The sequence below is a fragment of the Bacillus sp. PAMC28571 genome, from assembly GCF_014250435.1.
Taxonomy (GTDB): domain Bacteria; phylum Bacillota; class Bacilli; order Bacillales; family Bacillaceae; genus Bacillus; species Bacillus safensis.
Genome location: NZ_CP060191.1, coordinates 976111 through 1033781 on the forward strand (window position 1 = coordinate 976111; position 57671 = coordinate 1033781).

The window sequence follows — 57671 nt, forward strand, 5'->3', positions numbered from 1 at the left end:
AATTTACCGTGTAAAGTAGCTTCTCCGTATGTTTTTGACTGAGCTTCTTTTATTACTTTTTTGAACTTTACTGTTTCTTCTTCATTGAGATTCCAATACTGTGCAATCTCATCTATTGTAGGCTCTTTTGATTGTTGAAAAGAAAATTTTACAGATGAATAAGAAAAGGACTGTTCTTTTTCGAGAGCTTTAGTAGCATTTGCTTCTGCAAAAGGTGTGAATATAAAAACAGAAATTCCTGCAACTGTTGATAAGATTAAACCTTTAGAAGAACTTAGTTTTTCCATAATAAACTCCTACTTTTGAATATATTTTAGACATTAGGCTTTCAAGGAATGTAAGGCTTATTTAGTAATGCAATATTTTGTTTTAGCTGTTAGAAATATTCCTCCTACTCTAATGAATGTTATCATTTGTAAATAAAAGAAGTAAATAGGTTATTTGTTATAAGGTTTGAACGGTACAATATGCATGCATATTGATGAAAAACATGATTAACAAAGAATTTAAACAACAAAGATTAAGAATAAAGAGGTAACATTTTTAGTTCTTAAAAAACGAAGGAATACCGGAGGATAAAAAGCTTATGTAGTAACGGTAGAAGTGAATTAGAGGGTGTCACTGGTAATGACAGAATTCTATACCTCTACCTTGACAGGGTAGAGGTGACGGTTCGATCCAGCTCAAAGAGACCATTGTAAAGAACCCTTCTCTGTTAAAGATTAAAGAAGCAATAAGTAAAAAATATGAAACTATTTTATTTCCTCATCCATCACTTTCTTATATTTTTCAAATTCAGAATCCTTCATTTCTCCGTTCATTTGAAGCAGGAAGTTCCCTTTTGAATATGTGTGAGAGAAGAACATAGATCCAGCATTGCCCAACTCATCATAGTAAGATTTGGCCTGGTTAAGGTCAGTTTCATTTCCAAATTTAAAAATCCTTCCACCAGCATTTTCACCTAAAGAAGGAATGAGAATCCTTTTTCCTTCTTCTCTTATATTTCCAAACTCTTTTTGTTCAAGATCAGTTGGTTTTTCTGCTTCAAGTCCAGCACTTTTGAACGCTTCAATCACGTTGTCTGTTGTGAGCTGTTTTTTAGTAGATGCTGCATTGCTACAAGCTGTTAGCATGATTAAACAAGTAAAAATTAATACAAAAAATTTCTTCATGATTGATCCTCCTGATTATTAGGTGCAAAGAGAATTTTACAATGAGACCCTCCTTTTTACTATCTTTTCGACAAAAATAGACAGCGTTATTGACTAATCAGCCAATGTTATTCTCTCAGTTTGAATAAGTTGAGAAAAGAAAATCTTCAAAAATGATATAGTTTATGTGCATATTATTCTAGGGGGTATACATCTTGAATCCTTTTTGGGAAATTGAAGAAGAAGAAAATTACTACAAGCTAGAAAAGATACATGGAAAGGATATTGCTAAGGCTGAAAAGAAACTTGGAGTCATTTTACCAGATAAATATAAAAAGCTCATATTAGAACAGAATGGGGGTTATACAGTTTATAATGCTTTTCCAACCAATCACTCTAATTCATGGGCTGAGGATCACATTCAATTTAATCACTTGCTGGGAATTTCTGAAGATGAAGGAATTATGGATAGTGCCTATTTAATAAAAGAGTGGGAGTTGCCAGAAGGGCTTGTTCTAATTAGCGGGGATGGCCATACTTGGGTAGCGATGGATTATCGAAAAACGAAAAAGAATCCTCCAATTCATTATTTTGATGTTGAGATGGAAGAAGACTTTAAGTTAGCAGATTCCTTTGATGAATTCATTGAGGGGCTTTATACAGTTGAGTATACTGTTGATGATGAAGCAGCTGAGGGTGAATATGAAATTCCTGAAGATCATTTAAGTAAAGAAGAACTTGAAGCTATATTTGAATTGGACGTCCTTGATGAAGGTAATCTGTATAAAATTCAATATTACCCGATGGTTGATTTGAACGAAATTGAATGGTTTTTTAAAAAGATGCAATATCACATTGAAAATACAAAAGATGAATATAAGCTTTATCAAGTAGCTGATACGATTCTCTGCATTTTCTTATTAAATCAAAATATGCCGATCAACGAAAAAATTAGTGAGATTCTGCATCAAATAGCTAATTTTTTAGAAAAAAATGATGACCCACTGCTAGTGAACTTCGGAGAAAATATTGCGATTGGAACGGAACTTCTATCTTAATAGAACGATCTTAAGTTGTCCTTTATAGAGAAACTATTGGGAATGGCTAAAGAAGCAAAAAGTAAAAAAAGCTGATGAATTTTAAAAAAAGAGTGGCTCTTAAAAGCTACTCTTTTTTATATAGGAACAAACGTTTGTACAACCATGTCATTTTCATTATAATAAGAATTAGATTGACCCCTTCATGAAGCTGGTTGACACTCAGTCAGGTCTTTTTTATATCTACTGGTAAACTCGTTTTCTTTTTATGTAGGGACAGTCAATGTTGCGTAATCTTGAAGGAGGTGATTTGAGATTGAACCTTTGTCAATATCAATGACAAAGTCCCAATTGCCTGTCTGTTTTTTCTTTTATATTTGACTTTTATAACAAGAATAACTTGAGATTGAAAATAGGAAATTGCGGCTAGTCAATAAAAGATTGGTTATCTTATGGCGATAGTATAAGGGGATTTTGGAAGCAATTAAATTCAAAATATAGGCGCCTCATGGAGGAATATGTTAAAAGTAGCAGGATAATAGTCTTATTTGTCGAAAGAGGTAAAAAAGGTGGTTGATTAAAATGTCAGGTAGAGACAAACTCTTCCAAAAAACGGATGAAGAGGTTTTGAATGAAGAAGTTGAAGAACAGGTTACTTTATCGGATGAAGAAAAAGAAACTGAAAAAAGAAACAAAGGTGAACAATTATGGACGGCTGTGCAAGCTGGTGAAACGAAACATCTTATTACAAAAGTAGCTTCTATATTAAATCGTTTCCCAGAAACAAGAAATTCAGATGTAGCATTAATGACAAAGTATTGGGAAGTATTTCAAGATCATAAGGGAAACCAAGTCAGTTTTGAAAAACTTTTTGAACTCGAAAGGCTAACATCTATCGCCAGGACGAGAGCGAAAATCCAAAATGAATATGGTTTGTTTCAAGCTGATAAAAAATATAGGAGATATCGCCAAAGCAAAGAAGAAATTCAAAAAGAATATGAAATAGCAACTAAACCTGCGATTGAATCAATAGACATTTATGCTGATGAGAGCGGTAAAAATGATGATTTTGCGATAGTGGGTAGTATATGGATACTTGCAGGTGGCGGGATATTAAATGCTCGACTAGCGGATTGGTCGCAAGAGCAAAAACAAATTGATAGCACTGTACCAAACGAATTTCATTTTAATAAAATTAAGAACAATGGAAATAATATACTGTTGTATAAAGATTTTTTCAATTTAGTAATGTCTGAAGGTCATATGAGTAGTTTTAAAGCAATTGCGGTGAATAAAACAAAAATAACCAAACCAATAGATGAAATAATTACTGAGCTTTTTTATCAGTTAGTTCGAAAGGGAGTAGAACATGAAAAAAATACTGGTAGAATAGGATTGCCCAAACAGATTAAATATTTTAAAGATAAAGAAGATGGTGAAAGCGCTTTAAGGCTTAGTCAGATTCAGCAATCATTGATAGATAACTTTAAATTACATTATGAAGATGAACTTACATTAAATGCTTTTATGTCTATAGACTCTCGCACTAGTAGATTAATCCAAGTAGCCGATTTGTTTACCGGTGCAATTAATCGAAGACTGAATCATCAAAGAAAAAATCCAAGTCAATTGAACGCAAAAGATGAATTTGCTTCCTATGTATACGACCTACTAAATATTGTTGAAATTTCATCTTCATCACATACACTAGAAGAACCTCATGATGAACTAACTAACGATCAATCTGTTATATATGTATTTGACTAGAAATGGGCTATAAGAAATGCAAGAACCCTAATAAATATCTATGTAGCAAAATTAGATCCTTAAAAATTCAATGAGAAATTTAAAAGTTAATTTGTGTTTAACAATCATGCAAAAAGCAAAAATCATCATGACAAATAATATTGGGTATATATCGAATTATTCTTTGGAATCAGCCAACAATTTTGAAGCGGGTGTGATTATTGAAGACGAACATGCTATTTTTCAAATAAAAGATATCATTGATGAAGAAGTGGAGATTGTGGCGGAACAATATTATGCTTACGATATGCTTCCTTTGATTTTCTAACGAGGGAGCTAGAAAAATCAGAACTATTCTAAGTGGAAGAATTTAGGTGTTATAGGAAATTCATAGGATTGCACAAGGTGAATATTATAAAAGTGCTGATATTTTATATAGATAAAAAGATTATTGAAACATATGCACACTTTCAAGAAAAATTAGAAAGAACTGTAACGTTATTGATTTAAGAAATTGAAAGTAACTCGCCTATTAGAGAATTAATGAATGAGGAAGATGAACTAATTGAGAAGTTGGCGAATCTTCAGGAGTTAATTTGCAAATATGAGATAGAACCAGCTGTCATTGAGTTTCTAGAGTTTGATAAAGCCGGGTATATAGATGACCTTATGCAAGAAAATGTGATTTATATGACAGAAGATGTTTTAGATGATTATGTAGAAGATTTTATCCAACAAGCATTTGAAATTAAGCATGAACGATCTATTAACGCACAGGATGGGTCTATCAATTTTGATTCCTTTTTAATGCAAGCTACTCAAATGATGATGGACAGGGTAGATGAATTACGAGGAATAATTAATGAGCGAATTGACAATACACAAAGCGTTCGCACAGCACACCAATTAACCGATCCTTCCCTTCATTTAATTATATTTTAGCTACTGCAATCGGAATTTCTGCATATCTTTTATGAACTAAGAACCTTATACAAAATAAGAGAAATACGGTAATAGTTGAAAATTTAAATAAATTTCTTCTTTTACTAATTGGACAATCAAATATGGCGGGGCGCGGCTTCAAACATGAAGTGCCTCCGATTTATAATGAAAGAATTATGATGCTGCGAAATGGTAGATGGCAAATGATGACTGAGCCCATTCATTTTGATAGGCCGGTAGCTGGCGTAGGACTAGCGGCTTCCTTTGCGGAGGCTTGGTGTATGGATCATGAAGGAGAAAAGATTGGCCTTATTCCTTGTGCAGAGGGTGGCAGTTCCATTGATGAGTGGTCGCAGGATGGAGCATTATTTCGTCATGCTATAAGTGAAGCTAAATTCGCAAAGGAAAATAGCGAATTGGTCGGGATATTATGGCATCAAGGAGAAAGCGACAGCCAAGATGGGAAATACAAAGAATACTATGAAAAAATAATAAGATTATTTCATGAACTAAGAACTGAATTATCTGTACCTAACATTCCGCTTGTAATAGGAGGCTTGGGCGATTTCTTGGGAAAAACAGCATTTGGCGCAGGGTGTGTGGAATATGAACTGATGAATGAAGAACTAAAAAATATGCACATCATCATGAAAATTGTTATTATGTTACTGCCAAAGGCCTTGCACCTAACCCAGCCGGAATTCACATCAATGCGATGTCTCAGAGAATATTTGGTATAAGATATTATGAAGCATTTCGAAAAAAAGAACATATACATGAACCATTACCAAATGAATATGAGTTAGTGAATGAATGTCATAATAGAATGCATACCTCAGCGGAGAAAACATATATAGCACTAGAAAAATTCACGTTGGGCAAGATGACTTACGAAGAGTTGCTGAAGGTTTTATCGTAGGCTAAGTGATAGACTGAAATATAATATATCTCTTGAAAGGATGATTGTGGTGGTGAAAGCAGATAAAGTTTCCTCCTGAATACAGTAAATCACATTCAGGAGGAGATAAAAATGTTTAAACAAATAGACGAAAATTATCCGAGAAAAGAGCACTTTCATCATTATATGAAGGTAACCCGATGCTCATATAGCTTGGTGATCGATCTAGACATCACGAAACTGCATTCAATATTAAAAGAAAAAAAGTTAAAAGTATATCCTGTGCAAGTTTATTTGTTAGCAAGAGCTGTGCAAAAAATACCGGAGTTTCGGATGGATCTAGTAAACGATGAACTTGGTCATTGGGAACTTCTCCATCCTAGTTATACGATTCTAAATAAAGAAACAAAGACATTTTCAAGTATTTGGACGCCTTATGACGAAAACTTTGCTCAGTTTTATAAAAGCTGTGTGGCCGACATTGAAACATTTAGCAAAAGCAGCAACCTATTTCCGAAACCTCATATGCCAGAGAACATGTTCAATATTTCAAGTCTACCTTGGATTGATTTTACTTCTTTTAACCTTAATGTATCTACAAAAGAGACTTATTTACTGCCAATATTTACGATAGGCAAATTTAAAGTGGAAGAAGGGAAAATAATTTTGCCTGTTGCGATTCAAGTACATCATGCTGTTTGTGATGGCTATCACGTCGGTCAATATGTGGAATATTTGAGGTGGCTTATTGAACATTGTGACGAGTGGTTAAATGATTCAATGCCAATTACCTGAAGACAAAAGGTATGCTCATGGAAATCTAGAAGATGCAGACTGAAATGAGTCTGCCTTTTTGTTTTGTGATGAGAATGAAAATGTTCCAAAGGTTTACTGAGGCTATATTTGTTCTTTTTGCGGTTTCTTTTCGGTGCTTTGTAAATTCTTGTATGTGATAATAAATGTCATATAAGGGAGTTCAGTGGAAGGGGAATAAGGGATGGAGAAAGTTCTTTCTTCACATGTAGGTGTGAAAATAAATGAATGGTATAAAATGATTCGGCAATTCAGTGTACCTGATGCAGAGATTTTGAAAGCTGAAGTCGAACGAGAAATTGAGCGAATGGAAGAGGATCAAGACCTACTCATTTATTATCAATTAATGTGTTTTCGACACCAGCTTATGCTCGATTATATTAAACCTTCAGAAAAACGATCGCCTTCTGTTTCTGATTTGGTTGATAAAATTGAAAACTCAAATCATCAACTTTCTGGCATGCTGCAATACTATAATGCTTTTTTTAGAGGAATGTATGAGTTTAGTAAGAAAGAATACATACAGGCTATCCAATATTATAAGATCGCTGAAAGGCAGCTCGCATTGGTTGTCGATGATATTGAGCAAGCGGAGTTTCACTTCAAGGTGGCTGAAGCCTACTATATTATGAAACAAACTCATGTTTCTATGCATCATATTATAAAGGCCTTAGACATCTATAAGCAGCATGAACAATATAAAGTTCGCCAAATACAAAGCTTGATTGTTATTGCAGGAAATTATGATGATTTCAAGCGATATGACAAGTCATTAGAGCATCTAAATACAGCTTTTTCTATAGCAGAAGAGCTCGCCGATAATATGTTAATTGCTAAAATTCTATTGAACATAGCGAATACATATGATCGACAACAAAAGTACACTGAAGCAATCATACGCTACAGAGAAGTTTTAGACATTATTACACCACGAAGTATTGATATAAAACCAATCACCCTATTTAGTTTAAGTTGGTCGTTGTATAAGTCTAGTCAACATGATGAAGCCGCTCCACTCGTAGAAGATGGTCTTAAGTGCTCCTTAGAGAGAAATGATTCATTGTGTTTGATGTTATTTAAAGCTTTAAAAGCGATTTATATAAATGCTAATGAGAAAGCCATTCAAGAAGTGCTAGATTATTTTGAGGAAAAGCAACTATATGTCTATGTCGAGGCATTTGCTCAAAGTATAGGATTATCTTCTGAAAAAAAGGGGGACTTTGAAAAAGCTGCCGAATATTATAGAAAGGCTCTTAAAGCTCAAAATGATATTCAAAAAGGAGAGTGTCTGTATGATTATTAAAAAATTACTAGTCATTGTATCCATTGTATTGTTAAGTGTTTCAACAGCAGAAACTTTGAAAATCATTGAAACAAAATCAATTCGGAATACAACAATGGAGGAACAACAAAAATCAAATCGAAATACGACTATCATTGATCGAAATACAACCTCTGAAAACGTATAGACAAGATTAAAACAGACTTTAATAGTCTGTTTTTTTATGAAGTAGAATGGCGAATGAATAGTTGGTCAATGTTATACTTATCTCAATAGATATAGGGAGGCATCCACTTTGAAACCTTTTTGGGAGAAAGAAGAAGCGAGTCCTTTCACGTTAGAAAAGATAGATGAGGAAAAAATTCGTGAAGCAGAGGGAAGACTTGGTGTCGCTTTACCTGATACATATAAAAAGCTCATCTTAGAATGGAATGGTGGCTTTACAGTTCGTAATGCGTTTCCAACGGGACAACCGAATTCATGGGCTGAGGATCATGTTCAATTTGACCATCTAAGAGGAATCGCCAAAGATGATGGCATCATGAATAGTTCCCAGTTAAGTGATGAATTGGAGCTGCCGGAGGGACTTGTGATCATCAGCGGAGAGGAAGATACATGGATCGCAATGGATTATCGAAAAACGAAGGAACACCCGCCTATTCACTATTTTGATTTAGAAATGGGAGTCGATTTTAAGCTGGCGGATACTTTCGATGATTTTATTGAGCAGTTATATTCAGCTGAAGATGTGATGGTCGAGGTAGTAGAGATTGATGATGAATCTTCTGAATTATATATAAGTAGAGAAGAGCTTGAACAAATTTTTGAAAGACAAGACCTTCGTCAGCAGAATCTTTTTAAAATGGCACATTATCCGATGGAAGAAATTGAAGAGATTGAATGGTTTTTCGATCGTATGAAACAATGCATCAAACAGATAAAAGATCAAAATGTCTTGTACGAAGCAGCCACGACTGTTCACTCCATTCTTTTGTTAAATCCTGATATGCCAAGGAATGACCGTATCAATAAAGAGCTGCAAGAAATAGCGGAGTTTCTAGAAGATAGTGGAGAGTCTCTTACCACTCTTTTAGGAGAAGACATTCATCCAGTGAAAAAACCATAGTAAAATCAAAAAGCCCTTAAAAGGGCTTTTTGATTTTAGTTTGGGATTTCTTTTTATGTAAAGTGTTGATGATGAATAATGCAATAAAAGAAGTAATGAATGAGAATAAAGTGTAAACAATGGCCCAGCCTAAAAAGGAGGTATTAAAAAGTGTAAATGTCAGGATGAATAATATCATAAAGCTCAAAACTGGCATGAAATAAATCTTTTGTATAAATAATGTGACGATAAATGAAACGACGATAATACTTATTGGAAGCAAGCCGAATGCGAATTCTAAATGAGTCATATCAATTCTCCCTTTAGATTACTTAAATCATTCTATATCTCTAAAAAAACTCATGCTGACTTCTCCCATATGTGGGGATTTTGAGTTTAATTGCGAGAAATAAATTAATGATTTATATCATAACATTATTGATGACATTTATGTATTAATATGGAATGTATTAATAAACTTATTATCTAATGATCTTGAACTCTCCTTACCTAGCTACAGTGATCATCGTACTTGTATTCAGTCTGTAAGTATGCAATTAGCCATCTTACGGAAAGTATTGAGAGTATTATAGAAAAGGTCTTTTTTTATATAGTAGGTTGATTAAAAGCGGTTTTGAATTTTTTTATCTGTCTTGAGGTATGAGTTACAATCTATCCAAAATCCATTAGAATAAAGAAAATGGATAAAGGAGCAACCACATGAATTTCAATTTAAATGAAGCTTTAGATATGTTGAGTCGAACTCCTCACACGTTAGAAAGTCTTTTGTCCGGTTTATCGAAGGATTGGCTTCACAGCAGTGAAGGGGAGGGAACGTGGAATCCGATTGAAGTCATTGAGCATTTGATTGAAGCAGAAAAATTCAATTGGATTCCTCGATTAAATGTGATTCTTGCTGATGGAGAGAATACACCATTTCCTGCGTTTGACCGATACTCTCATTTGAACCAATCTGAAAGACAGATAGAGCAAGCACTATCTGAGTTTCAGCATGTGCGGATGGAGAATGTGGCATACATTCAACGCATGACACAATCAGGCCTTGATTTAGAGAAAAAGGGCGTCCATCCGGAGTTTGGGGTCGTGCAAGTGAGCGAATTACTTTCTGCGTGGGTTGTCCATGACTTCACACATATGTCCCAGATTGTTCGGGTCATGGCGGAACGATATCGAGCCGATGTGGGCCCGTGGAGCGCTTATTTAGGAATTTTGAATAGGAAATAAATGTTTAATGACGCCTAGCGGCCCACTCAGATTGAAGCATGGCATATTGGTATTCATCGACCCAATGCCCCTTCGACATATAATTTTGCAGCAAATGTCCTTCGCGTCTCATTTCTAAACGTTCCAGCACTCGAATGGATTTTTCGTTGCGCACATCTGTAAAGGCAATGATTTTATGTTTGTTCAGTGTCATAAAAATATATTCGAAGATTGAACTGAGAGCTTCATGAATATAGCCCATTCCTTGGTATTCAGGCGCGAGTGTAAAACCTATTTCAACAATTCTTGGCTCACTGTCAAGCGTATGAATGGCGCAATCTCCTATCAGCTGATTGGAGTCAGATAAGGCAATTGCGTATTGAAACCACGTCCCCGGTTGATTAGGTTTTTGTGTCATTTGATGTTGAACAAATGATTCAGCATCTTCGTATGTGTAGTTTTCCCAAGATTGAAATTTTGCTATAGAAGGATTTGCTCGATATTGATAAAATGCTTCAATATCCTGTCTATCAAATTGGCGAATAACAACCCGGTTTGTTCTTGTAAATATGCTGTTTGCATTCTTCATGTGTTTACCTCACTTTTTTTAGTTTGTTCTTGATTTGAAAAAGTCTATCAGCCATTCAGATAGCTGCTGTTGTGCTTTGCTGACAAATCGATCTGCATAATAAATTAATTCCAAGTGACGGACAGGTGCTGGCTCAGCAATAGGAATCGAAACAATATTGGGCCACGTCGAATGTTGTTTTAGTAATCCTCTTGGCTGAATGGTTGCGCCGATTCCCGCTTCAACCAGCTGCAATAGCGAAGATGCAGACCCAACCTCCATGGCAGTGTCCAGTTCAACACCCTGTTCTTTACATACGTCATCTACTAAATCCCTTCCTAGATATCCCTTTGGATACATGACCAACGCATGCTGAGCCAGCTCTTTTAATGTCACTTCACTTTTTTGGGCCAAATCACTTTCTGAATTAACAAATAATTCGTAAGGCTCACTTCCAAGTGGAATTTGAACGAGCCGTTTATCCGCAGGCCCTCGCAGCCCGATGCCGAGATCTACTTTATGCGAAAGGACTTCATCACGAACGAAAATATTTGAATATGCCTTCAGATTGGTTTCGGGGTAAAGTGTTTTAAATTCTACAAAAAGTGGCACCAGCTGAAAATCAAGATCGGAGGGGAGTACTGCGAGACGAACGGTTCCTCGTTTTTCTGATAATAGTTCTTTCATCGCATTTTTTGCATCTCTTTCAGCTTGAAGCATTTTCATGCCATATTGATAAAGAAGCGAACCAGCTTCGGTGGCCACGACTTTTTTGCCGATTCGATCAAAGAGCGGCATCCCAACTTCTGCTTCAAGCAGTCGAATTTGCTGGCTAAGTGTAGGCTGTGATATGCCTAGCTGCTCAGCAGCCTTTGTAAAATGCAAATGATGATATACAGCCATAAAATAGGTAATATGCCGGGTATCCATTTGTCCTCCTTTCATAAACGATAGTCTTTTCCTATCATCATAATACGATTTATTGTATTGATCAATGAATGAAGCAGATTTATACTCAAAGTAACCTTAATAAGATGAGAGAGAAAGAAGGGTATTGATGAAAAAAATATATTATTTAGCCGCTTTATTTTTAGCGGCATTAAACTTACGTCCGATCATTACTTCCGTAGCTTCCATGATGAGCATGATCCAATCGGAGCTTGGCGTAAACGCACTGACAGCAAGTCTTTTGACCACTTTGCCTGTTCTTTGTATGGGAATATTTGCTCCTGTTGCGACGATACTCAGCCGGCGTTTTGGTTTAGAAAGAACGCTGTTTTTCTCAATTCTGCTTATCACGATTGCCACCGCACTGCGTGGTACAAGCCAATCGGTTGCTATCCTTCTCATGACTGCGTTTGCAGGAGGGGTAGGGATTAGCTTTGCGGGTCCTTTATTGTCTAGTTTTATTAAAAAATATTTCCCGAGAAATCCTGGTATCGTCAGTGTGTATTCAATTTCGATGACAATAGGTGCAGCGCTCGCTTCCGGCTTTACCATTCCGATTTATCTGCGCAGTCAGCATCATCTTCCATTTGCATTGTCCTGCTGGGCTATTCTAGGCGTGATTGCACTTATTCTATGGGTCGGTTTAGTTCGCAAAAATGAGCAGAGTGATCATGTAACTTTGCCGTTAAAATTGCCGTTGAGAAACAAAAAGGCCATTCAATTCACCTTGTTCTTTGGCTTTATGTCCAGTATGTTTTATTCTTTGACGGCATGGATTTCACCGATTGCTCTTAGTTTCGGAAACAGTCCGCAATATGCTGCCATGCTCTTGACCATATTTACACTCATTCAGATTCCGGTGGCACTACTCGTTCCAGCGGTCGTTACTCGATTAGGAAAACCGAAATTATTTCTCATCTTATGCAGTCTGTCTGAACTCATTGGACTTATCTTTCTTCTTCTGCCAATGCCGATCTTGCCAGCCGTCATTTTCCTAGGTATGGGTGCAGGTGGATTATTTCCTTTAGCGCTTATGCTCCCGATTATGGAGACGAGTACTCCGGAGGAAGCTGGAACATGGTCCGCGATGTCGCAGATGGGCGGGTACATCGTGGGTGGATTCGGTCCGTTTTTCATAGGTTTGGTTTTCGATCTAAGCGGACATTTTTATGCTTCCATTGTGGCAATGCTTGTCATCGTCATGCTGATGATTGGCGTTCAGTTATCCATGAATCTCGGTAAAAAACGCGAAGTGGGATCCAATTAAAGATAAATTGATCGGCTCTTTTATATAATTGCACAATGGAAATCGCCATAGCCTATTCCTAAATATATAGGCTATGGCGATTATTTTTTTAGAAGCTGCACCTGAACCATTTATCGTGCAAGATATTTTTCAACTTTACGGGTGGCTATTTCTGCAGCTTCCATGATCATTTCACCTAATGTTGGGTGAGGATGAATCGTCATTGCTAAATCTTCTGCTGTAGCGCCAATTTCTATAGAGAGAGCTAGTTCTGATATAAGAGTAGATGCTTCAACACCTACGATTTGTGCTCCTAGAATAAGACCAGATTCAGCATGGGCTACAATCTTCACAAAACCTTCTGGTTCTTTTAATGCAAGCGCTCGGCCATTAATGGAGAACATTGTTTTCCCAATGACAGTCGGAATGGATTGTTGCTTGCAATCCGTTTCGCTTAGTCCAACACTCGCCAATTCTGGACTGGAAAAAACAACAAGTGGGATCGCTTTATAATCTATAATAGAAGGTTTACCAGCGATTGCCTCTGCTGCAACCTTCGCTTCATAGGAAGCTTTATGAGCCAGAGCAGGACCCTCGGTGATATCACCAATCGCATATATGCGCGGGATGGATGTTCTGCATTGTTCATCAATTTCAATACGTCCGTGAGAGGGAATAGACAACCCGATAGAATCAAGACCTAATGTTCCATCTGTATTCGGTTTTCTACCGACAGTAATTAGGGCATATTCCGCTTTCACCGTGTAGCTTTCTTTCTGTTTCTCATAATGAAGATCAATTCCGCTCATATGCTGCTCGGCATCTGTGACGTTTGCTCCTGTAATCAGCGTGATGTTATCTTCTTTCAATTGACGAACGACAGGCGAGACAAGTTCACTTTCAAAGCCAGGCAATACTTGATTGCCACCTTCCAAGATGGTGACTTTTGTTCCAAATCTTGCAAACATCTGCCCTAGTTCAACACCAATATACCCGCCCCCAACTACGACAAGGCTTTTAGGGATCTCGGGAAGGGAGAGTGCTTCAGTGGAAGACAATATACGACCTCCGAAAGGGAGTGATTTAATTTCAATTGGACGGGAACCGGTTGCTAGTATAAGGTGTTTGAAGTTGATTCGCTTTTCACCTTTTTCGGCATGTTGAATGAGCGCTGTATGCTGATCGATCAAGCTTGCCTCGCCTTCCAGTATGGTAACTCCCGCTGACTTTAACAAAAATTGGACGCCTCCCGCTTGTTTTTTCACAACAGCTTTTTTGAACGCTTGAGCTTCCTTGAAAGAGTTGCCATCTTGAAAACCACCCCATTGGGTGCGGAGTTTGAACCGCTCTGCTTCTGCTATTAGCGCCTTTGAAGGGATACAGCCTACATGGGTGCATACTCCACCTAACTGATCACGCTCTACAATCGCTGTCTTCATGCCGAGATGAGCTGAACGTAATGCCGCCACGTAGCCTCCCGGACCTGATCCAATTACTAATGTATCTACTGTTTCTAAATGAATCATTTCTTGCACCTCCAACTTTAAAATATGATGACCATAATATATTATAGTCGTCATATTTTAATGAAGTCAATCCTATCTAGTAAGGAAAGATGGATTTCAGTCAATTGACACAAGATAATATGATGAATATAATATTTTGATAGTCATACTTAGAATCAGTGAAAGAGAAGGAGGTTAGGAAGAGGAATGCCTTACCCGAAAGGTCATAAGTCAAAAGTGAGAGAGCAGATCATTGCAAGTGCTGCACGAGCATTTCGAACAAATGGCGTTCGTAATATCAGTTTGCCATTTATTATGAAAGGGGCAGGTCTAACTCATGGAGGATTTTACGCTCACTTTAAGAACAAGGATCAGTTAGTGATAGAGGCTTTTCATTTTGCTATTACTGATACGATAAAGCTGCTACAAAGTGTTGCAGACAAGAAAGCAGACCAGCCTCGAATTCAGACGATCATTGAATTTTATTTAAGTTCCGTTCACCGTGATCAGATGGAGGTCGGCTGTATACTGCCTGCGCTGGCAGGAGAAATTTCTCAATTATCGCAAGAGGTACGGAAAGCTTATACCGATGAACTGAAACGATTTATGGAGTTTATAGCTGATGCTGGAAACATAGATCTCTCTACGAGTTACGCACTAGTAAGCAGCATGATTGGTACAATCGCTCTTGCACGTGCTGTCAATGATTCGCATTTCAGTGATCAATTGTTACTGGCAGGGATAATGCAGGCAAAACGCGTTCTAGAGGAGAATTAACATTCAAATAAAAACATAGGGGATGTTGCGATGTTGATTAGAGAAGCAAGCATAGAAGATTATCCAGAATTAAGACAAATCTATTTAGAATCCCGACGCCAGAGCTTTCACTGGCTCAATCCAGAAGAACTCAATCTGCAAGATTTTGATCAAGATACGCAGGAAGAGCAAATTTTCTTAGTTGAAGAGAACAATAAAACCCTTGGATTCATTTCTCTATATGTACCAGATCGTTTTATTCACCTCTTGTTTGTACATCCAGAAGCTGCTGGTCAAGGGGCAGGCGATCTGCTGCTCAAACAAGCGATAAAAGTTTTGGGAACACCAGTCACCCTCAAATGTGTCTCCGAAAATCACAAAGCTTTATCTTTTTATCAAAAAAGAGGCTGGAAGGCTGTTGTAGAAGAAGGAGAACCTGGGGCGGAATACTGGGTGCTTATTTATGAATAGAAGTCTTTTTACCTTATTATTCACAGGGCCTTTTATAGGGCCTTTTTGCGGTTTCTTTTCGGTGTCGAATGGTTCATAAAATGATAATATATGTCATTATAGGGAAAATAGAGGAAGGGGTAAGGGCTGATGGAGAAATTGCTTTCTTCTCACGTCGGTTTGAAAATCAATGAATGGTATTATCATATTCAAAGATTTAACGTACCGGACGCCGAAGCATATAAAGAGGAAATCAAATCAATGCTTGATCATATGGAAGAAAATCAAGATTTATTATTGTATTTCTCACTCATGGAGTTCAGACATAAATTAATGCTTGATTACTTGAATCCTTTAGAAAATGGGAAAGAGCGGGCCAACTTCAAGGAGCTCGCAATGAAGATCAAAAGGGACCAAGAGAAATTAACAGGATTACTCGAGTATTACTTCAATTTTTTCTACGGCATGTATGAATTTGAAAACTATGAATACCTAAATGCGATTACCTTCTATAAACGGGCAGAAAAAAAGCTGTCTCTTGTCAGTGACGATATTGAACGGGCCGAGTTCAATTACAAGATGGCTGAAATCTATTACCACATGAAACAAACCCACATGTCCATGCACCATATCGCACAGGCGATACAATGTTATCGAGAAAAAGATACATACACTGTAAGAGAAATACAATGTTCTTTTGTGATCGGATTGAACTATATAGATATGGGCTGCCCCGAAAAAGCAATACCCCATTTTCAACACGCACTAGAAAAAGCCGCCGACAACTCAACAAAACGATTAAAAGGATCAGCACTCTATAATTTAGGGTTGAGTTATTTTCATAATAAAGAAATAGCACAAGCAATTATTCATTTTAATGACTCAATTCGAGCATTTAGAGAACAGGGATACGAACATTTAAATAGAATCTTAGACCCGCTCATTATGTTGTCAAAAGCCTACTTCAAAAAGAAAGAACAGGATTTAGGTATATATGCTTTAAATAACGGCATAGAACTATCTGAAAAGCTGAAAGATCATGTGCTGTTATTGATATTCAAATTTTTAAGGTCACTATACGTTGACAACAATTTTGAGCAGTTGGAAAAAATAATGGAATTGCTAGAAATAAAGTCAATGTATCCTGATCTTGAAGATTTAGCAAAAGATGCTGCAAAATATTATAATGAAATGGGAGATAAAGACAATGCGATGCATTTCTATGAAAAGATTCTTTATTTCCAAACTCAAGTGAAGCGGGGGGACTGATAGTATGAAATTTAAAACATTATCAGTCGTATGCGTGATGATCAGTGTCATCAGTATTGTTGGTTATTTTACATCTGAAGTGACAGCAAGTCATGATGAAGCTAGGAGAGGTCATACTGCAAGTATCGGTTATACTGCTAAATAAAAAGCCCCTTAAGGGCTTTTTATTTTAAAACGGAATATACGCTATGAATAAAGAATATTTTTTCCATAGAAAAGATATTAAGGAGGAAGTAAAATGACAATGTTAAAATCAACATTATTTCGAAGGATTTTCATTATATCTTTTGCTTTAACCTTTATGATTAGCCTGTTCAATATGGCTGTGTTTCCAGGGACGCCAGCGTCTTATTATGTTGGCCTTGTTTGTAAGATGTTGTTTATCAGTTTGTTAAATGGTTTGTTTTTTGGAACAATCATCTATTTGATTGGCGTCTTTCTCGGTGCTAAATCTTCAAAGGAAAATCAATAATAAGTGAGCGGCTAAAAAATTTGATATCTTATGAAAGAGAAAATGAGATTACTTCATGTATGAGCTAGCTAGATCGCAAATCCTCCATATGTATTTTCCATCAAACTTTACATTATTTTTAATATCCTACTGCATTATATTTTAAAGGATGTTACCGTTGGTTGTAAGGAATGATTGGCCAGTCTTCCAATAAAAATTGGAGGGAAATCATGAATTACAAAATTGAAATGTTAACGAATATGAAAATGGTGTATATGAGAAATATAGGATCATATGGCAGCAAAGAGAATTTTGAGATGATGAAGAGATTTAAAAAATGGATTAAGCAACATCATTTAAATGATGAATTAAAGGAATATGGTATATATGGTGTTCCTCAAGATGATCCTGGAAAAATTCCATCAGAAAAATGCAGATACGACCTCATGCTTATGACAAATAGAGATTTCTCAAAAGATCAAATGGTTCAGACTGGTCATTTTGAAGGGGGAACGTATGCTGTGTTTACAGTGACACATACAACCGAAAAAGTTAATTTGTTCTGGAGACAATTGCCCCAAATGATCCAAAACAATCAATTGAACATGCGTCAGGAACCTATCATAGAGCGATATAGAGAAGAAGAAGGCGTGTGTGAGTTCTTACTGCCTATCTTTTAAACACTTTATCGAACTGCAATGAAAACAGACCTCTTATGGTCTGTTTTCATGATAATATATGTTTAAATATTCTACGACTCGCTCCTTTAAATAACGATACTGATCCTCATTCGTATCTTCAAACGCTTCTTCTCGATTTGAAGGTACATCCATATAAACGATTTCCTCTGAGAATTGTGAAGAAGTAAAGTCGATTCTTTTTCCATTCACTACGTTGTAAAAGTGCCATCCGTTGGGTAATGCGGTTTTGTTTATTTTTCCGCCTAAAAGATCATGGACGACTAAAGAAGTGACACCGCATTGTCCATTGGCCGGGTTTTCTTTACTCCATTTTGAACTAGATTGAGAAGACCATGCTTTAAAAAGAGCATCAATGATTTCGTCTGTCGTGTAGAGGTTCCTGATAAAAATCCTTTCTATTTAAAAGCTGAATATAGTATCTGTTTAGTCTATAGTAGATTTTTTTTCGATCAAAATCCAGATGCTATACTATGGCTAAACCAATATAACAATGAAGATTCATGACAGGAGGAGCTCGGTGTGGTATTCATCATAGGTATTGTAATCGCTTATATTGTTGCTATTTTAGGCTTTACTGTTTTCGTAGATGTAGGGAATGGGCTGGGAACGGTTTTTAGCATCATCGGTGCAATGGTCATTTTATGGATAGCGGGTAGGCTGCAAAGGCAAAAAGAAAAGAATGATCCAAATATATTATTAGATAAAATGATGATGCTTTTTCAAGAAGACGGGTTTCAGGCTTCAACATACATCTTTTCACAAAATGTGGATAAAGGCTTTGCGATTGATGATGAGCGAAAGGTAATACGCTTAATTACACATCAACCTGGCCGCTCATCTCGAAAATTCAAGTTTGAAGTCACTGAGCTTTCCTTGAAAGAGTTGAAACAAGTTGACATGTTAGAAGATGGTGTGCCGATTGAACAATCTGTTGAGAGTGATAATAATGAAGAGATCTCGACACTTGAATTGAGATTAACTATGAATGATCAGGAATCATCAACGATCACGTTCACCTTTCTGGCATTTGATGTCCCTGTTCGTAAGAGCACTGCCGAATATTTGACTGAACGAGAAAATCTGAAGGAGATTTATCATGAAATTGATTCAATGATGAAATCTGCGGTTTAATAAATGACTGTTCATAAAGAAGAAATCACCATTTGAGGTGGTTTCTTTTTTTATGTCCATCAAGACAAAGCTGGTTCAATCATTGCGGTTGAATGTTTTTCTCAAAAATGAATAAAGATAGACTAGACACGAAAACGAACATTGATATCGAAATGACTGGAGGAAACATACATGCAAAAGCTTTGCAGGGAAGTCTGGATCGAGGTCAATCTTGACGCGATTAAAAGAAATATCGAAGCCATTCAAGCGCATATTCCAAGGAAAAGCAAGATCATGGCTGTCGTAAAGGCGAATGCTTATGGACACGGTTCAGTTGAAGTAGCGCGGCAAGCACTAGAAAGCGGTGCGACAGAGCTTGCGGTTGCCAGCTTGGAAGAAGGCATTGTATTGCGGAGAGCAAAAATTGAAGCACCGATTCTGGTCCTTGGATTTACCCCGCTCGACTGTGTGAAAAGGGCTGCAGCCTGGAGAATTGACCTCTCCGGCCTTCGAGAAGACTGGATTGTTCAAGCAAATGAGATCTTAGCGGAAGAAGAAAGTCAGCATCGCCTTGGGATTCATGTCAATGTTGACACAGGGATGGGACGATTAGGTGTACGGACAAAGGAAGAGCTGTTAGAGGTGGTGGAGGCGCTTGAAAAGAGTGAAAACCTGAGGTGGGATGGAATATTTACGCATTTCTCCACTGCGGATGAGCCTGACCCTGATTTCACACTGCTGCAGCACAGCATTTTTATTGATTTTCTTCGTTTCTTAAAGAAACAAGGCATTACTTTGCCCACGGTACATATGAACAATACAGCGGCTGCCATCGCATTTCCTGAATTTAGCGCAGATATGATACGGCTAGGCATCGGACTTTATGGACTGTATCCTTCGCAATACATTGAGAGTTTAGATGCTGTTCAGCTAGAGCCCGCTCTCAGTTTAAAAGCAAGGATTGCGTTCGTGAAGGAAATGGTGACAAAGCCAAGGACCGTCAGCTATGGGGCAACCTATGTAGCCAAACCTGATGAAGTTATAGCAACTATACCAATCGGTTATGCAGATGGGTACTCACGAGCATTATCCAATCGAGGATTTATGCTTTTCCGTGGAAAACGAATGCCGATTGCTGGCCGCGTCACCATGGATATGACCATGATCAGTTTAGGAGAAATGAAAGCAAAGCAAGGCGAAGAAGTCGTCATATATGGTCGTCAAAAGGGCGGAGAAATTTCTGTCGATGAAATCGCCGAAATGCTCAATACGATCAACTACGAAGTCATCGCCACCTTAAGCCGCCGCGTCCCAAGATTTTACCGTCGAGGCGGGAAGATTATTAAAATATCGACACCGGTGATGTATGTGTGATCTCAATTTAAGCACACTGCAAAATTCGATTAGCCCCCTTTACATGGCAAGGGGGCTAACTTTCACGACTTAAGCACGATACTCTTTATCTAAAATAAGAATTGGTTTAATCGTAGATCCATTTTTAGAATCTTCAAAGGCTTGTTCAATATCTTCTAATTCGTAGAATTTTGCTAGTTTCTCAACTGGGAATTGTCCATTTTTAAAGAACTTCACTAGTTTAGGAATAAGTAGTTGTGGAACGGCATCCCCTTCTATCACACCTTTTAACGTGAGAGCATTGATCATTAGGTCATTTGTTACATTAAATGTTAAATCGCGCTTTCCTACTGCTACTGTTGCACAAGTCCCTTTGACACGCAGGCAATGAAGGGCAGCTAGAGTGACTTCTGGTACACCAGTTGTTTCAAATGAGTAATGTGCACCTTTGCCTTCTGTTATTTCCTTAATTTTTTCAGCTGGATTCTCATGCTTACTGTTGACGATATGTGTTGCACCTAATTCTTTTGCTAACTCAAGGCGGCTATCATGAATATCAACGGCAATAATCGGATCACAGCCAGCGATTTTTGCTGCCATTAACCCACTTAAACCAACAGCACCTGTACCGAACACTACAAAGCTTGTACCTGGTGCTGGAGCAAGTGAATTTAAGACAGTACCGCTCCCGGTCATTAAGCCGCATCCGAATGGGCCTAAATAACGTAAATCGGTTTCTTTGTCTACTTTCACCACATTTTTCTCATCAACCGTGGCATATGTACCAAATGACGATTGACCAAAAAATTGCGATACATCTTGGTGATCATGTGTATGAAGTGGCGTTTCATTATGCTTATTACGACCAGAGAAATTCAAAGGCATCATGTTCTCACATCCACCTGCGTTCCCATCTAAACAATTATGACAATGACCACAATAAGAGAAACCTAGTACAACGTGGTCTCCTTCTTGAACGGTTGTGACATTAGAACCTGCTTTGACTACAATGCCAGAGCCTTCATGTCCTAATAAAGCAGGACGTGGGACAGGAAGCGTTCCATCTAATACTGTCGCATCAGTATGACAGACGCCAGATGCAACAATTTTGACGAGCACTTCATCTGCTTTTGGGTCATCTAGTAATAACGTTTGTTTCTCGAAATCTTTTTCATTTGTTGTGACCATCGCTTGAATTTCCATATCATGTGCCCTCACTTTGTATAGTATAATATTTAATAAAGTTAGATCAAATGTCACAAAAAATTCATTTCTTTATGACTAATTTGATTGTAGGACGAAAGATTTTTCGTTTCAATCAGCAAAAAAACTTTTTTGTATAGGTTTTCAACACACAGGAATTTATGTATCTCTAATCAACATTTTTTAAAAAGTGTCTAAAGGAGGGGCCAATGATCAAAAAAGAGGATCGCCGTGTTGAGCGAACAAAAGAAACACTTCGGCAAACATTCAAAATACTAGTAAAAGAAAAAGGATATTCGCACGTAAAAGTAAAGGATATTGTGGAAAATGCAAACTATAATCGGACGACGTTTTATGTGCATTATGAAAGTAAAGATGAACTAGCAGCAGATTTTATTTATCGGGAAATGGAAGATTTCGAATATGAATTTTGTAAGCCGACTCGTGAAAATCCCCTGTTAGACTTAACTCGCATGAAACCAGAGGGCACCTATGTATTTCAATATATCGTCGAAAATCGAGACTATTATGATTTATTAGTTATGGAAGACCGCATCCCGCAAATACAAGAACAATTGCTTAAGAAAATACAATACATCTTCCAAAATAGAATGTCGTTTGTGAGTGATCAGTATGCAGAAATCAACGACAGTTATTTTATCCAATATCGTTCATACGGCATCTTTGGTTTTATCATTGAATGGATTAGAAATGACTACAATGCGTCCCCCTCTGAAATGGCACGCCGCATTATCAATTTATTATATAATCAATCCTCACTCATGATTGAGCTGAAGAGCGATGAACCGATTATTAAAACGTGATGTTTAGAACATATCTTCATCACACCACATATTTAGATGATTGAATGAGTGATTTTTGGTTTCATTTGATTTTTAAAGTGATTCATCTTAATTTCTTTAAATTGTAAACTTTGTAAAAAAACGAACGATAAAAGGAGGGAATATAACGAGTTGGAGGAATAGGAAATGAAAAAAAGATTTTTATTATTCATCACGGTACTTCTGTTATTGAGTACCCTTAGTCCATTCAAATTAAATGCAGTGGAAAATTCAACTGGATGGACGAAACGAGCTGATCTACCAGAAGAACGTATAAATGCTGGTGTGGGAGTTGTTGATGGAAAGATTTATGTGTTTGGTGGAGCAAGTGAAAAAAATAAATTAAACAACCAAACATTTATGTATGACCCTAAGAAAGATGTGTGGGAAGAGAAAGCAAGTATGCCAAGATATAGAACAGGTGGAACATATGCTACTGTAGGTAAAAAAATCTATTTAATAGGCGGGATTAACGAAGATACTAAAGTAGCCTATAATACGATTGATATTTATGATGCAGAACTTGATCAGTGGGCTGAAGAACCGATTCAAATTCCAAGAGACCCTGTATTTTCAACTTATAGCAAGGGAACTTTGTACGCAGTTGCAGTGAAAGAGAATATATATATTGTCTCTTCAAAAAACTCTTATAAAAATAATGTCTATCAATTCAATACTGCCACTGGTGAATGGAAGAGCTTGGACTCATCGGCTTTACCATCTCGAAATGGAAGAGCCATTTCTGCAATTGACGGCAAAATATATGTTGCAGGTGGAGAAAATTCGATCGGGCATAGTAGAGAAAGATCTTTGTTCCAGTATGATATTTCATCAGATAAATGGAGTAAATTAAAAGATAGTGACTTAACCTCATATGTATTTGAACCGGCCTACGAAACATATAATGGAAAATTCTTCGTTATTGGTGGACAGCGGACTGGTGATCGTTCAAGTGAAATACTGAATAAAGTTCAAATTTTCAATCCAAAAGATGGTCAATTTAAAAATTCAGCGTATGATTTACCAGAAGGTAGAGTATCAGCTGTCGCGGCAATTGTTGATGATCAATTGTATGTCATTGGCGGACGTAACTACTCATATTATATGGGGAATTTTTCTGCAAAAAGTGATTACAAATCAGTGATTTCTATTCCATTAAGTGACTTGCAAATAACTGAAGATGAAGCAAAGCCAGATGAAGATGCAACAGAAGAACCAAAAGATCAGGACGGAACAAAACCTGGTGATGGATCCACGGAAGAACCGAAAGATCAAGACGGAACAAAACCTGGTGATGGGTCCACGGAAGAACCGAAAGATCAAGACGGAACAAAACCTGGTGATGGGTCCACGGAAGAACCGAAAGATCAAGACGGAACAAAACCTGATGATGGGTCCACGGAAGAACCGAAAGATCAAGATGGAACAAAACCTGGTGATGGGTCCACGGAAGAACCAAAAGATCAGGATGGAACAAAACCTGGAGAAGAAACTGCGAAAGGTATACTTTCTATAACCATGATCAACGGGCTGCAAAAGGATTATCTGCTTTCAATGAAAGAAATCAACGATTTTCTTAACTGGTACAAAGAAAGAAGCTTTGGTATTGGTATGAACTTCTATGAAATCAATGATGAACACAATAAAGGTCCTTTCATAAGTAAGAAGGATTATGTCGTATACCAAAATATCTTAATGTTTGATATCAAGCAATACTGAAATTCATAAATGATAAAGCTGCTGAAAGAGATCAGCAGCTTTAATTTTTATAAAATTGTTAAATTTAGGATTAACGTCATGAAAAAATGTGATATCTTTTAAAAAATCTGCTAAACATCCTATAACCACATCCGATAATAGAATTGTCAGGGTTGATAAGCCCTAGAATAAAGGACTTTTTTCAGACAAGGACGTCTGTCAGGTCCCACATACATGGAGGTAATAGGAAATGAGAATTAACCACAATATCGCAGCACTTAACACATTAAACCGTTTGTCTGCAAACAACGGTGCGAGCCAAAAGAACATGGAGAAACTTTCTTCTGGTCTTAAAATCAACCGTGCAGGAGATGACGCAGCAGGTCTTGCGATCTCTGAAAAAATGCGTGGACAAATCCGCGGATTAGAAATGGCTTCTAAAAACGCACAAGACGGTATCTCTCTTATCCAAATCGCTGAAGGTGCATTAACTGAAACTCACTCAATCCTTCAACGTGTTCGTGAACTAGTGGTTCAAGCTGGAAACACTGGTACACAAGACGATACAGACCTTGGTGCAATTCAAGAAGAGATTGATGCTCTAGTACAAGAAATCGGAAATGGTACTGATAAAAACGGTATCTCTGATCGAACTGAGTTCAACGGTAAGAAGTTGTTAAATGGCGATTTTGCTAATGGAACAGCTACTTTAACTTTCCAAATCGGTGCTAACGGAACTCAACAATTATCAGTTAACATTGAAGCAATGTCTGCTGACAAACTTGGAACAGATCCAACTGATGCAACTAAAACAGTATCTGCGCTTAAAGTAACTGATTTCGCAACAACTGCTGCTAATGCTGCAGGTGGATTTGACGAGCAACTTCAAATCGTTGATGATGCAATCAAGCAAGTATCTACCCAACGTTCTAAACTTGGTGCAGTCCAAAACCGTCTAGAGCACACAATCAACAACCTTGGTGCTTCTGGTGAAAACTTAACAGCTGCTGAGTCTCGTATCCGTGACGTTGACATGGCGAAAGAGATGAGTGAGTTCACAAAGAACAACATTCTTTCTCAAGCGTCTCAAGCAATGCTTGCACAAGCGAACCAACAGCCACAAAACGTACTTCAATTACTACGTTAATGAAAAGCCCCTTAAGGGGCTTTTTTTCTTGATAACTTACTACTTAGATTGTATAAGTTAAACTAGATATAAAAGGTTGGTAAATTAATAATAAAATTAAGACTAAAGATGTGAAAATGCTAAACTTTCTATGTAATTATCCGATATTTTAAATGTCGGGGCATCTAAGCCCTAGAATAAAGGACTTTTTTCAGACAAGGACGTCTGTCAGGTCCCACATACATGGAGGTAATAGGAAATGAGAATTAACCACAATATCGCAGCACTTAACACATTAAATCGTTTATCTGCAAACAACGGCGCGAGCCAAAAGAACATGGAGAAGCTTTCTTCTGGTCTTAAAATTAACCGTGCAGGAGATGACGCAGCAGGTCTAGCGATCTCTGAAAAAATGCGTGGTCAGATCCGCGGTTTAGAGATGGCTTCAAAAAACGCACAAGACGGTATCTCTCTTATCCAAATCGCTGAAGGTGCATTGACTGAAACTCACTCAATCCTTCAACGTGTACGTGAATTAGTGGTTCAAGCTGGAAACACTGGTACACAAGACGATACAGACCTTGGTGCAATTCAAGAAGAGATCAAGGCGCTTGTTGAAGAAATTGGCAATGGAGCAGACAAAAATGGTATTTCTGATCGTACAGAATTCAACGGAAAGAAACTACTTGACGGTTCTTTCAGCGCAGCTGGTGCTACACCAAAATCATTAACTTTCCAAATCGGTGCTAATGGCGCGCAACAGTTATCAGTTAACATTGAAGCAATGTCTGCTGACAAACTTGGTGCAGTTGATCCCGGTACTGGTGATTTAGTAGCAAACCAAGCTGTAGCAGATATTGATGTTACAAAATTTGCAGCAAACGCAGCTGATGCAGCTGATGTTGGTTTTGATGCACAATTAGGAATTGTTGATGGAGCCATCAAACAAGTATCTACTCAACGTTCTAAACTTGGTGCGGTTCAAAACCGTCTAGAGCACACAATCAACAACCTTGGTGCTTCTGGTGAAAACTTAACAGCTGCTGAGTCTCGTATCCGTGACGTTGACATGGCGAAAGAAATGAGTGAGTTCACTAAGAACAACATTCTTTCTCAAGCGTCTCAAGCAATGCTTGCACAAGCGAACCAACAGCCACAAAACGTACTTCAATTACTACGTTAATGACAGGCCCCTTTATGGGGCTTTTTTTTTATGCTTTATTCTTCGCGTTTTCTCCAGTCTTATGATTCTTAAACCCCTGTTATAAATCATGAAAAATGACCTTTAAATTTGGCATACTCTAGCGAAACGATCATAGTGAATGAGACTTTATTCTTATTTATTCCTTTTTTGTTAAACATTTTCCATTAAAGTTCGATAAATGGATTGTAAGGCTTACAAAAAAATTCTAATTTAGAACTTTTGGATAAGGACGTCCAATTGGTTCAAACACACGGAGGTCATTTAAACATGAGAATTAACCACAATATCGCAGCACTTAACACATTGAACCGTTTGTCTGCCAACAATGGTGCAGGTCAAAAGAACATGGAAAAGCTTTCTTCTGGTCTTAAAATCAACCGTGCAGGGGATGACGCAGCAGGTCTAGCAATCTCTGAAAAAATGCGTGGACAAATCCGCGGATTAGAAATGGCGACGAAAAATGCACAAGACGGTATTTCTCTTATTCAAACTGCTGAGGGAGCATTGACTGAAACTCACTCAATCCTTCAACGTATTCGTGAACTAGTCGTGCAAGCTGGAAACACAGGTACTCAGGATGATACAGATCTAGGTGCGATTCAAGAAGAAATTGATGCGCTAGTCCAAGAAATTGGTAACGGCACAGATAAGAACGGTATTTCTGACCGTACTGAGTTCAACGGAAAGAAACTTCTTGATGGTACTTTTGCTGCTGAGCCAGAAGGCGGAGAAGCGAAAAAGCTTACTTTCCAAATTGGAGCTAACGGTGCGCAGCAATTATCAGTTCATATTGAAGCAATGTCTGCTGATAAACTTGGAGTTGAGGATAAAACAGTTTCTACTATTAAAGTAACTGATTTCGCCGAAATTGCAGCAGATGAAGAAGGTGGATTTAACGACCAATTAGCAATCATTGATGGAGCGATCAAACAAGTTTCAGACCAGCGTTCTAAACTTGGTGCCGTCCAAAACCGTCTAGAGCACACAATCAACAACCTTGGTGCTTCTGCTGAAAACTTAACAGCTGCTGAGTCTCGTATTCGTGACGTTGACATGGCGAAAGAAATGAGTGAGTTCACAAAGAACAACATTCTTTCTCAAGCATCTCAAGCAATGTTAGCACAAGCAAACCAGCAGCCGCAAAACGTACTTCAATTATTACGTTAATGAAAAAGCCCCCTTTAAAGGGGCTTTTTTTTGTTTCAATCGAATGACAGCAGGTGCTCTAGACGAAAGTCAGGAACTGCTTCATGGAAAAAAGCTCGGTTGCCTTCATCGTTCTTTTGATCCCATTGCTTCCACCATTCGGCGGTTTCTCCTGAGGTGTCAGCTTGAATCATGTCGTTCAGCTGTTCTAAGTTGATGATTTCTCTCGGTTCTGTTAAGAAAGAATGCATCCGGTGATACGCTTCAAGTCGTTTAGGCTGTTTTGTGACAATGGCGTATTGTACGTAGCGATTTAAAAATTCCTGTACGAACGTCAAGTGGGGGATGGTTGTTTCTCCTTTTAACTCGACACCGTCCCACGCCATATCAGCAATTGCACAAAGCCACCAGCCAAGTTCACTCGCTTGCTGCATTTGTTGTAATGTGTCCTTTTCAAAAGACAGCCGCTCATTTTTTTGTGCTTGTTTGAGCATTCGGTCAAGAGTTTGTGCTTCGAGGGCTGCCTTTGTCATGCCCTGCCCATGAATGGGATCTAACGTACACAAGGCATCGCCCATCACCAATAATCCACTTGGCCAATCCTGCATATGTTCATAGTGATGTCTCACGCAAGAAGGGACTCTAAATCCTTTTGGATTTGTAAAGGGCGTTAAATGGGAGATGGCTTCTGCTATCGCGGGATCGCTCAGTGCAGCGGTTTCTGAATCAAATTGATCTGCATCCGTTGTTGGATAATGTGAACCGCCAGCTGCAGAAAGAAGCACAGCTACTAAATCATGATCAACCCGTTCAAACAGTCCTGTTGGGATTTGCTTGTCTGGCTGGCCAACTACAACCATTGATTGCAGGGATGGCGCACCTGATGGTATTTGATAATATCTTGTGCTGTAGCCTAGAAACACACTTAACTCATCAGTCTGTGGCAAGGTTAATCCAGCGTCTTTCAACCATTTTGGCAACTTAGACATTCTTCCAGACGTATCGATCACTAAGTCTGCTTTCATTTCATGAAGGCTACCAGGTTTTACTTGCCGGTCCTTCACGATAAGCCCCATGACTTGATTAGTTCCCTCTTTAAACTGAAGGGAGATGGCTTCATGTTTTTCTAAAAACTGCACACGTTCCTCTGTTACCATTCTTTGCATCAATACCCACTCTAGCATTGCTCGTCTTGTGACGGCAGTTTCTTCTGTATCAGTGAGCGTTAACTCGCCATCTTTTGTGATAAATCGAGAGGTTTGATGCATGGTATTAAATCCGCCCATTGCCAGTAACTCTTTTGTATAACCAGGGAATAGACGTTCAACGATTTGCTTGCCAAGTGGCAGCATTCTATGTGGATGAAAGGCTTGAGGAGTGCCGAGACGATTCTCAGGAGAGTCTGGCAGTTCATCCTTTTCAATAATCAAAACTTGATGATAAAACGTTGATAAAACTTTTGCAGCGAGCATCCCGGTGATACCTCCACCAATGACGATTGCCCGCTCATATTTCATAGGTTGTGTCACAACATGCGCCTCCAATGAATACACAAAATGGTTACATGACCATTTCATCATATGTTGATTCATTAATTATAGCAAATATACGTTTGAATATAGAAAGGAAAGTACTTCTTTTTACTCGTAAATATGAAGAATTTCTTCTAATCATCATGATTATTTTAAAAAGTAACTATTAATTTAAGAAGAACGACCGATAAACTATATAAGGGGGTAGAGAAATTGGATATACTACAGAGTATTGTGACAGCAGCACCTTATATGATGCAGATTTTAAAAAACGAAGTGACGATGGGTGTCATTGATCGAGAGAAATTCTTGCTGTATTTGCCATCGAAAGATGTGGATTTTCAAATTCGTGCTGGAGAACTCATTAAACCAGATGATTTAAATATGAAAAAAGCGCTCAGAGGTGAAACATCAAGTACGTTTGTACCTGAATCGGTCTATGGAATACCGTTAAATGCAATGGGTCTGCCAATTTTTGATGAAAATCAACAAGTGATTGGTGCACTCGCTTTAGGTTTTCCGCTTAAAAATCAATTAGAGCTTGAAGCGTATATGGAGTCATTAAATGACATCATTCATAGTATTCAAGAAAAGGTGCATGTGGTGGCGGCGCATTCGGAGGAGCTTTCTGCGACAAGTGAGGAAATGACCTTACAAACGCAGCAAACACTTGAAAGCTCGAAAAAAACATCTGATATTACAAAAATGATTAAGGGCATTTCGAAACAAACGAGTTTGCTAGGATTGAATGCGTCAATCGAAGCAGCCAGAGCAGGAAAAGAGGGGGCTGGATTTAGTGTTGTAGCCAGTGAGGTTCAAAAGCTTTCAAGTGAAACTTCACGTGCAACAGAAAACATTGAAAGTTCACTGCAAGGAATTTCCTCTAATATACATACATTACTTGAGAGTATGGACCATATGAAAGGTTCATCATCAGAGCAGGCTTTACTTGTGACAGAGTTTAGTGAAATTGTGGAACGACTGACGAGCGTAAGTAAAGAAATGAAAGAATTCATGCAGCATGTGATGTCAACGTAAAAAACGAATCCAAGAGGGATTCGTTTTTTTTGATACGCTATTTTCTTTTGTTTCGGTCAAAGCGATAATCGTATGTTTCTCCTTTTACCACATTTAAAAATTCATGTCCAATTTGAACAAGCTGTCCATTTTTCCATTTGATGAGAGGGTCTTTATCAGGGTATTTCCAGTAAATCGTTTTCTTTCGGTGGGTGAGTTTGTTTTCAATCTCTGCTCTAACTGCGTTCTCCTTTAGTTTCCCTCCGCTATGTCGATAGGTGTTGATGATATATGTTCCGTCAGGTGATGTCATCGAGCGGATAAAGGTTCCGTGAGATACGCCTTGAAGAGAAAAACATTTCCAGTAAATGATGCCAGCGAAGCTAAGGATTAAGATGACAAAGGTGATGGTGGTTTTCTTTTTTAACATGAATTCCTCCAGATGTAGATCACAATATTTCTAATTTATGAGAGAGAATGCAAAAAGATTCATATAGTCCAAAAGTTCTATTCATTTCAATTATCGGTCATTTTTTCTCAAAATTCAACAGATAGCCGAAAAGATAAGGAAAATTTAAGGATGTATTAAGTCGATAGGTCATGCGAAATCCCTTTACAAAAGAATTTAAGATCAGTAGACTTATGCTCATATAGAGAAATGGGGAAGATGGAATGACGCAAATCATTGATACATATCAAAGTTATGAAGAGCTTTCCGCTCATGAAAGAGAGGGAATCGACTATCAAATTCTTCACGAGCGGAAAGGAGATCAGCTTTTGGTTTTGTCCCCTCATGCTGGGGGAATTGAATCTGGCGTGAGTGAGCTCATTCATGAAATCGCAAGTGATGATTCTATGTATTTATTTGAAGGTCTTAAAGTGAAAGGCAATCATGTGCTTCATATTACAAGCACACGTTTCAATGAGCCGGTCTGCCTTTCTCTAGTGCATGCCCATCATTACACGTTTGCGCTCCATGGCTACGGGGAAACGGAGGTGCTTCAAACATTAGTGGGCGGGACAGACAGAGAAAAAGCGGCAGAAACAGTGAAACGTTTAACGCTTAATGGATTTCCCGCAGTGCTGCTATCTGAATCTGATCGCTATTCTGGAACACACCCTCACAATATTAATAATCAATGTCTAACCGGAAAAAGTGTACAACTTGAAATCAGTCAGGCGCAAAGAAGAGCATTCTTTCAAGACTTCAGACGGCGCTATCGCCGTGAAACGCAAAATGAGCAATTTTATCGGTACACAAATGTACTCAAGCAAGTATTAAATCTTTATGGATAAACCCTGTCGCCCTATGCAGAAGAGGCTTACGTTTGATAAACAGCTTCTTTTTCCGCGACCTTCTCGGCTTTCATTAAATAAGATGTAAACTCTTGTTGGAAGCGAATGCCTGCTTTCCGCTGTTCGAACAAGGCGAGCCGCTTTTCAGCGAAAGCCCAGGTGACGTGAAATGTTTGCGCAATGTGCAAAATGGCTTGCTGCCGAAGGTGTGGAAGCTTCATTTGCATCAGCATAAAGGTCGGCACACAAAAGTGATACATGAATTGTTTAGCCTGAAACTCTTGCAGTTCTCGAAAGAGTTTGTGCATCTTGAAATGATTGCCTGCATGCTTCAGCACATGACAAAGCTCGTGGGCAAAATCCTGCCATTGTTCCTCTGACGATAGAGATCTGTTTAATATAATACTGTAAAGACCTTGATGTTTGATCATCATGCTGCCAGTATCCTCATAGTGGACCCATACATGAAATTCAGAAGCGATCCTTTGCATGTCTCTATAAGCAGGACCGCTTATTTGTAATTTGGCATATAACCGCTTAATCTCTTCTTCTAAATGGGTTAAAAAACCAGTCATTTAAAAACCTCCAAGCAAACGTATGTTCTGTTTTTGGCGTAAAAGAAAAGTCCATATAGGACTAAATAGCTAATGAAGCTATTACTTACTTTTAATATCGGCTTATTTTTAACAATTTTAACATAAAATCAAGGAAAAATGGAATTAATTCCTGTTTTTTTCTTCATTTTTGCGTTTTCCATTACTAAAAAGAGTGGATTGAATTCAAATTTTACCATAGTCTTCTCACTAAAACAAACACAAGTTGTCTTACGAACGCCACCAATTGATGAGAAAGATCAATTCAATTTAGCAAAAGGGAGTGCAGAACATGGTAGAAATTTATCAAGATTTTATTCCAGTTGGAAACGGGAACCGCCCAGGATACGCCATGACACCGATGTATGTGACGGTGCATAACACAGCAAACACGTCAAAGGGAGCGGATGCAAAAAGTCATGCGGCATATGTGAAACGCCCAACGACAGCGGAAAGCTGGCACTTTACAGTGGATGATCATGAAATCTTTCAGCATCTGCCGTTAAATGAAAATGGCTGGCATGCAGGGGACGGAAATGGAAATGGGAACAGAAAGTCGATCGGGATTGAAATTTGTGAAAATGAAGATGGGAATTTCCAGCAAGCGGTCAAACATGCGCAATGGCTCATTCAAAAGCTGCTGAAAGAGCATCATATTCCACTAGCGAATGTGGTCACACATCAGCACTGGTCTGGAAAAACATGTCCGCGTCTGCTTCTCGCTACATGGGATGAATTTAAAAAAGGAATTGAAACGGCAGGAGACCCTGAAACGGTCATCACGTATGTCGTCAAAAGCGGGGATACGTTAACGAGTATTGCCAAAGCTCATGACGTCACAGTTCAAGATCTTCAGAAGTGGAATAACATTAGCGACCCGAACAAGATTCAAATTGGACAGGTTCTCAAAATTTATCGAAATGATGGAAAAATGATGTATGAGCTGCCAGATGGGATTTTAAAGGTGACTTCGCCTCTAACGAAGGGAGAGCACGTACGCCTCGTCCAAAAAGCGCTTGCTGCTGTTTATTTTTACCCTGATAAATCGGCTGCAGATAAAGGCATCGATGGTGTTTACGGAGAAAAAACGGCGAATGCCGTAGCGCGCTTTCAGCTGGTGAACGGTCTGACAAGTGATGGGGTATACGGTCCTAAAACGAAGGAGAAGCTGCTTAAACTGTTAAATCAGTGAGTGTTTCTGTTTGTATGATTGGATGGCTGTTTCACTCTTTTCAATTAAACGCTTAGTATATGGGGATGGCTGATATTCAGCAAACTGAACATATCTCAGTTGTTTGATTTTCTTTTTCATTTTGGCACCTCAATCGTTGCAGCGTATAGTGTATTGTATGCAAGTCTATGTGAAAATGGAAGCAGGACGCGGATTTCGTTCCGCGTCCTTTAGTGTAATCAAGCCTTTTTATTTTTATACTCATCCAGAAGCTGTTCATTCTTTTTAAAAATTCGCTCAGTATGGGGGCTTACCTTATAATCGGCCATACTGATATGGCGTTTTTTCTTTAAAATCTTAAAAGGGTTTTTCTTAGGATTGTTGTTATCCCCTTGAAGTGCGTGGTCCATCTTCATCACCTTCCTCTTCGTCAGGCAAGATTAGGTCATAAATTGTTGTAAGTGATGTCATTAATAAATAGTCGAACTCCGTGACAATCTCATCGGAGGTGAGCTTAATGACAAAATGAGCATCTGCTACAGAAAATGGGATGAGCACCAAATGACCGAAATCATCGTAATATACTTCCTGCCTGTCAAGCTTCGCCTGAATAAGAGCCCGCTGGTCAAGTGTCCGAAGCAGGTCGTCTTTTTGTTCCTGCATATCGTATGGACAAAGCACCGCTTGAATATTCATCTTGTCGGCAAAAGAATAAATCAGCCGCTCAATTCCCTCTATATATGCCTCTACACTTCCATAATATACATGGATCGGTTCATTTTTCAATAGGTATTGGTACGTTTTTAGTTTATTGAGGTAAGAATGAAGCAGATCGTTATTTTGTTCAAGGAGTTGATGGGTGTCGGTTTCCAGCTCATGATTTCCGAGTTTCTTAATATAGGAGCTAAGAAAGATGAAGGCATCAGTTAATGCGAAAAATACGGCAATGATCAAGTAGTGCATCCAATCGGTGAAGATAGAAGAAGGGTCATTTGTCCAGTATACAACAGCACCCGCTACATAAATCCAATACCACGTTTTACGAATGGCAAACATCTTTTCTTTTACTTTTTGTTCAAAGCGCCAAACCGCAAATACATACACAGCCAGAGCACCTAGCAATAACCATACAGTCAATTGAAAAAATAATAGCATGTTCTTCTCTCCCATAGACAGATGAATACTTGTTTATTTCTATGGATATGATTGGAAACCCTGCTTCATGAAAAAATGTCCTGCAGAAGAAGGGTTTTAAGTGTACGGGCAAATAAAAAAAGACCTGTCAGACAGGTCTTTGATATTAGAGAATCGCATTTAACACAAAGTATATAAGAGCTCCTAGAGTTCCTGAAATCGGTAATGTAATTACCCAAGTGACAAGCATACGTTTTGCCGTACCCCAGTTAACCCCTTTGACTCTGTGTGCAGAACCTACACCTAGAATAGAAGATGAGATAACGTGAGTCGTACTAACAGGTAAGTGAATAAACGTCGCACCGAAGATAATAGCTGCACCCGTTAAGTCGGCAGATACTCCGTTTACTGGACGAATTTTCATAATTTTACCGCCGACTGTTTTGATAATCTTCCAGCCGCCGATAGAAGTACCGAGTCCCATTGCAAGCGCACAAGAGAATTGTACCCAGAAAGGAATGTCGTCTGTTGTATGCAAATTACCTGCAATTAAAGCCATCGTAATAATTCCCATCGCTTTTTGCGCATCGTTTGTCCCATGGGTATACGATTGCAGTGCAGCCGTTAAAATTTGAACACGTCGGAATTGTTTATTTGTTTTTGCGAGATTGTTGTTTCTAAATATAATTTTGATAATGGTATACACGATATATCCCAATACGAAAGCTAGGATAGGTGAAAGCAAAAGTGCTTGAATGATTTTAATGAATCCCGAATAGTTTAAAGCGCCAAAACCGGCAGAGGCAATAACCGCACCTGCAATTGATCCGATTAATGCATGTGAAGAACTACTCGGAATCCCGTAATACCAAGTAAGCAAGTTCCATGTGATAGCGGCAATTAAAGCAGCCAAGATCACAACAGAGCCGTTTTGAAGTGTAAATGGATCTGCGATGTCTTTTGTAATGGATTTTGCCACACCTGTAAATGTCATTGCTCCTAAGAAGTTCATGAACGCTGCCATGATGATCGCATGTCTGGGCTTTAATGCCTTCGTTGAAACTGAAGTCGCAATGGCATTTGCTGTATCGTGGAACCCGTTAATGAAATCAAAAGCAAGTGCACAAATGACAATAAGTATGGTAAGGATGAGTAATGTGTCCATGTTTAACTAACCCCGTTACGCATTCTTCATAATGATTGTTTCTAGATTGTTGGCAACACTTTGACAGGAATCTGCGATTTCTTCAAGTGTTTCGTAAATTTCTTTGTATTGAATCACTTTAATTGGATCTGTTTCTTTTCCAAACAAGTTCTTTAATGATTTACGATGAAGATTGTCACAATTATGTTCAATCTCTTTAATCTTGATTGCGTGCGGATGAATATCTTTCAAGCGATTTTCAGCTAGTAGATCAATTGTGATTAAAATTTCTTTCGCACACTCTCTGATGTAGTGGCTGAATTTGTCGATATGTTCGTCAGAGCTTGTAATTGAGTAAATTTCTAATGTTGCGGAAAAGTGCTCAATTCCATCTAAAACATCATCGAGGCTATTCGTCAATTGAAGAATGTCTTCACGTTCAATCGGTGTAATAAAGGCTTTGTTCAGCTCTTTAATCATGGTATGAACATGATTATCACCTTTTGTCTCATATTCCTTCAATGTGTCAGAAAATTCTTTCAGAGTGGTTTGATTTGTTACTTTATAGCTAACAAAATACTCAGCAGTTTCATCTAAATTTTTAGCAATTTCCGTTAACAAGACGGAAAACTTGTCTTTTTTCCTTTTTAACATGTAAAAACCCTCCATTGTATAAATGAGACAATGCACACATCAAATAATTATATATTCTTTTGTCGAAAAAAAACAGGTGTAGTCGAAAATTTCTTCACTTTTTCTATTTGATCTTATTCTGACCTAAAGATGTGATCTCAACACACCTTTTTCTAAAAGGGGAAAAGCAACGAAAAAAGCGGGCCATATTTGGCGCCGCTTAAAGGCTAAGAAGCTGAATGAATCAGCGTAAACCGTTCACAAACAAGAAGCATATCCTCTTTGAATTCTAAACCGTATGATTGGAGTGCTTCTGTGAAAAATTCTTTATGTTCTCTGTACCAATAGTCATAAGATAAGTCGCCTTCACCCTCTGCTTGTGCAAATGATACGGGGACTTCATTCATTGGCATGACATCAACATGTGTAATTTCAATGATGGCTTTTGGCTCTTCTTGGCTGTCCAAAATGACCGCATATTGTCCGGGTTGTGGAAAAGGCTCCTGTTCCTTTTCATAAAAAAGGTGTCCAGAACAAGTGGCTGTTTTTTTTCCTTGCTTTACAAGATCAAGCAAATGATCAGGATCTGAGCCGAATGCCCACGCCGAAACAAACGCGTCAGCAGGTGCTTTTTCTGATTTCTCTTTCCAATAGTCTTCCCAAAATAATCTGCATTTGTTGTTCAATGTTTTTCCCCCTCTTTGTTGTGTTTATTATACCTTGAAGCTGAATCATTGGAAATGATGTGTCTTTATTCCTAATGAGTGTGTGCGTCATATGTTTTGAAAAACAATGTTTGATTTGGGAAATGTAGGATGATAGGATGAAAATTTTTGAAATTTTAGAATAATCTATTGTATTCTGGTCAAGAAGTCGGTAAGGTCAAAGTAAGAATATGGAAGGGGTGTTGTTCATGAAACGCATTTCTCTAACTGTTTTGTCCATATGTCTGTTTGTTTTCTCGTTTTTTCTGCCTGTCAGCCAAGTCAATGCGAACGAATCTCATGGGAGTAAAGTAGCTGTTGGTAAAGATGGCATGGTGGCTACTGCTCACCCGCTGGCATCAGAAGTAGGTGCTGATGTATTGAAGAAAGGTGGAAACGCAGTGGATGCTGCTGTTGCCATCCAGTACGCACTGAATGTGACAGAGCCAATGATGTCTGGAATTGGCGGCGGTGGTTTTATGATGGTTTATGATGGAAAGACAAAAGAAACATCCATCATCAATAGTAGAGAACGAGCACCACAGGGCGCAACACCTGACATGTTTTTAACGGATGAGGGAAAAGTCATCCCATTTGCTGAGCGATCCACACACGGTAATGCGGTTGGTGTTCCAGGGACAGTAAAAGGTCTCGAAGCAGCATTAGATAAGTGGGGAACCCGTTCGATGAAGGAATTGATTGAGCCTTCCATTCAGCTTGCAGAGGATGGATTTGAAATCGATTCTGTTCTAGCAAAAGCCATTGAAGATCATCAAGAAAAGCTGAAAAAAACGGCCGCAGCGCCAATCTTTCTTCCAGATGATCAGCCGCTCAAAGAAGGCGATCTGCTTGTACAGCCAGGTCTTGCGAAAACATTTAAGCTCATTGCGAAAAAAGGAAGCAAAGCATTTTATGAAGGAAAAGTAGCAAAAGCACTTGCAAAGACAGTCCAAGATTTTGGCGGAACGATGACAATTGATGACCTTGGTCGTTATGAGGTCAAGACTGACAAGCCTATCTGGGGGGACTATAAAGGATACCAGCTTGCAAGTATGCCTCCACCAAGCTCAGGCGGTGTGTTTATGCTGCAAATACTCAAAATACTAGATCACTTCAATCTATCACAATATGACCCCAAATCATTCGAAAAATATCAGCTGCTAGCTGAAACAATGCATCTCTCCTATGCTGACCGTGCTGCATATGCAGGCGACCCCGAATTCGTAGATGTTCCACTAAAAGGACTACTAGACGATGATTACATTTCAAAAAGAGCTTCTCTCATTCAATTAGATCAAATGAACAAAAACCCGAAAGAAGGAGATCCATGGGCGTATGAGGATGAAAAAAATCCATCCCCAATTGTCCCGCAGCCAGAAGATAAAACCATTGGCGAGACCACTCATTTTACTGTTGCCGATCAGTGGGGAAATGTCGTGTCATTCACAACAACCATTGAACAGTTATTTGGTACAGGGATCCTTGTTCCGGAATATGGCTTTTTCTTAAACAATGAACTAACAGATTTTGACGCAAGACCAGGCGGAGCAAATGAAGTCCAGCCGAATAAGCGTCCATTATCCAGTATGACTCCAACCATCATATTCAAAGATAACGAGCCGGTCATGACTGTGGGCTCACCTGGAGGAACGACTATTATTGCTTCTGTTTCACAAACCATATTAAACTTGCTTGAATACGACATGGAGCTGCAAGATGCGGTGGAAGAGCCGCGGATTTATACAAACAGTACAACTTCTTACCGTTACGAAGTAGGTGTTCCCCTTGATGTAAGAACGAAGCTAAATGATATGGGTCATCGTTTTGGCAGTTCACCTATTGATATAGGAAATGTGCAAGCCTTGCTCATTGATCGGAAAGCAGGGACATTTACAGGAGTAGCTGACTCCTCGAGAAATGGAACCGCTGTTGGTGTCAATTTAAAGCTTTCTGCCGATTAAAAACCATTTCCCGGGAAAAGAAGCGCCTCTTCAAGATGGCGTTTCTTTTTTTGTTTAAATGAAAAAACATAGTTGACACCTGTGAATAGTTTGAATAATATATAGACTAACATCAATCATACATAGCTGATCGGACAACCGAAGGCTCTTGGCAATTTGAAGTACAGGACTGTGATGTATTTCAGGTGGCTAAGGGTCTTTTTTGCGTATGAAACGGCAAGGTTGGTGTCACTATTTTTGATAACGGGGGAGCGGGATAACATGAAAAAGTGGAAATGGATCTGGGTCGTGACCATTATATTCGTCTTGGCTGTGACGAGTATTGCATGCTCAAACGCAAACGAAGCTTCAAAGCAAAAGGGAAAGGTTGAGCTGTTAAATGTTTCGTATGATCCTACACGTGAATTGTATCAGGAATACAATCAAGCCTTTCAGACGTATTGGAAAGACAAAACAGGTGAGGATGTCACGATCAAGCAGTCTCACGGTGGATCAGGAAAGCAGGGAAGATCGATTATTGATGGACTTGAGGCAGATGTGGCAACACTGGCTTTAGGGTATGACATTGATGCGATTGCAGATCGCGGACTGCTTTCAAAAGATTGGCAAAAAGAATTTCCAAATCAGTCAACACCGTATACATCGACCATTGTGTTTCTTGTGAAGAAAGGGAATCCCAAAAATATTAAAGATTGGGACGACTTGATTCGGCCAGGTGTGTCCATCATTACGCCAAATCCGAAAACGTCCGGCGGTGCGAGATGGAATTACTTAGCTGCATGGGCCTACGCCGATAAAACATTTCATGGGAATGAAGAAAAAACAAAGGATTTTGTCAAAAAGCTATATGAACATGTCGAAGTCCTTGATTCAGGTGCACGCGGAGCCACAACGACCTTTGTTGAACGCGGACTTGGGGATGTGTTAATTGCATGGGAGAATGAAGCCTATTTAACGCAGCACGAACTAGGCAAAGACAAATTTGAAATTGTCACCCCATCGATTAGTATTCTAGCGGAGCCGCCTGTTGCGGTCGTAGATCAAAATGTGAAACGTAAAGGAACAGAGAAAGTGGCGAAGGCTTATTTAGATTATTTATATTCTAAAAAAGGGCAGGAAATTGCGGCGAAAAACTATTATCGTCCTAGAAATCCAGAAGTCTTAAACAAATATAAAGACCAGTTTAAAAAGATTGATATGGTGACGATTGATCAAGCGTTTGGCGGGTGGAGAAAAGCGCAGAAAAGATTTTTTGATGATGGCGGATTATTTGATCAAATATACAGCGGACAAAAATAGGGGGCGATGTGATGAAGAAAGCACATGCAGCCGCCAATAAAAGAAAACGTATATTGCCTGGATTTGGGCTGAGCCTTGGGGTGACGCTCGTTTATGTGAGTGCGATTGTCGTCATTCCTTTATCCATGGTATTTATTTGGACGGCTTCATTAGGAGCAGAGGGGATTTGGAAGGTTTTTACCGATGCAAGAGTATTGAAGTCGCTTCAGCTGACCGTGACGACTTCCTTTGCAGCTGCTCTCATCAATGCAGGGTTTGGTGTATTGATTGCCTGGGTTCTCGTCAGGTACACATTCCCTGGAAAGAAAATTTTAGATGCTCTCATTGATTTGCCTTTTGCTCTCCCAACAGCTGTTGCAGGTATTGCCCTAACCACCCTTTATTCTCCTAATGGATGGATTGGTCAATTTCTGCATATCAAGGTGGCATACACGCCGATTGGGATTATTTTGGCACTGATTTTTATTGGCATTCCATTTGTTATCAGAACCGTTCAGCCTGTCATAGAAGGGCTGCAGCAGGAAGTAGAAGAGGCTGCGGCGATTCTTGGAGCGACAAGGAGACAGACCTTTTTTCACATACTGCTGCCTGCCTTGTTTCCTGCGGTGATGACTGGATTTTCACTTGCGTTTGCAAGAGCACTAGGTGAATATGGCTCTGTTGTGTTTATTGCTGGAAATATTCCGTTTAAAACAGAAATTACACCGCTGATGATCATGTCCAAGCTTGAACAATATGATTATCATGGTGCAGCAGCGATTGCATGCTTGATGCTGCTTCTTTCGTTTTTCATCCTGTTATTGATTCACGGCATTCAGTGGTATGTTGAGCGGAAAAAACAAGTATACGTGAGGTGAAACCATTGGAGAGAGAGCTTAGTCATCAGCACCATGTTCAGTATAAAAGTCCTGTAACCGAATCTAAAGGGGTGAAAATCCTCTTGATTACGGTCGTGTATGTTTTTTTGATTTTATTTTTACTCATACCGCTGATCGCCGTTTTTTCAAAAGCATTTGAGAAAGGATGGAGTTCATACCTTCTGGCCATCTCACATCCAGATACACTCGCGGCGATCAAATTGACTGTTTTCATTGTCGTCGTCACCTTGCCGCTTCAAATGATCTTTGGGGTGAGTGCTGCATGGCTTATCACAAAATTTAATTTCCGCGGAAAACGTTTGTTAACGACTGTGATTGATCTCCCGTTTGCCGTTTCGCCTGTGATTGCTGGACTTGTATTTGTGCTTTTATTTGGTTCAAACGGGCTTTTAGGACCTTGGCTTATGGCGAATGGATGGAAAGTCATTTATTCTGTACCAGGCATGATCCTAGCCACCATATTCGTTACATTTCCGTTTATTGCTAGAGAATTAATCCCGTTTATGCAGCATGAAGGCATTCATGAGGAGGAAGCATCGCTCACACTTGGTGCAAACGGATGGAAGACTTTTTTCTTTGTGACACTGCCGAATATCAAATGGGCTCTTTTTTACGGTGTCATTTTAGCCGGGGCAAGAGCGATTGGTGAATTTGGTGCCGTGTCGGTTGTATCAGGTCATATTCGAGGCATGACCAATACGATGCCGCTTCATATCGAAATTTTATACAATGAGTACCAATTTCAAGCCGCTTTTGCTGTGGCGTCTCTCATGGCGTTTGTGGCAGTCATTACTTTAATCATTAAGCAAATCATTCAGCAGAGGGAACACCGGCTTGGCAAGCGCTCAACATAAATGGAGGGATCGGCCTTGGGGATTACAGCAAAACAAATATCAAAACAATTTGGTCAGACAAAGGTTTTGCAAAACGTGGATTTATCGATAAGAAATGGTGAATTGATCTCTTTACTAGGACCATCTGGCTCTGGGAAAACGACTTTATTAAGAATCATTGCAGGTCTTGATTATGCCAATAACGGACAGATTTTATTTGGAGATCAGGATTACACACACATTCCAGTACGAAAACGGCAGATCGGTTTTGTATTTCAGCAATATGCACTTTTTCGAAATATGACGGTTTTTGATAATGTGGCATATGGGCTGAAAATGAAACCTAGAGGAGAAAGACTGCCTAAAAAAGACATCAAAGAGCGGGTACATGAGCTTTTAGAGGTTGTTCAGCTTACGCAGTTTGAGCAGCGGTATCCAGATCAGCTGTCAGGCGGGCAAAAGCAGCGTGTGGCACTGGCGCGCGCACTTGCCGTTCAGCCGAAGGCACTCCTCTTAGATGAACCTTTTGGTGCACTTGATACAAAGGTGAGGAAAGAATTAAGGCATTGGCTGAAAAAAGTTCATCGTGACTTTCAAATGACCACCATTTTTGTGACACATGATCAAGAAGAAGCATTCGATATTGCTGATCGTGTTGTGGTGATGAATGAAGGAAGAATCGAAAAAATTGGCACAAAGGAAGAAATGGCAGTGCAGACAGACAATCTATTTGTATCTGAATTTTTAGATATAGGAAGCCACATTTAACAAGCAGTATAGAAGATTAGAAGGAAGAGACGCGGTGATGACTGCGTCTTTTTTTATTTAAATTTCCCTAGGGACATTGACTTATAATTTTGAATATTATAATATCTTTACAAAGGTAACAGTATTGAACATTTTTCAGAACGCATAATTGTAAGCGCTTTATAAAAGGTTCTATTCTAAAATGTTCTTTCTTTTGTTACATGTGTTCATATTTATACCAAATGAAAGGGGTGGTTGTTTGAACAGCTTGTTTGAGTTAGATGAACAACTGATTAAGCTGCAGTTCGAAGCATCTTCGAGAGAGGAGGTGACCACATATTTAGCAGGGCGGTTAGAAGCTGGAGGGTACATTAAATCGAGCTTTTTACCAGCAGTGCTTGAAAGAGAAAAAACATATCCTACAGGCCTTCCACTGGCAGCCTTTGGGGTAGCGATTCCGCATACAGATCCTGAGCATGTGAACAAACCAGCGATTAGTGTAGCTACTTTAAAGGAACCTGTCATTTTCCATAAGATGGGAAGCCCTGATGAAACAGTGCAAGCCAAAATTGTGTTTGTCCTAGCAATCTCTGAGCCTAGCAAACAGCTTGTGATGCTGGAGAAGCTGATGACACTTTTTAGAAAAGAAGAAGTGATGACAAAGCTCTCACACATGACATCTTATGAAGAAGCAGTTGACGTGCTTCAGCAAGAATTAAACCAATAGCCATTCACGGAAATATGTAAGCGCTTTATCTGAAAAAATTCAGGAGGTGGATGTATGATCAAGCAAGCCGTCGATTTTATATTAGACCTTGGACCAACTATTATGCTCCCGATTATTATGACGCTTTTCGGTATGATTTTAAGGCAGGGCTTTAAGAAATCCTTCAGGGCCGGTATTACGATCGGAATTGGATTTGTCGGTGTTAATCTTGTCATTAATTTGCTCGTGAGCGGTCTAGGGCCAGCAGCAAAAGCCATGGTTAATTCCCTTGGGCTAAAGCTCGATATTTTGGATGTTGGATGGCCGATTGGAGCTGCCATATCCTTTGGTACACCCGTTGCCCCGCTCATGATTCCTCTTGTGCTTTTACTAAATGTCATCTTATTGTCCGTGAACTTTACGAAAACGCTGAATGTGGATATTTGGAACTTCTGGCATTTGATTTTCGCAGCCTCTGTTACTTACTACGCTTATCATAATATGTTCTTGGCTCTTGCTGTTGGCTTGATTGTCTCTGCGATCACGCTAAAATTAGCCGATTGGACGGCGCCGACAATTGAACACCATTTCGGATTAAAAGGCGTATCGATGGCTCATGCTGAAACGGTCAACTTCGCCCCGCTGATGTATGCGTCCAACCGCATCATTGATAAGATCCCTGGTTTAAACAAAATTCATGCTGATCCAGAAACATTGAAGAAACGCTTTGGCATTTTTGGCGAACCGCTTGTGATGGGTCTCATACTTGGTATCATTATTGGTCTTCTCGGCGGCTATGATGCAAAAGGTGTGATGACGCTCGGTATTCAAATGGCAGCAGTTCTTGTCTTAATGCCAAGAATGGTTGCGCTATTAATGGAAGGGCTCATTCCAATCTCTGAGGGCGCTCGTTCTTATATTCAAAAGCGTTTCCCTGGGAAAAATGTCTATATTGGTTTAGATACAGCGATTGTGATTGGTCATCCAGCGAATATGGCGGTAGCCCTTTTAATGGTGCCGATTACGATTTTGCTCGCAGTTGTCCTGCCTTACAATGGCATGCTCCCGTTTGCTGACTTATCGGTTCTGCCATTTACAGTTGTCTGGGCAGTAGCAGCCGCGCGTGGAAATATTATTCGCGGTCTTATTAACAGTATTTTTACATTAATGATTGTCTTCTTTATCGCAACGAACCTTGCACCGCTTGCGACAACCATGGGGAAAGCAGTCGGCTTTGATTTCCCAGAAGGGGCAAACATGATTTCAGGTATTGATCTTGGTTCTCACGTCATTCCTTGGATCATGGTGAGACTTCTTGATCCGAGCAACCCTTACTTTATTGCAGCGATTATCTGTGCTCTGGCTTATGCGCTTCTATGGTACTGGGTGCGAAATGATATTAAAAAGCAGTATGCGAAAGAAATGGGCTTAGATCAAAAAGAACAATAAATGAGCTGGAGGGATTCTAATGGCGAAGAAAATATTAGTATCATGCGGAACGGCAGTTGCAACATCAACGGTTGTGGCTAAAAAGGTAGAAGAGACGTTAAAGGAAAAAGGATATGATGTCGTCGTGGAACAGTGTAAGGCATCTGAAGTCCCGCAAAAAGCGGAGGGCGCCGATTTAATTGTGACGACAACGCCTGTAAGTGATACCAAAGGGACACCTGTGATTCAAACATTATCCTTTTTAACTGGATTTGGTATTGAAGATGATATCGAGAAAATCATCGATCATATCAAGTAGAGAGTTATTGCATGGAGGAGCTTTCGGGCTCCTTCTAGTGATCTGAAAGGAGGAAGTCTCATGCAGCATCATGCTTATAGCCGAACGTCTGCACTGTTGTCTATTTTTCTTCCGGCTGTGCTCATCTGTCTGTTTTTTCTCTGGTCTCTTTATACGTTATGGTCAGCAGGACCTGAGCCTTTAGCTGTGTTAGGCGTTTATACGCTGCCTATTCTCATGCTCTCTAGTATTACAGGACTGAACCAGCCGACAAACGTCGTCATTAGTGAAGATCAACTGAAGATAGGGGCTTTTGGCAGATGGCACACATATGCAGTTTCTGATATTAAAGGAAAGCTTTTTTTAAAGCCATATCCTCATATTGGGAAAGTCTATGTCAGGGTGGGACCAGCCCGGATATTCGGAGGGCGCTACTGGATATCAAGTGAGATGAGTGAGTACAAGCAGCTTGTTCAAACACTGCAGGATTTTGCGAAGGGTGATGAAAAGGAGGATGCCGCTACATGAAATCAGCTGTCTTTTATTCTTCAGAGGACATTCGGTATGAGGAGCGGAACCGGCCAGTCATCGGTGATGATGAAGTTTTGTTAAAGCTGCAAGCCTGCGGCTTATGCGGAACGGATATTTACAAAGCAACACATGAGACAGTACCTTCTGGGACGGTGTTAGGACATGAAATCGCTGGTGATATTGTCGAGACCGGCAAGCGTGTGACAAATGTCCAGACGGGAGACAGGGTCTATGTGGCGCATCATGTGCCTTGTTTCACCTGTGACTTTTGTCAAAAGGGATTTTATACGATGTGCCCGCAGTTTACAGCCACAAATGTAGAGCCGGGCGGGTTTTCAGAATATATCCGTGTACCTGCTTTGCATGTCAAGCACACGATGGGCAAGCTTCCAAAAGACGTATCGTATGAGCAAGGGGCGATGGTAGAACCGGTAGCCTGCTGTCTGCATGGGTTTGAACGAGCTCCTGTTCACCCAGGAGATTCCGTATTGATCCTTGGAGCGGGGCAAATTGGCTGTATTCAATTGCAGCTCGCCAAATATTATTTGGCTGGGAAAGTGATGATAACAGATGTGAATGAGAACAGGCTGCTGCAAGCGAGGAGTTTAGGTGCAGACGCCTCCTTCCATCCAGCAGCTGAGCCGGTTGAAAACCGGGTGATGAAAGAAACAGATGGAAAGGGAGCAGACCTTGTCATTATTTCTGTTGGGAGCAGTGCGCTTTTAAAAGAAGCGTTTCAGGCTGTAGCGCGGGGCGGGACGATTTTGGTGTTTGCTCATTTTCCAAAGGGAGATGTGGCCATTCCTGCTGAACGATTTTTCAATGATGAAGTGAAGGTAGTAGGAGCCTATTCCTCGCATCCATATCATTATCGTGAAGCCCTTGAGCTTTTGAAAGCAAAAGTGGTCAACACTGAAAAGATGGTGACGCATCGTTATCCGTTAAGCCAGCTGCTTCAGGCGATAGAATGTGCAAGGCATCCTGAGGGTGAGAGCGTCAAAATCATGATGTATCCAGATGAATGAGTGTATGAGATTAAAAGAGAAAGAGAAGTTCTTTGGAAAAGGGCTTTGCCTTTCTCTTTTTTTCTGATAAAAGATGAAAACGCTTAAAAATGAGAGAGAAATGCTTGACTTCGATGACACTTAAACGTATGATAATTACAAATGTAACACATAAGAACAAATGTAAAGGGGAGAGAAGAAATGCAAAAACAAATCACTTTGCCTGAACAGATTAGTCATGAGAAATTAGCAGATTTATATAAACAAATGTGGTTAGTGAGATATTTTGATGAAAAGGTCGATCAATTTTTTGCAAAAGGACTTATCCATGGCACCACTCATTTATGTGTTGGACAGGAAGCGTCAGCTGTTGGATCGATTGCCGTATTAGAAGATAAAGATAAGATCGTCAGCACACACAGGGGACACGGTCACTGTATTGCAAAAGGGGCCGAGGTTAATAAAATGATGGCTGAATTGTTTGGACGTGAAACCGGCTATTGTAAAGGAAAAGGCGGCTCCATGCATATTGCGGACTTAGAAAAAGGAAATCTTGGGGCAAATGGAATCGTTGGCGGCGGTATCCCGCTGGCAACAGGTGCAGCGCTCACATCTAAAATGAAGCAGGAAGGCTTTGTTGTTCTTTGTTTCTTCGGAGATGGTGCCACAAATGAAGGCAGCTTCCATGAAGCATTAAACCTTGCGTCTATTTGGGATTTACCAGTTGTGTTTATTTGTGAAAATAACCAGTACGGCATGTCTGGCCCTGTGAAAGAAATGATCAACATTGAAGACATTTCAACAAGAGCAGAAAGCTACGGAATGCCAGGAAAAACGGTTGATGGAAATGACATGGTCGAAATTATGAACACAGTTGATGAAGCAGTCAGCCGTGCGAGAGCGGGAGAAGGCCCATCACTCATTGAAATGAAAACGTACCGCTGGAAGGGTCACTCTAAGAGTGATGCGAAAAAATACCGTACACGTGAAGAAGAGACAGAGTGGAGACAAAAAGACGGAATCAAACGCTTTAAGTCTCTCTTGATTGAACTAAATGTTTTGACAGAAGAGCAGGCAGCAAGCTTACAGGAAGAAGCAAAGCAGGAAATTGAAGCGTCTGTCGAATTCGCCAAAAACAGTAAAGAACCGTCAATTGACACACTATTAGAGGATGTATACGCCTAATTAGGAGGGGAATCACGTGACAAAAACAACAGTGAGAGAGATTTCGTATTTAGAAGCCGTTCGAGAGGCAATGAGTCAGGAAATGAGAGAAAACCAAGATGTCTTCATTTTAGGTGAAGATATCGGCGTATATGGAGGTGCTTTTGGGGTCACGCGCGGCATGATTGAAGAATTCGGTCCAGAGCGCGTTCGCAATACACCTATCTCAGAGGCTGCCATCGCAGGTGGGGCAGTCGGAGCGGCTTTAACTGGTATGCGTCCGATTTTAGAACTTCAATTCTCTGACTTTATCACAATCGCAATGGATCAGCTTGTGAACCAAGCAGCCAAAACACGATACATGTTTGGCGGAAAAGGAAAGGTGCCGCTTGTCGTAAGAACACCAGCAGGATCAGGAACGGGCGCAGCGGCGCAGCACTCCCAAAGCCTAGAAGCGTGGATGGCGCATATTCCAGGACTTAAAGTGGTTCAGCCTTCAACAGCCTATGATGCAAAAGGACTTTTAAAAGCGGCGATGGATGATGACAACCCTGTCATTTTCTACGAGCACAAGCTTTTATATAAAACAATCGGTGAAGTGCCTGAAGAGCAATATTCCATTCCTCTAGGGAAAGCAGATGTGAAAAGAAGCGGGAAAGACGTCACGATTGTAGCAACAGCGATTATGGTACACAAAGCGTTAGAAGCGGCGAAGGAACTAGAAGCAGAGGGAATCGATGTTGAAATCATTGACCCAAGAACACTCGTCCCATTAGATGAAGAAACGATTATCGAATCTGTGAAGAAAACAGGTAAATGTATCGTCGTTCATGAAGCGGTAAAACGAGGCGGCTATGGCGGAGAGATTGCAAGTATGATAGCGGAAAGTGAAGCCTTTGACTACTTAGATGCTCCAATTAAACGACTTGGCGGTCTTGCGGTCCCAATACCATACAACCCGACGCTGGAAAAAGCGGTCATTCCACAAGTGCCAGATATTATTGAAGCAGCAAAAGAGCTTGTGCGCTCTTAAGTAAAGGGGAGAAGATCATGCCAAAAGAGATATTTATGCCGAAGCTGAGCAGTACGATGGAAGTCGGCACCTTGCTTCAATGGTTTAAAGAAGAAGGAGATTCGGTTGAAATCGGTGAGCCTCTTTTTGAAATTATGACAGACAAGATCAATATTGAGGTGGAAGCCTATGATGATGGTATTTTTCTAAAGAAATATTATGAAGCCGATGATCAAATTCCAGTTAATGCTGTCATTGGATACATCGGAGAGGCAAATGAACAGGTGCCAAGCGAACCGCCAGCACAATCAGATGAAGATTCACCAGACAGCAGCGAATCGTCTTCATCAGAAGCGGCTTCATCCAGTTCTACTGAAGCCCCAAAAACACCTAATGAAAAAGTACGTGCCACACCTGCGGCGAGAAAAACGGCAAAAGATCATCATGTAGCGATTCATGAGGTATCTGGCACAGGACCTAAAGGCAGAGTTCAAAAGCGTGACGTCGAGGCGGCCGTCCACTCTAGTGAGAAAGATCAGCGCGTGTCACCGCTTGCAGAAAAAGTGGCTGCTCGTGAAGGAATCAATTTAGCGAATGTTGCTGGATCTGGTGCACACGGAAAAATTATGAAGAGTGATGTAACGGCAGCAGCTGCACAAACAGTAGAGTCTTCTCCAGCGAAAACACAAAAACTAGCTGGCATGAGAAAAGTGATTGCTGACCGCATGTCACAAAGTGCCTTTACAGCACCACACGTGACATTAACAAGTGAAATCGATATGACAAAAGCGAAAGAAGTACGCAAACAGCTATTGCCAGCGATTGAAAAAGAGACAGGCTACAGACTGTCGTTCACAGAAATTATCATTCATGCGGTCAGCAACGTACTCACACGCCACCCGCAGATCAATATGACGTTTGAACAAAATGAGCTCCATTTCCATGATGATGTGCACATTGGTCTCGCTGTCGCTGTAAAAGATGGCTTAATGGTTCCAGTCATTTCTCATGCGAACCAAAAAGGGTTAAAACAGCTGACAAAAGAGGCGAAAGAAATCGGCCGAAACGCACGTGACCAAAAACTGCTGCCAGACCAGCTGAAAGGGTCCACTTTTACCATTAGTAACTTAGGGATGTATGCCATTGATACCTTTACCCCGATTATTAATCAGCCGGAAGTGGCGATCTTAGGGGTTGGGCGCATTCAAGAAAAACCTGTTGTAGTAGATGGAGAAATTCAGGTGCGGCCGATGATGGGCGTTAGTTTATCGTTTGATCACCGAGTGGTAGATGGCGCACCAGCGGCTGCCTTTTTAACAGATCTTAAAAAAGTGCTTGAACAACCATTTGAATTGCTAATGTAGGAGATGAATCGGATGACGAAAACGTATGATCTGACAGTCATTGGCGGAGGGCCTGGCGGGTATACTGCCGCCCTTCAAGCAGCTGAGCGTGGACGGAAGGTCGCATTGATTGAAGAGGATTTTCTAGGCGGTACTTGTTTAAATCGGGGCTGTATTCCTTCAAAGACGCTGCTCAAACATGCAGAAGTCATTGAATCAATTGAGAAGGCGAAAAGCTGGGGAATTGAAACAGGTGATTTGGTCCTTTCCTTCGATAAAATGAGAAAGCGCAAAGATGACGTCATTGAAAAGCTCAGAGGCGGAATTGCCTTTTTATTAAAGCAAGGAAAGATTGATGTATATAACGGCAGAGGTACAGCTGTTACAAAGCACCGGATTGAGATTGAAAAGCAAGATGGGGCAGAATCGATCGAAACGAAAGAACTCATCATTGCTACTGGATCTTCACCTGCCATTCCGCCAATACCGGGCCTTAAAGACATTCAATTTGACACAAGTGATACAATCTTTGACATTCCAGATATTCCGGCTTCTGTCGTCATCATTGGCGGCGGTGTCATTGGACTTGAGCTGGCTTGTATCTTCCAGAGTCTTCAATCAAAAGTCACGATTATCGAAGCGGCTCCGTCTATTATTCCGCAAGAGGATGAGGAAGCATCTAAGCTGCTAGAAAGAGAATTAAAGAAAAAAGGCATCCATATCGCGAAAAAAACCACTGTGACAGAGGTGACGGAAAGCGAAGGAATCAAAGCGGTTCATGCATCAGACGATAAAGGAGAGACGCATATCTTTACGGCTGAAAGACTGCTTGTTTGTGTAGGAAGAAGACCTAGCGTTTCTGCTGTCAGCCAGCTTGACCTTCAGTTGGATGGTCCTTTTATCAAGGTGAACGACAAGATGCAGACAAGCGTGGAAGGTGTCTATGCAGTTGGGGATGTCGCTGGCGGCTATCAGCTTGCTCACGCAGCGATGGCAGAGGCCGCTGTTGCGGTCAGTAATATTTGCGGTGTGTCTGAAAAAATAAATGCTGATATCATGCCTAGATGTATTTATACATTACCAGAGGTAGCAAGTGTTGGTCTAACTGAAAAAGAGGCAAAAGCCAAAGGACTTAACGTGCGGGCAGAACGATTTGATTTAGCAGCAAGTGGTAAAGCACTAGCGGCAGGCGAGCAAACAGGTTTTATTAAATTGGTATACGATACAGCCTATGGTGAACTGATTGGTGCGACGATGGTTGGCCCGCACGTCACAGAGATGATTTCAGAAGCTTCCTCCTTTATGTATTTAGAAGGAACAGCAGAAGAGATGGCGAAAATGATTCATCCGCATCCGACCATCTCAGAAGGTTTTTATGAAGCAGCACTTGATATCGTGAGTAAGCTGAGAAAATAAATGCCAAACAAGGGATAGGGAGGAGATGCATGTGCACGTCCAGCTTCATCAGAAAGCGGCACTTGTGACAGGTAGCACAGATGGATTTGGAGAAGCCATCTGCCTGGCTTTAGCCCGGGCAGGTGCACATGTTTTTTTACACACGTTTCATGATGAATTAAAGGCTAAAACCATTCGTGAAGACATTCAAAAAATGGGCGGTCAAGCGAGTATCATTCAGAACCCGCTGGAAACGCCGCGTGATGCCACACAGATGCTGAGGCAAGTGATTGATACATGCGGTAAACTGGATATTTTGGTCAATCAAGCTGAACAAGGAGCGGACGCAGAGCTTGATGACGTGAGCCCAGATGAGTGGGTGGATGAAGTGGAATCGGCTGTGAATACCGTCTTTCTTTCCAGTCAGGCTGCCGTATGGCATATGGTTGATCAGAAGCAAGGCTGCATCATTAATATATCGTCATCAGGCAGTATCACAGGGGATGGCGGGATCTCACATGCTACATCAAATTCTATGCTGAATGCCATGACAAAAGGGTTAGCGAGAGAATTTAAAGACAAAGGTATCCGGGTGCTTGCGCTGCTGCCGCCGCCTCTCGATTTGGTTCCTGATACAGAGCAAATCAAGGAGACTGTGGCCCATATGACGGTGTTTCTCAGTACATCCTATGGTGCATTTACAGATGGCGCGGCGATTATGCTTGATGGGGGTGAGAGTGCTGGCTAATGTTCAAAAACCAGTTCTCATCGTTGGCGGAGCCCAAGGGATCGGAAAAGAAATTGCTGAGCGGTTTTTAAAAGAAGGGCACCAAGTCGCCGTGTCAGATATAGACGAAAAGGGACTTTCGCTCTTAAAGACACAGTATCCCAAGCTGCTGATATTTCAAGCTGACGTTTCATCGTGGGAAAGTGTTCAGCAAATGATATCAGCAGCTGAAAGGGAGCTGGGCGGTATTGCTCACCTTGTGTATTCAGCAGGAATGACAAAATCACTGCCTTTTTTAGAAGTCGATTTTTCACTTTGGAAAAAGACACTGGCTGTGAACTTATATGGTCTTTACTATTGCATCAAAGCGCTGGCACCCTATATGTGTGAGCGGCAGGAAGGCAGTGTTGTCATTATTGGATCGGGATCGGCAATCACCGGATCAGGCGGCGGTATTCAATATTATGCATCAAAAGCAGGGGCTTTTGGATTGATGCGTTCGCTCGTAAAAGAACTAGGCTCGCATCATATACGCATCAATGTGATTGCCCCCCGCGTCATTGAATCTCAAATGCTTGATACGCTCTATCCTACTGTAGAGGAGAAACGGCAGCTGCAATCACTCATTCCCATCGGAAGATTAGGAAAGCCTGAGGATATTGCAGGACTCACTTTATTTCTCACACGTGGCGAGGGGAGTTATTTGCACGGACAAATTATCCTGTTAGACGGAGGGAGAACGTATCAGCCGAAATATACTGAGGGAAAAAGAGCGGAGAGTTAATCGCTCTTTTTGTCATTTTCATAACAATTGTTCCAATTGGAAACGAATGTTTGGTATACTGGTAATCATAGTATATTAAAAGGATGATGTCACATGCTGAATTGGGAAGAAAGACGACAGCTCGTCAAAGTTGCTCATCTTTATTATACAGACGGGTGGACGCAGCAGGAAATTGCAAAAAAGCTCAATGTCTCAAGACCAGTCATTTCAAAGCTCTTACAAAAAGCGAAAGATGTGGGAATCGTTGAAGTGTACATTAAAGACGAAAGCATTCATACGGTGGAACTTGAAAAGCAGCTAGAAACAACCTTTCAATTAACAGATGCGGTCGTTGTCCCAAGTGTCGGGACAATGTCTGAGATGGTGAAGCGGGCAGTCGGTCAAGCAGGCGCCTATTATTTGTCTAAAAACATGAAAAATGCGGAGAAAATCGGTATTTCATGGGGCACGACGCTTGCTGAGCTTGTCAAAGAATATCCTTTTGAACGAAGAAATGATGTGAAGGTCATTCCTTTAGAAGGCGGAATGGGCAGGCAGGCGGTCGACATTCATGCCAATCAGCTGGCATATGAGCTGGCAAAGAAAATGAACGGCACGTGTTCCTATTTATATGCCCCTGCGATTTTAGAAACAGAAGAATTAAAAGAACGGCTTATGGCGATGCAGGACATAGAAGCTGTGCTTGAAGAAGGCAGAAATGTGGATATTGCCCTCATCGGTATTGGCAACCCACATAAAGGGTCAACTTTAAAAACAGTCGGTTATTTAAAAGAAGAGGACTTATCTGGTTTAAGGCAATCAGGGGCTGTCGGTGATATTGGCTTTCGTTTCTTTGATGGAGAAGGAAAACCTGTTCAAGATGAACTGAATCAAAAGGTCATTGGCTTATCGCTGGAACAATTAAAGAGCGTCAAAACGGTCATCGCTGTTGTAGAAGGAACCCATAAAGCTGAGAGCATTTTAGGGGCTTTAAATGGCGGCTTCATCCAAGTACTGGTGACAGACGAACTAACGGCGGCAGCCATTTTAAAGGAAGCATCCGTTCAATAAAAGACTGGCAGCGTTCGAATGGTATAACAAGAGCAACATCAAACGAGAAAGGAGCTGTGTATCTTGAAGAAAACCGAAATGGAAGCAAACCTACACTGTACTCGGTGCCAAGAAGAGACCCTCCACAGCATCGTTTATGTGAATGATCAGATGAAAAGCGTTGAGTGTACAGAGTGTCATCAAAAGATCAGTGTGCAAGTCGACATCATGAAGGAATTTTACAAGGAAGTATACGAGAAAATAGCAACAAAGCCAAAGCGGATCACGCAGGAATATAAGTCGAACCTGAATGGATTTATCTCAAGACTCCCAATCCGCGTGCTTAGTAAGCCATACCGGCTCATGAGATATTTAAACGAATCATACAAAGTGATCAAACAATATAAAAAATGAAGCAGAGACCATTTAGCACTCTGCTTCAGCGTGTAGGCAAACCCTCGCATTTTTTGTCAGTCCTCTGTTCCTGTGCTCACGAATGTCACATTCTCTCCGCTCCGGTACTCGTCTTTCCTAGACTGCAAAGGTTTTCTATTACGCTGAGAAGAAGGAAAAAAAGCAGAGCACTGCTTAGTGCTCTGCTTTTTGTGCTTTTTTCATATAATAATAAATAGGCAGTCCGGCCATCCCGATCAGCATGGAGATCAGGCAGCTTTTCCAATCGGTGATCATGGTGCTGATTAAAACGAATAATGAACCGATAATCGCAATGATCGGTGTCAGCGGGTAAAGTGGTACACTGTACGCACGCTTCATTCCGCTGTTTTGTTTTCTCAGCTTAAAGACGGCGAAAAAGGCCATGACATAAAAGATGTAGATCATGAAAATCGACACCTCAGACAGCTTCTCTGGATTACTGACGATCATAAACACAATGGCGATCAAAATTTGCACAAATACAGCGATCCAAGGTGTTTTAAACGTTGGGTGAATCCGCGAAATCGCGTTCGCGAAAGGAATCTGCTTTCGCTCTGCCATCGCAAAAATCACACGTGGGAATGAAAGAACCTTTCCGTTCAAACAGCCAAAGATACTGATGATGATCCCAATACTAATGATTTTCCCGCCAATTGGTCCAAAGAGCATGGTAGCAGCAGTGCTTGTTGCATTTTCACCTAACTGGACGATTTGATCAGCTGGCAGCACGTGCAAAAGTGCGACATTAATAAAGAGATAACAAGCCGTCACGATTAAAATTCCACCTGCCATCGCGCGAGGAAGCAGTTTCTCAGGGTTTTTCATTTCACCACCAAGCGCAGCAAGTAAAATCCAGCCATCATAGGCAAACAGCGTAGCCAAAATCGCTGCACCGAAGTTCATTTGAGCGATACTATCGTTGACGGCCATGAAGATGTTTTCGTTACCTTTCCATATGCCAAACACAATAATCGCGGCAATTGGGACAAGCTTTCCGATAGTGGTCAGCCCCTGAACAAATCCGCCGTATTTTGTTCCCATGATGTTAATGATACATAAAAATAAAACGGTGATAATGCCGATCGTTGTAGACCATAAAGTCGAAAGAGAAAATAAATTGGCTAATAATGAACCAAAATAAAGACCAAGTGCACCAATGATGGCAGGTCCGTAAATAATAATCTGCACCCAGCCGCATAAGTAGCCCCAAAATTCACCATACACTTCTTCAAGATAGGCGTACAAACCGCCAGTTCTCGGGATTTGTGTACCAATTTCAGCGACAGTCAGTCCGCCTGCAAGGGTTAAGATTCCACCTAACAGCCAAGCGAATAATGCGATGTCTGAGCTTCCTGAATAGGAAAGGACGTTGCCTGGCTTCATAAAGACGCCTGACCCGATAATGGTCCCGATGACAAGAGATAGGGCGAAAAATAAGCCGATGTCTTGTTTTAACGCTGGTTGTTCTTTGTTCATTACACACGACCTCCTGCATCACTTTCGTACGTTACTGTGACATGTATTTTGTTCATTGTAATACGATTTTAGGAAAACAAGAATTAAAAAAATTTTCTGATTTTCGTATTTGTATTTAAAAGTGTTCATTTATTGGAGATATTAGGGTAAATGTTGTGTTAAAAACGAACAATAAAAGTTTATTTTTGATTTAATGTTAATTTAATGACCGGAAACCGAACAACCAGTAAACGTGCAGCCAAATGGTTGACTTTTTTTGAAAAATGAACTATTTTATTCATAAGGATATTATCTCGAATTCGAGATATTTTAAAATAGGAGTGAAAATAATGAAAATCAATGGGATTCACCACGTATCTGCGTTAACAGCCAATGCTCAGAAAAATGTTGATTTCTACCGCCAAATCCTTGGCTTAAAACTTGTAAAGAAAACAGTCAATCAGGATGATCCGTCTATGTACCACTTGTTTTATGGAGATGAGGTCGCTTCACCAGGAACAGAGCTAACATTCTTTGAAATTCCAATGCTTGCCCGCCGTTTGGAAGGGACAAATGCGATCACAAGCACAGGTCTTCTCGTTTCTTCTGAAGAGGCACTCACGTTTTGGGAAAAACGGTTTGAAGATAAAGGCGTGCAGCAAGAAACAGCTTCCTTGAGAGGCGGAAGACCTGCTTTGCGTTTTAAAGACCCAGAAGGGCAGCAGCTGTTTTTAACAGTAGAACCGAATACGCAAAAGGCAGGCTCACCGCCAGTGCATGACGATATTCCGGCAGAGTTTGCGATTAGAGGTTTAGGTCCAGTTGAATTAACTGTTGCAGAAGCTGATAAGACGATCCGTGTTTTAACAGACATCCTTGGATTCACTGAAAGAGCACGTGAACAATCAAATGATGGTGAGATCGTGACCATTTTTGAATCAGGAAATGGCGGTGCTGGAACAGAAATTCATGTGATTGAAAAAACAGAAGGGCCTTCTGAACGTTCCGGCAGAGGCAGTGTGCATCACGTCGCATTTCGCGTGAAGGATGCAGAAGAGCTTGAAAAATGGTATGAAAAAATCTCAAAAGCAGGCTTTACGAACTCTGGTGTTGTAGAACGTTTTTACTTTAAAGCTCTTTACTTTAGAGAGCCAAATGGTATTTTATTTGAAATTTCAACAGATGGTCCTGGGTTTACAGTCGATGAAGGGGTGGATGTACTTGGCGATCAATTAGCCCTTCCGCCGTTCCTAGAGCATAAACGAGCAGAAATTGAACAAAGATTAACGCCAATTCAGTCGTCATAAAAAAAAGCAGCTCATCAACTGAGCTGCTTTTTCATTAGGAACTGACCTGCTTAGATTCAGATTGTGTTAATGTGACCTGCTTTGTTTCTTGTTTTCCGTTTCGAATGAGGGTGATGCTCACGGTGTCTCCTACTTTTGCATTCGTGTATAGCTCGTGACGTAATTCGCTGCCAGTTTTGATTTGTTTTCCATTGATGGCGGTAATGACATCCTCTGACTTTAAGCCTGCTTTGGCGGCAGGTGAGCCAGCGGCGATTTCTTTGACATACACGCCTTGATCGAGCTGACTGCTTTTAAGTCCGAGTGTTTCTTTCTGATACACATCTGGAACTTGTTC

Annotated in this window: 65 protein-coding genes (2 of these 65 only partly in view); 46 read left to right on the forward strand and 19 right to left on the reverse strand. The window is 40.1% G+C overall.

Annotation, left to right across the window (positions count from 1 at the left end):
• Positions 1-287, reverse strand: the 5' portion of a protein-coding gene (locus H7F25_RS04710; protein ID WP_044335955.1) for a hypothetical protein. The gene continues 220 nt to the left of window position 1, outside the view; only the first 287 of its 507 coding nucleotides appear in the window; it begins with the start codon at positions 285-287; the stop codon falls past the left edge of the window.
• Between the two features lie 465 nt (positions 288-752).
• Positions 753-1133, reverse strand: a complete 381-nt coding sequence (locus tag H7F25_RS04715; protein WP_370880878.1) for a stress protein — start codon at positions 1131-1133, stop codon at positions 753-755.
• 233 nt (positions 1134-1366) lie between these two features.
• Here H7F25_RS04715 and H7F25_RS04720 point away from each other — a divergent pair, with 233 nt between their 5' ends.
• From H7F25_RS04720 to H7F25_RS04760, 9 genes are all read left to right on the forward strand, one after another.
• Complete coding sequence (locus H7F25_RS04720) at positions 1367-2209, forward strand: SMI1/KNR4 family protein (RefSeq protein WP_185854337.1); 843 nt, start codon at positions 1367-1369, stop codon at positions 2207-2209.
• Between the two features lie 561 nt (positions 2210-2770).
• Positions 2771-3955: a DUF3800 domain-containing protein gene (locus H7F25_RS04725; protein ID WP_185854338.1), complete on the forward strand. Its 1185-nt coding sequence runs from the start codon at positions 2771-2773 to the stop codon at positions 3953-3955.
• A gap of 106 nt (positions 3956-4061) precedes the next feature.
• Positions 4062-4262 (forward strand): hypothetical protein, encoded by a 201-nt coding sequence (locus H7F25_RS04730; RefSeq protein WP_149125740.1) that lies wholly within the window; start codon positions 4062-4064, stop codon positions 4260-4262.
• A gap of 215 nt (positions 4263-4477) precedes the next feature.
• A complete protein-coding gene (locus tag H7F25_RS04735) occupies positions 4478-4876 on the forward strand; it encodes a hypothetical protein (RefSeq protein ID WP_149125739.1) in 399 nt (132 codons plus the stop codon).
• A 122-nt stretch (positions 4877-4998) separates the two neighbouring features.
• Complete coding sequence (locus H7F25_RS04740; RefSeq protein ID WP_149125738.1) at positions 4999-5616, forward strand: sialate O-acetylesterase; 618 nt, start codon at positions 4999-5001, stop codon at positions 5614-5616.
• 290 nt (positions 5617-5906) lie between these two features.
• Positions 5907-6569, forward strand: coding sequence for a type A chloramphenicol O-acetyltransferase (gene catA, locus H7F25_RS04745; RefSeq protein ID WP_185854339.1), 663 nt, complete (start codon positions 5907-5909; stop codon positions 6567-6569).
• A 202-nt stretch (positions 6570-6771) separates the two neighbouring features.
• Positions 6772-7890, forward strand: a complete 1119-nt coding sequence (locus H7F25_RS04750; RefSeq protein ID WP_056766197.1) for a Rap family tetratricopeptide repeat protein — start codon at positions 6772-6774, stop codon at positions 7888-7890.
• Positions 7880-8056 (forward strand): RapH phosphatase inhibitor, encoded by a 177-nt coding sequence (locus H7F25_RS04755; protein WP_103132076.1) that lies wholly within the window; start codon positions 7880-7882, stop codon positions 8054-8056. Before H7F25_RS04750 ends, H7F25_RS04755 begins: the two co-directional genes overlap by 11 nt.
• A gap of 108 nt (positions 8057-8164) precedes the next feature.
• A complete protein-coding gene (locus H7F25_RS04760; RefSeq protein ID WP_185854340.1) occupies positions 8165-8995 on the forward strand; it encodes an SMI1/KNR4 family protein in 831 nt (276 codons plus the stop codon).
• Between the two features lie 16 nt (positions 8996-9011).
• On the opposite strand, the gene H7F25_RS04765 is transcribed toward H7F25_RS04760, so the two are convergent.
• Positions 9012-9284: a DUF2651 family protein gene (locus H7F25_RS04765; protein WP_185854341.1), complete on the reverse strand. Its 273-nt coding sequence runs from the start codon at positions 9282-9284 to the stop codon at positions 9012-9014.
• Between the two features lie 410 nt (positions 9285-9694).
• Between H7F25_RS04765 and H7F25_RS04770 the strand changes: the two genes are divergently transcribed.
• Positions 9695-10219, forward strand: a complete 525-nt coding sequence (locus tag H7F25_RS04770; protein ID WP_133743930.1) for a DinB family protein — start codon at positions 9695-9697, stop codon at positions 10217-10219.
• Between the two features lie 4 nt (positions 10220-10223).
• On the opposite strand, the gene H7F25_RS04775 is transcribed toward H7F25_RS04770, so the two are convergent.
• Together H7F25_RS04775 and H7F25_RS04780 are read right to left on the reverse strand one after the other, a co-directional pair.
• A complete protein-coding gene (locus H7F25_RS04775; protein WP_133743929.1) occupies positions 10224-10787 on the reverse strand; it encodes a GNAT family N-acetyltransferase in 564 nt (187 codons plus the stop codon).
• Positions 10788-10805: 18 nt separating this feature from the next.
• Complete coding sequence (locus tag H7F25_RS04780) at positions 10806-11711, reverse strand: LysR family transcriptional regulator (protein ID WP_185854342.1); 906 nt, start codon at positions 11709-11711, stop codon at positions 10806-10808.
• 112 nt (positions 11712-11823) lie between these two features.
• Here H7F25_RS04780 and H7F25_RS04785 point away from each other — a divergent pair, with 112 nt between their 5' ends.
• Positions 11824-12981, forward strand: a complete 1158-nt coding sequence (locus H7F25_RS04785; protein WP_185854343.1) for an MFS transporter — start codon at positions 11824-11826, stop codon at positions 12979-12981.
• 110 nt (positions 12982-13091) lie between these two features.
• On the opposite strand, the gene lpdA (H7F25_RS04790) is transcribed toward H7F25_RS04785, so the two are convergent.
• Positions 13092-14486 (reverse strand): dihydrolipoyl dehydrogenase, encoded by a 1395-nt coding sequence (gene lpdA / locus H7F25_RS04790; protein ID WP_185854344.1) that lies wholly within the window; start codon positions 14484-14486, stop codon positions 13092-13094.
• Between the two features lie 186 nt (positions 14487-14672).
• Here lpdA (H7F25_RS04790) and H7F25_RS04795 point away from each other — a divergent pair, with 186 nt between their 5' ends.
• From H7F25_RS04795 to H7F25_RS04820, 6 genes are all read left to right on the forward strand, one after another.
• Complete coding sequence (locus H7F25_RS04795; RefSeq protein ID WP_185854345.1) at positions 14673-15242, forward strand: TetR/AcrR family transcriptional regulator; 570 nt, start codon at positions 14673-14675, stop codon at positions 15240-15242.
• A 30-nt stretch (positions 15243-15272) separates the two neighbouring features.
• Complete coding sequence (locus H7F25_RS04800) at positions 15273-15692, forward strand: GNAT family N-acetyltransferase (protein ID WP_185854346.1); 420 nt, start codon at positions 15273-15275, stop codon at positions 15690-15692.
• Positions 15693-15821: 129 nt separating this feature from the next.
• The gene (locus tag H7F25_RS04805) at positions 15822-16940 is read left to right on the forward strand and encodes a Rap family tetratricopeptide repeat protein (protein WP_185854347.1); all 1119 of its coding nucleotides are present in this window, start codon (positions 15822-15824) and stop codon (positions 16938-16940) included.
• 4 nt (positions 16941-16944) lie between these two features.
• Positions 16945-17085, forward strand: a complete 141-nt coding sequence (locus H7F25_RS04810; protein ID WP_185854348.1) for an aspartate phosphatase — start codon at positions 16945-16947, stop codon at positions 17083-17085.
• Positions 17086-17178: 93 nt separating this feature from the next.
• Positions 17179-17412, forward strand: coding sequence for a hypothetical protein (locus H7F25_RS04815; protein ID WP_041105908.1), 234 nt, complete (start codon positions 17179-17181; stop codon positions 17410-17412).
• Between the two features lie 209 nt (positions 17413-17621).
• Positions 17622-18071: a GyrI-like domain-containing protein gene (locus tag H7F25_RS04820; protein ID WP_151862982.1), complete on the forward strand. Its 450-nt coding sequence runs from the start codon at positions 17622-17624 to the stop codon at positions 18069-18071.
• Positions 18072-18104: 33 nt separating this feature from the next.
• Here the strand turns inward: H7F25_RS04820 and H7F25_RS04825 are convergent, their stop codons facing one another.
• Positions 18105-18476, reverse strand: coding sequence for a YunG family protein (locus tag H7F25_RS04825; protein ID WP_185854527.1), 372 nt, complete (start codon positions 18474-18476; stop codon positions 18105-18107).
• 135 nt (positions 18477-18611) lie between these two features.
• Here H7F25_RS04825 and H7F25_RS04830 point away from each other — a divergent pair, with 135 nt between their 5' ends.
• Complete coding sequence (locus H7F25_RS04830) at positions 18612-19223, forward strand: GlsB/YeaQ/YmgE family stress response membrane protein (RefSeq protein ID WP_185854349.1); 612 nt, start codon at positions 18612-18614, stop codon at positions 19221-19223.
• Between the two features lie 171 nt (positions 19224-19394).
• Positions 19395-20576, forward strand: coding sequence for an alanine racemase (gene alr, locus H7F25_RS04835; RefSeq protein WP_034621719.1), 1182 nt, complete (start codon positions 19395-19397; stop codon positions 20574-20576).
• Between the two features lie 69 nt (positions 20577-20645).
• Here alr and H7F25_RS04840 read toward each other — a convergent pair whose 3' ends face one another.
• A complete protein-coding gene (locus H7F25_RS04840) occupies positions 20646-21758 on the reverse strand; it encodes an NAD(P)-dependent alcohol dehydrogenase (RefSeq protein ID WP_172880967.1) in 1113 nt (370 codons plus the stop codon).
• Between the two features lie 209 nt (positions 21759-21967).
• Here H7F25_RS04840 and H7F25_RS04845 point away from each other — a divergent pair, with 209 nt between their 5' ends.
• The 5 genes from H7F25_RS04845 (at position 21968) to hag (H7F25_RS04865) (ending at position 27795) form a co-directional block, all read left to right on the forward strand.
• A complete protein-coding gene (locus H7F25_RS04845) occupies positions 21968-22582 on the forward strand; it encodes a TetR/AcrR family transcriptional regulator (RefSeq protein ID WP_151039333.1) in 615 nt (204 codons plus the stop codon).
• A 165-nt stretch (positions 22583-22747) separates the two neighbouring features.
• Positions 22748-24319, forward strand: a complete 1572-nt coding sequence (locus H7F25_RS04850; RefSeq protein ID WP_185854350.1) for a Kelch repeat-containing protein — start codon at positions 22748-22750, stop codon at positions 24317-24319.
• Between the two features lie 229 nt (positions 24320-24548).
• Positions 24549-25445, forward strand: coding sequence for a flagellin Hag (gene hag, locus H7F25_RS04855; protein WP_185854351.1), 897 nt, complete (start codon positions 24549-24551; stop codon positions 25443-25445).
• A gap of 238 nt (positions 25446-25683) precedes the next feature.
• A complete protein-coding gene (gene hag / locus H7F25_RS04860; protein ID WP_185854352.1) occupies positions 25684-26607 on the forward strand; it encodes a flagellin Hag in 924 nt (307 codons plus the stop codon).
• A gap of 288 nt (positions 26608-26895) precedes the next feature.
• A complete protein-coding gene (gene hag / locus H7F25_RS04865) occupies positions 26896-27795 on the forward strand; it encodes a flagellin Hag (RefSeq protein WP_060596062.1) in 900 nt (299 codons plus the stop codon).
• 35 nt (positions 27796-27830) lie between these two features.
• Here the strand turns inward: hag (H7F25_RS04865) and H7F25_RS04870 are convergent, their stop codons facing one another.
• Positions 27831-29303, reverse strand: coding sequence for an FAD-dependent oxidoreductase (locus H7F25_RS04870; protein ID WP_185854353.1), 1473 nt, complete (start codon positions 29301-29303; stop codon positions 27831-27833).
• Between the two features lie 216 nt (positions 29304-29519).
• Here H7F25_RS04870 and H7F25_RS04875 point away from each other — a divergent pair, with 216 nt between their 5' ends.
• Entirely contained in the window at positions 29520-30344 is an 825-nt protein-coding gene (locus H7F25_RS04875; protein WP_122631218.1) for a methyl-accepting chemotaxis protein, read from the forward strand.
• 37 nt (positions 30345-30381) lie between these two features.
• On the opposite strand, the gene H7F25_RS04880 is transcribed toward H7F25_RS04875, so the two are convergent.
• Positions 30382-30753, reverse strand: coding sequence for a DUF5412 domain-containing protein (locus H7F25_RS04880; RefSeq protein ID WP_024426772.1), 372 nt, complete (start codon positions 30751-30753; stop codon positions 30382-30384).
• Positions 30754-30995: 242 nt separating this feature from the next.
• On the opposite strand from H7F25_RS04880, the gene H7F25_RS04885 reads away from it, so the two are divergent.
• Entirely contained in the window at positions 30996-31619 is a 624-nt protein-coding gene (locus H7F25_RS04885) for a poly-gamma-glutamate hydrolase family protein (protein WP_024424964.1), read from the forward strand.
• A 26-nt stretch (positions 31620-31645) separates the two neighbouring features.
• Here the strand turns inward: H7F25_RS04885 and H7F25_RS04890 are convergent, their stop codons facing one another.
• A complete protein-coding gene (locus tag H7F25_RS04890) occupies positions 31646-32194 on the reverse strand; it encodes an ImmA/IrrE family metallo-endopeptidase (protein WP_024426773.1) in 549 nt (182 codons plus the stop codon).
• A gap of 310 nt (positions 32195-32504) precedes the next feature.
• Between H7F25_RS04890 and H7F25_RS04895 the strand changes: the two genes are divergently transcribed.
• Positions 32505-33404: an N-acetylmuramoyl-L-alanine amidase gene (locus H7F25_RS04895; RefSeq protein WP_122631219.1), complete on the forward strand. Its 900-nt coding sequence runs from the start codon at positions 32505-32507 to the stop codon at positions 33402-33404.
• Here the strand turns inward: H7F25_RS04895 and H7F25_RS04900 are convergent.
• The 6 genes from H7F25_RS04900 to H7F25_RS04925 all read right to left on the reverse strand — a co-directional run bounded on the left by H7F25_RS04900 (position 33393) and on the right by H7F25_RS04925 (position 36980).
• The gene (locus tag H7F25_RS04900) at positions 33393-33524 is read right to left on the reverse strand and encodes a type II toxin-antitoxin system SpoIISB family antitoxin (protein WP_120207232.1); all 132 of its coding nucleotides are present in this window, start codon (positions 33522-33524) and stop codon (positions 33393-33395) included. The two genes, H7F25_RS04895 and H7F25_RS04900, sit on opposite strands and share 12 nt — an antisense overlap.
• A gap of 98 nt (positions 33525-33622) precedes the next feature.
• Positions 33623-33793, reverse strand: coding sequence for a type II toxin-antitoxin system SpoIISB family antitoxin (locus H7F25_RS04905; RefSeq protein ID WP_024424961.1), 171 nt, complete (start codon positions 33791-33793; stop codon positions 33623-33625).
• Positions 33768-34538 carry a type II toxin-antitoxin system SpoIISA family toxin gene (locus H7F25_RS04910; protein ID WP_024424960.1) on the reverse strand — a complete coding sequence of 257 codons (771 nt, stop codon included), beginning with the start codon at positions 34536-34538 and terminating at the stop codon, positions 33768-33770. Before H7F25_RS04910 ends, H7F25_RS04905 begins: the two co-directional genes overlap by 26 nt.
• Positions 34539-34683: 145 nt before the next feature.
• Positions 34684-35682 (reverse strand): inorganic phosphate transporter, encoded by a 999-nt coding sequence (locus H7F25_RS04915; RefSeq protein WP_017359158.1) that lies wholly within the window; start codon positions 35680-35682, stop codon positions 34684-34686.
• A gap of 15 nt (positions 35683-35697) precedes the next feature.
• On the reverse strand, positions 35698-36315 hold the full coding sequence (locus H7F25_RS04920; RefSeq protein WP_024426775.1) for a DUF47 domain-containing protein: 618 nt from the start codon (positions 36313-36315) through the stop codon (positions 35698-35700).
• 206 nt (positions 36316-36521) lie between these two features.
• Positions 36522-36980 (reverse strand): ASCH domain-containing protein, encoded by a 459-nt coding sequence (locus H7F25_RS04925; protein WP_185854354.1) that lies wholly within the window; start codon positions 36978-36980, stop codon positions 36522-36524.
• A gap of 227 nt (positions 36981-37207) precedes the next feature.
• Here H7F25_RS04925 and ggt point away from each other — a divergent pair, with 227 nt between their 5' ends.
• The 18 genes from ggt to H7F25_RS05015 all read left to right on the forward strand — a co-directional run bounded on the left by ggt (position 37208) and on the right by H7F25_RS05015 (position 54551).
• Complete coding sequence (gene ggt, locus H7F25_RS04930; RefSeq protein WP_185854355.1) at positions 37208-38959, forward strand: gamma-glutamyltransferase; 1752 nt, start codon at positions 37208-37210, stop codon at positions 38957-38959.
• A gap of 261 nt (positions 38960-39220) precedes the next feature.
• Positions 39221-40258, forward strand: a complete 1038-nt coding sequence (locus tag H7F25_RS04935) for a sulfate ABC transporter substrate-binding protein (protein WP_044334584.1) — start codon at positions 39221-39223, stop codon at positions 40256-40258.
• Between the two features lie 11 nt (positions 40259-40269).
• Entirely contained in the window at positions 40270-41115 is an 846-nt protein-coding gene (cysT, locus tag H7F25_RS04940; RefSeq protein WP_044334582.1) for a sulfate ABC transporter permease subunit CysT, read from the forward strand.
• 5 nt (positions 41116-41120) lie between these two features.
• Entirely contained in the window at positions 41121-41990 is an 870-nt protein-coding gene (gene cysW / locus H7F25_RS04945) for a sulfate ABC transporter permease subunit CysW (RefSeq protein WP_172880986.1), read from the forward strand.
• A gap of 15 nt (positions 41991-42005) precedes the next feature.
• Entirely contained in the window at positions 42006-42737 is a 732-nt protein-coding gene (locus H7F25_RS04950; RefSeq protein ID WP_024424953.1) for a sulfate/molybdate ABC transporter ATP-binding protein, read from the forward strand.
• Positions 42738-42975: 238 nt separating this feature from the next.
• Entirely contained in the window at positions 42976-43443 is a 468-nt protein-coding gene (locus H7F25_RS04955) for a PTS sugar transporter subunit IIA (protein WP_024424952.1), read from the forward strand.
• 54 nt (positions 43444-43497) lie between these two features.
• Positions 43498-44871, forward strand: a complete 1374-nt coding sequence (locus tag H7F25_RS04960; RefSeq protein WP_024426780.1) for a PTS galactitol transporter subunit IIC — start codon at positions 43498-43500, stop codon at positions 44869-44871.
• A gap of 19 nt (positions 44872-44890) precedes the next feature.
• Positions 44891-45169 carry a PTS sugar transporter subunit IIB gene (locus H7F25_RS04965; RefSeq protein WP_003212259.1) on the forward strand — a complete coding sequence of 93 codons (279 nt, stop codon included), beginning with the start codon at positions 44891-44893 and terminating at the stop codon, positions 45167-45169.
• Positions 45170-45229: 60 nt separating this feature from the next.
• Positions 45230-45676 (forward strand): hypothetical protein, encoded by a 447-nt coding sequence (locus H7F25_RS04970; RefSeq protein ID WP_133743912.1) that lies wholly within the window; start codon positions 45230-45232, stop codon positions 45674-45676.
• Entirely contained in the window at positions 45673-46704 is a 1032-nt protein-coding gene (locus H7F25_RS04975; RefSeq protein WP_151862992.1) for an alcohol dehydrogenase catalytic domain-containing protein, read from the forward strand. Before H7F25_RS04970 ends, H7F25_RS04975 begins: the two co-directional genes overlap by 4 nt.
• 180 nt (positions 46705-46884) lie before the next feature.
• Complete coding sequence (gene pdhA / locus H7F25_RS04980) at positions 46885-47868, forward strand: pyruvate dehydrogenase (acetyl-transferring) E1 component subunit alpha (protein WP_024424949.1); 984 nt, start codon at positions 46885-46887, stop codon at positions 47866-47868.
• Positions 47869-47899: 31 nt separating this feature from the next.
• On the forward strand, positions 47900-48880 hold the full coding sequence (locus H7F25_RS04985) for an alpha-ketoacid dehydrogenase subunit beta (RefSeq protein ID WP_034281944.1): 981 nt from the start codon (positions 47900-47902) through the stop codon (positions 48878-48880).
• A 17-nt stretch (positions 48881-48897) separates the two neighbouring features.
• A complete protein-coding gene (locus H7F25_RS04990) occupies positions 48898-50223 on the forward strand; it encodes a dihydrolipoamide acetyltransferase family protein (protein ID WP_185854356.1) in 1326 nt (441 codons plus the stop codon).
• Positions 50224-50235: 12 nt separating this feature from the next.
• Positions 50236-51618, forward strand: coding sequence for a dihydrolipoyl dehydrogenase (gene lpdA / locus H7F25_RS04995; protein ID WP_185854357.1), 1383 nt, complete (start codon positions 50236-50238; stop codon positions 51616-51618).
• 25 nt (positions 51619-51643) lie between these two features.
• Entirely contained in the window at positions 51644-52345 is a 702-nt protein-coding gene (locus H7F25_RS05000) for an SDR family NAD(P)-dependent oxidoreductase (protein WP_258521777.1), read from the forward strand.
• On the forward strand, positions 52323-53108 hold the full coding sequence (locus tag H7F25_RS05005; RefSeq protein WP_149126686.1) for an SDR family NAD(P)-dependent oxidoreductase: 786 nt from the start codon (positions 52323-52325) through the stop codon (positions 53106-53108). Before H7F25_RS05000 ends, H7F25_RS05005 begins: the two co-directional genes overlap by 23 nt.
• Positions 53109-53201: 93 nt before the next feature.
• Positions 53202-54158 carry a sugar-binding transcriptional regulator gene (locus H7F25_RS05010; RefSeq protein WP_024424944.1) on the forward strand — a complete coding sequence of 319 codons (957 nt, stop codon included), beginning with the start codon at positions 53202-53204 and terminating at the stop codon, positions 54156-54158.
• A 63-nt stretch (positions 54159-54221) separates the two neighbouring features.
• A complete protein-coding gene (locus H7F25_RS05015; protein WP_024426788.1) occupies positions 54222-54551 on the forward strand; it encodes a hypothetical protein in 330 nt (109 codons plus the stop codon).
• 174 nt (positions 54552-54725) lie between these two features.
• Here H7F25_RS05015 and H7F25_RS05020 read toward each other — a convergent pair whose 3' ends face one another.
• The gene (locus H7F25_RS05020) at positions 54726-56048 is read right to left on the reverse strand and encodes an APC family permease (protein WP_034623410.1); all 1323 of its coding nucleotides are present in this window, start codon (positions 56046-56048) and stop codon (positions 54726-54728) included.
• Between the two features lie 329 nt (positions 56049-56377).
• Between H7F25_RS05020 and H7F25_RS05025 the strand changes: the two genes are divergently transcribed.
• Positions 56378-57334 (forward strand): ring-cleaving dioxygenase, encoded by a 957-nt coding sequence (locus H7F25_RS05025; RefSeq protein ID WP_149125721.1) that lies wholly within the window; start codon positions 56378-56380, stop codon positions 57332-57334.
• A 34-nt stretch (positions 57335-57368) separates the two neighbouring features.
• Here the strand turns inward: H7F25_RS05025 and H7F25_RS05030 are convergent, their stop codons facing one another.
• Positions 57369-57671 carry the end of a S1C family serine protease gene (locus H7F25_RS05030; RefSeq protein WP_185854358.1) on the reverse strand. Its footprint extends 987 nt past the window's final position, so 303 of the gene's 1290 nt are visible here — the last part of the coding sequence; its start codon lies off the right edge, out of view; its stop codon occupies positions 57369-57371.

Bases quoted from the DNA above. Each gene is read 5' to 3' on its own strand.
- H7F25_RS04715 (WP_370880878.1), bottom strand. From the start codon at position 1,133: ATGCTAACAGCTTGTAGCAATGCAGCATCTACTAAAAAACAGCTCACA.
- H7F25_RS04725 (WP_185854338.1), top strand. From the start codon at position 2,771: ATGTCAGGTAGAGACAAACTCTTCCAAAAAACGGATGAAGAGGTTTTG.
- H7F25_RS04730 (WP_149125740.1), top strand. From the start codon at position 4,062: ATGCAAAAAGCAAAAATCATCATGACAAATAATATTGGGTATATATCG.
- H7F25_RS04735 (WP_149125739.1), top strand. From the start codon at position 4,478: ATGAATGAGGAAGATGAACTAATTGAGAAGTTGGCGAATCTTCAGGAG.
- H7F25_RS04740 (WP_149125738.1), top strand. From the start codon at position 4,999: ATGGCGGGGCGCGGCTTCAAACATGAAGTGCCTCCGATTTATAATGAA.
- catA (WP_185854339.1), top strand. From the start codon at position 5,907: ATGTTTAAACAAATAGACGAAAATTATCCGAGAAAAGAGCACTTTCAT.
- H7F25_RS04750 (WP_056766197.1), top strand. From the start codon at position 6,772: ATGGAGAAAGTTCTTTCTTCACATGTAGGTGTGAAAATAAATGAATGG.
- H7F25_RS04755 (WP_103132076.1), top strand. From the start codon at position 7,880: ATGATTATTAAAAAATTACTAGTCATTGTATCCATTGTATTGTTAAGT.
- H7F25_RS04765 (WP_185854341.1), bottom strand. From the start codon at position 9,284: ATGACTCATTTAGAATTCGCATTCGGCTTGCTTCCAATAAGTATTATC.
- H7F25_RS04770 (WP_133743930.1), top strand. From the start codon at position 9,695: ATGAATTTCAATTTAAATGAAGCTTTAGATATGTTGAGTCGAACTCCT.
- H7F25_RS04775 (WP_133743929.1), bottom strand. From the start codon at position 10,787: ATGAAGAATGCAAACAGCATATTTACAAGAACAAACCGGGTTGTTATT.
- H7F25_RS04780 (WP_185854342.1), bottom strand. From the start codon at position 11,711: ATGAAAGGAGGACAAATGGATACCCGGCATATTACCTATTTTATGGCT.
- H7F25_RS04785 (WP_185854343.1), top strand. From the start codon at position 11,824: ATGAAAAAAATATATTATTTAGCCGCTTTATTTTTAGCGGCATTAAAC.
- lpdA (WP_185854344.1), bottom strand. From the start codon at position 14,486: ATGATTCATTTAGAAACAGTAGATACATTAGTAATTGGATCAGGTCCG.
- H7F25_RS04795 (WP_185854345.1), top strand. From the start codon at position 14,673: ATGCCTTACCCGAAAGGTCATAAGTCAAAAGTGAGAGAGCAGATCATT.
- H7F25_RS04800 (WP_185854346.1), top strand. From the start codon at position 15,273: ATGTTGATTAGAGAAGCAAGCATAGAAGATTATCCAGAATTAAGACAA.
- H7F25_RS04805 (WP_185854347.1), top strand. From the start codon at position 15,822: ATGGAGAAATTGCTTTCTTCTCACGTCGGTTTGAAAATCAATGAATGG.
- H7F25_RS04810 (WP_185854348.1), top strand. From the start codon at position 16,945: ATGAAATTTAAAACATTATCAGTCGTATGCGTGATGATCAGTGTCATC.
- H7F25_RS04815 (WP_041105908.1), top strand. From the start codon at position 17,179: ATGACAATGTTAAAATCAACATTATTTCGAAGGATTTTCATTATATCT.
- H7F25_RS04820 (WP_151862982.1), top strand. From the start codon at position 17,622: ATGAATTACAAAATTGAAATGTTAACGAATATGAAAATGGTGTATATG.
- alr (WP_034621719.1), top strand. From the start codon at position 19,395: ATGCAAAAGCTTTGCAGGGAAGTCTGGATCGAGGTCAATCTTGACGCG.
- H7F25_RS04840 (WP_172880967.1), bottom strand. From the start codon at position 21,758: ATGGAAATTCAAGCGATGGTCACAACAAATGAAAAAGATTTCGAGAAA.
- H7F25_RS04845 (WP_151039333.1), top strand. From the start codon at position 21,968: ATGATCAAAAAAGAGGATCGCCGTGTTGAGCGAACAAAAGAAACACTT.
- H7F25_RS04850 (WP_185854350.1), top strand. From the start codon at position 22,748: ATGAAAAAAAGATTTTTATTATTCATCACGGTACTTCTGTTATTGAGT.
- hag (WP_185854351.1), top strand. From the start codon at position 24,549: ATGAGAATTAACCACAATATCGCAGCACTTAACACATTAAACCGTTTG.
- hag (WP_185854352.1), top strand. From the start codon at position 25,684: ATGAGAATTAACCACAATATCGCAGCACTTAACACATTAAATCGTTTA.
- hag (WP_060596062.1), top strand. From the start codon at position 26,896: ATGAGAATTAACCACAATATCGCAGCACTTAACACATTGAACCGTTTG.
- H7F25_RS04880 (WP_024426772.1), bottom strand. From the start codon at position 30,753: ATGTTAAAAAAGAAAACCACCATCACCTTTGTCATCTTAATCCTTAGC.
- H7F25_RS04885 (WP_024424964.1), top strand. From the start codon at position 30,996: ATGACGCAAATCATTGATACATATCAAAGTTATGAAGAGCTTTCCGCT.
- H7F25_RS04890 (WP_024426773.1), bottom strand. From the start codon at position 32,194: ATGACTGGTTTTTTAACCCATTTAGAAGAAGAGATTAAGCGGTTATAT.
- H7F25_RS04895 (WP_122631219.1), top strand. From the start codon at position 32,505: ATGGTAGAAATTTATCAAGATTTTATTCCAGTTGGAAACGGGAACCGC.
- H7F25_RS04900 (WP_120207232.1), bottom strand. From the start codon at position 33,524: ATGAAAAAGAAAATCAAACAACTGAGATATGTTCAGTTTGCTGAATAT.
- H7F25_RS04905 (WP_024424961.1), bottom strand. From the start codon at position 33,793: ATGGACCACGCACTTCAAGGGGATAACAACAATCCTAAGAAAAACCCT.
- H7F25_RS04910 (WP_024424960.1), bottom strand. From the start codon at position 34,538: ATGCTATTATTTTTTCAATTGACTGTATGGTTATTGCTAGGTGCTCTG.
- H7F25_RS04915 (WP_017359158.1), bottom strand. From the start codon at position 35,682: ATGGACACATTACTCATCCTTACCATACTTATTGTCATTTGTGCACTT.
- H7F25_RS04920 (WP_024426775.1), bottom strand. From the start codon at position 36,315: ATGTTAAAAAGGAAAAAAGACAAGTTTTCCGTCTTGTTAACGGAAATT.
- ggt (WP_185854355.1), top strand. From the start codon at position 37,208: ATGAAACGCATTTCTCTAACTGTTTTGTCCATATGTCTGTTTGTTTTC.
- H7F25_RS04935 (WP_044334584.1), top strand. From the start codon at position 39,221: ATGAAAAAGTGGAAATGGATCTGGGTCGTGACCATTATATTCGTCTTG.
- cysT (WP_044334582.1), top strand. From the start codon at position 40,270: ATGAAGAAAGCACATGCAGCCGCCAATAAAAGAAAACGTATATTGCCT.
- H7F25_RS04960 (WP_024426780.1), top strand. From the start codon at position 43,498: ATGATCAAGCAAGCCGTCGATTTTATATTAGACCTTGGACCAACTATT.
- H7F25_RS04965 (WP_003212259.1), top strand. From the start codon at position 44,891: ATGGCGAAGAAAATATTAGTATCATGCGGAACGGCAGTTGCAACATCA.
- H7F25_RS04970 (WP_133743912.1), top strand. From the start codon at position 45,230: ATGCAGCATCATGCTTATAGCCGAACGTCTGCACTGTTGTCTATTTTT.
- H7F25_RS04975 (WP_151862992.1), top strand. From the start codon at position 45,673: ATGAAATCAGCTGTCTTTTATTCTTCAGAGGACATTCGGTATGAGGAG.
- pdhA (WP_024424949.1), top strand. From the start codon at position 46,885: ATGCAAAAACAAATCACTTTGCCTGAACAGATTAGTCATGAGAAATTA.
- H7F25_RS04990 (WP_185854356.1), top strand. From the start codon at position 48,898: ATGCCAAAAGAGATATTTATGCCGAAGCTGAGCAGTACGATGGAAGTC.
- lpdA (WP_185854357.1), top strand. From the start codon at position 50,236: ATGACGAAAACGTATGATCTGACAGTCATTGGCGGAGGGCCTGGCGGG.
- H7F25_RS05000 (WP_258521777.1), top strand. From the start codon at position 51,644: ATGCATGTGCACGTCCAGCTTCATCAGAAAGCGGCACTTGTGACAGGT.
- H7F25_RS05005 (WP_149126686.1), top strand. From the start codon at position 52,323: ATGGGGGTGAGAGTGCTGGCTAATGTTCAAAAACCAGTTCTCATCGTT.
- H7F25_RS05010 (WP_024424944.1), top strand. From the start codon at position 53,202: ATGCTGAATTGGGAAGAAAGACGACAGCTCGTCAAAGTTGCTCATCTT.
- H7F25_RS05020 (WP_034623410.1), bottom strand. From the start codon at position 56,048: ATGAACAAAGAACAACCAGCGTTAAAACAAGACATCGGCTTATTTTTC.
- H7F25_RS05025 (WP_149125721.1), top strand. From the start codon at position 56,378: ATGAAAATCAATGGGATTCACCACGTATCTGCGTTAACAGCCAATGCT.